This window comes from Paenibacillus sp. A3 (genome assembly GCF_001399685.1).
Classification (GTDB): Bacteria; Bacillota; Bacilli; order Paenibacillales; family NBRC-103111; genus Paenibacillus_G.
Map to the genome: position 1 here is coordinate 1 of NZ_JTHN01000098.1, position 57671 is coordinate 57671.

Annotated in this window: 57 protein-coding genes and 2 riboswitches (1 of these 59 running past the window's edge); of the genes, 28 read left to right on the top strand and 29 right to left on the bottom strand. The window is 48.8% G+C overall.

Features of this window, described 5'->3' with window-relative positions; genetic code table 11:
• The 12 genes from QJ48_RS15525 to QJ48_RS15580 form a co-directional block, all read left to right on the top strand.
• Positions 1-199: helix-turn-helix domain-containing protein (locus QJ48_RS15525; RefSeq protein ID WP_162238497.1), on the top strand; the 199-nt coding region annotated here is incomplete at its 5' end.
• A 133-nt stretch (positions 200-332) separates the two neighbouring features.
• Positions 333-1790, top strand: a complete 1458-nt coding sequence (locus tag QJ48_RS15530; RefSeq protein ID WP_054974479.1) for a catalase — start codon at positions 333-335, stop codon at positions 1788-1790.
• Positions 1791-2154: 364 nt separating this feature from the next.
• Positions 2155-3708, top strand: coding sequence for a hypothetical protein (locus tag QJ48_RS15535; RefSeq protein WP_054974480.1), 1554 nt, complete (start codon positions 2155-2157; stop codon positions 3706-3708).
• 90 nt (positions 3709-3798) lie between these two features.
• On the top strand, positions 3799-4578 hold the full coding sequence (gene pdaA / locus QJ48_RS15540) for a delta-lactam-biosynthetic de-N-acetylase (protein ID WP_054974481.1): 780 nt from the start codon (positions 3799-3801) through the stop codon (positions 4576-4578).
• A 163-nt stretch (positions 4579-4741) separates the two neighbouring features.
• Positions 4742-5044 (top strand): hypothetical protein, encoded by a 303-nt coding sequence (locus QJ48_RS15545; protein WP_054974482.1) that lies wholly within the window; start codon positions 4742-4744, stop codon positions 5042-5044.
• 230 nt (positions 5045-5274) lie between these two features.
• Complete coding sequence (locus tag QJ48_RS15550; protein ID WP_010500265.1) at positions 5275-5622, top strand: hypothetical protein; 348 nt, start codon at positions 5275-5277, stop codon at positions 5620-5622.
• Between the two features lie 242 nt (positions 5623-5864).
• On the top strand, positions 5865-6947 hold the full coding sequence (locus QJ48_RS15555; RefSeq protein WP_054974483.1) for an ABC transporter substrate-binding protein: 1083 nt from the start codon (positions 5865-5867) through the stop codon (positions 6945-6947).
• Between the two features lie 129 nt (positions 6948-7076).
• Positions 7077-8009 carry a nucleoside hydrolase gene (locus QJ48_RS15560; protein ID WP_054974484.1) on the top strand — a complete coding sequence of 311 codons (933 nt, stop codon included), beginning with the start codon at positions 7077-7079 and terminating at the stop codon, positions 8007-8009.
• 30 nt (positions 8010-8039) lie between these two features.
• Positions 8040-8861 (top strand): ABC transporter permease, encoded by an 822-nt coding sequence (locus QJ48_RS15565; RefSeq protein WP_054974485.1) that lies wholly within the window; start codon positions 8040-8042, stop codon positions 8859-8861.
• A gap of 5 nt (positions 8862-8866) precedes the next feature.
• Positions 8867-9655, top strand: coding sequence for an ABC transporter permease (locus QJ48_RS15570; protein WP_054974486.1), 789 nt, complete (start codon positions 8867-8869; stop codon positions 9653-9655).
• A gap of 15 nt (positions 9656-9670) precedes the next feature.
• Positions 9671-10732, top strand: a complete 1062-nt coding sequence (locus QJ48_RS15575; RefSeq protein WP_054974487.1) for an ABC transporter ATP-binding protein — start codon at positions 9671-9673, stop codon at positions 10730-10732.
• 24 nt (positions 10733-10756) lie between these two features.
• Positions 10757-12472: an adenine deaminase gene (locus tag QJ48_RS15580; protein ID WP_054974488.1), complete on the top strand. Its 1716-nt coding sequence runs from the start codon at positions 10757-10759 to the stop codon at positions 12470-12472.
• 90 nt (positions 12473-12562) lie between these two features.
• Here the strand turns inward: QJ48_RS15580 and QJ48_RS15585 are convergent, their stop codons facing one another.
• The 13 genes from QJ48_RS15585 to QJ48_RS15635 form a co-directional block, all read right to left on the bottom strand.
• Positions 12563-12871 carry a hypothetical protein gene (locus QJ48_RS15585; protein ID WP_054974489.1) on the bottom strand — a complete coding sequence of 103 codons (309 nt, stop codon included), beginning with the start codon at positions 12869-12871 and terminating at the stop codon, positions 12563-12565.
• A 30-nt stretch (positions 12872-12901) separates the two neighbouring features.
• On the bottom strand, positions 12902-13303 hold the full coding sequence (locus QJ48_RS15590) for a hypothetical protein (RefSeq protein ID WP_054974490.1): 402 nt from the start codon (positions 13301-13303) through the stop codon (positions 12902-12904).
• Between the two features lie 1034 nt (positions 13304-14337).
• A complete protein-coding gene (locus tag QJ48_RS15600; protein WP_054974492.1) occupies positions 14338-15033 on the bottom strand; it encodes a hypothetical protein in 696 nt (231 codons plus the stop codon).
• A gap of 168 nt (positions 15034-15201) precedes the next feature.
• A complete protein-coding gene (locus QJ48_RS15605) occupies positions 15202-15807 on the bottom strand; it encodes a response regulator transcription factor (RefSeq protein ID WP_237762930.1) in 606 nt (201 codons plus the stop codon).
• A gap of 171 nt (positions 15808-15978) precedes the next feature.
• Positions 15979-16080 carry a Spo0E family sporulation regulatory protein-aspartic acid phosphatase gene (locus tag QJ48_RS38715; protein WP_337589624.1) on the bottom strand — a complete coding sequence of 34 codons (102 nt, stop codon included), beginning with the start codon at positions 16078-16080 and terminating at the stop codon, positions 15979-15981.
• Positions 16081-16242: 162 nt separating this feature from the next.
• Entirely contained in the window at positions 16243-17577 is a 1335-nt protein-coding gene (locus tag QJ48_RS15610; RefSeq protein WP_237762926.1) for a helix-turn-helix transcriptional regulator, read from the bottom strand.
• Between the two features lie 282 nt (positions 17578-17859).
• The gene (locus QJ48_RS15615; RefSeq protein WP_237762927.1) at positions 17860-19194 is read right to left on the bottom strand and encodes a helix-turn-helix transcriptional regulator; all 1335 of its coding nucleotides are present in this window, start codon (positions 19192-19194) and stop codon (positions 17860-17862) included.
• A 147-nt stretch (positions 19195-19341) separates the two neighbouring features.
• On the bottom strand, positions 19342-19872 hold the full coding sequence (locus tag QJ48_RS15620; protein WP_237762928.1) for a HEAT repeat domain-containing protein: 531 nt from the start codon (positions 19870-19872) through the stop codon (positions 19342-19344).
• A gap of 156 nt (positions 19873-20028) precedes the next feature.
• Positions 20029-20271, bottom strand: a complete 243-nt coding sequence (locus QJ48_RS15625) for a hypothetical protein (protein ID WP_054974494.1) — start codon at positions 20269-20271, stop codon at positions 20029-20031.
• A gap of 4 nt (positions 20272-20275) precedes the next feature.
• Positions 20276-20443: an aspartyl-phosphate phosphatase Spo0E family protein gene (locus QJ48_RS35950; RefSeq protein ID WP_010503758.1), complete on the bottom strand. Its 168-nt coding sequence runs from the start codon at positions 20441-20443 to the stop codon at positions 20276-20278.
• 270 nt (positions 20444-20713) lie between these two features.
• Positions 20714-21274: a cupin domain-containing protein gene (locus QJ48_RS15630; RefSeq protein ID WP_054974495.1), complete on the bottom strand. Its 561-nt coding sequence runs from the start codon at positions 21272-21274 to the stop codon at positions 20714-20716.
• A gap of 356 nt (positions 21275-21630) precedes the next feature.
• Positions 21631-21756, bottom strand: a complete 126-nt coding sequence (locus QJ48_RS39175) for a hypothetical protein (protein ID WP_272948126.1) — start codon at positions 21754-21756, stop codon at positions 21631-21633.
• The gene (locus tag QJ48_RS15635) at positions 21753-23102 is read right to left on the bottom strand and encodes a helix-turn-helix transcriptional regulator (RefSeq protein ID WP_054974496.1); all 1350 of its coding nucleotides are present in this window, start codon (positions 23100-23102) and stop codon (positions 21753-21755) included. The genes QJ48_RS39175 and QJ48_RS15635 overlap by 4 nt, the downstream gene beginning before the upstream one ends.
• Positions 23103-24030: 928 nt before the next feature.
• Between QJ48_RS15635 and QJ48_RS15645 the strand changes: the two genes are divergently transcribed.
• The gene (locus QJ48_RS15645; RefSeq protein WP_054974498.1) at positions 24031-24501 is read left to right on the top strand and encodes a GNAT family N-acetyltransferase; all 471 of its coding nucleotides are present in this window, start codon (positions 24031-24033) and stop codon (positions 24499-24501) included.
• A gap of 191 nt (positions 24502-24692) precedes the next feature.
• Here the strand turns inward: QJ48_RS15645 and QJ48_RS15650 are convergent, their stop codons facing one another.
• The 6 genes from QJ48_RS15650 to QJ48_RS15675 form a co-directional block, all read right to left on the bottom strand.
• On the bottom strand, positions 24693-25031 hold the full coding sequence (locus QJ48_RS15650; protein WP_054974499.1) for a hypothetical protein: 339 nt from the start codon (positions 25029-25031) through the stop codon (positions 24693-24695).
• Positions 25032-25421: 390 nt separating this feature from the next.
• A complete protein-coding gene (locus QJ48_RS15655) occupies positions 25422-26228 on the bottom strand; it encodes a hypothetical protein (RefSeq protein WP_054974500.1) in 807 nt (268 codons plus the stop codon).
• A gap of 236 nt (positions 26229-26464) precedes the next feature.
• Entirely contained in the window at positions 26465-27793 is a 1329-nt protein-coding gene (locus tag QJ48_RS15660; RefSeq protein WP_054974501.1) for a helix-turn-helix transcriptional regulator, read from the bottom strand.
• A 261-nt stretch (positions 27794-28054) separates the two neighbouring features.
• On the bottom strand, positions 28055-28297 hold the full coding sequence (locus tag QJ48_RS15665; protein WP_054974502.1) for a hypothetical protein: 243 nt from the start codon (positions 28295-28297) through the stop codon (positions 28055-28057).
• Positions 28298-28426: 129 nt separating this feature from the next.
• Complete coding sequence (locus tag QJ48_RS15670; RefSeq protein ID WP_054974503.1) at positions 28427-29299, bottom strand: aminoglycoside 6-adenylyltransferase; 873 nt, start codon at positions 29297-29299, stop codon at positions 28427-28429.
• Positions 29300-29498: 199 nt separating this feature from the next.
• Positions 29499-30446, bottom strand: a complete 948-nt coding sequence (locus QJ48_RS15675; protein ID WP_054974504.1) for a YafY family protein — start codon at positions 30444-30446, stop codon at positions 29499-29501.
• A 131-nt stretch (positions 30447-30577) separates the two neighbouring features.
• Between QJ48_RS15675 and QJ48_RS15680 the strand changes: the two genes are divergently transcribed.
• The 3 genes from QJ48_RS15680 (at position 30578) to QJ48_RS15690 (ending at position 35219) form a co-directional block, all read left to right on the top strand.
• Positions 30578-31036: a VOC family protein gene (locus QJ48_RS15680; protein ID WP_054974505.1), complete on the top strand. Its 459-nt coding sequence runs from the start codon at positions 30578-30580 to the stop codon at positions 31034-31036.
• Between the two features lie 503 nt (positions 31037-31539).
• The gene (locus tag QJ48_RS15685) at positions 31540-33345 is read left to right on the top strand and encodes an ABC transporter ATP-binding protein (RefSeq protein ID WP_054974506.1); all 1806 of its coding nucleotides are present in this window, start codon (positions 31540-31542) and stop codon (positions 33343-33345) included.
• The gene (locus QJ48_RS15690) at positions 33342-35219 is read left to right on the top strand and encodes an ABC transporter ATP-binding protein (RefSeq protein ID WP_054974507.1); all 1878 of its coding nucleotides are present in this window, start codon (positions 33342-33344) and stop codon (positions 35217-35219) included. Before QJ48_RS15685 ends, QJ48_RS15690 begins: the two co-directional genes overlap by 4 nt.
• Before the next feature lie 156 nt (positions 35220-35375).
• Here QJ48_RS15690 and QJ48_RS15695 read toward each other — a convergent pair whose 3' ends face one another.
• Positions 35376-36470 carry a serine hydrolase gene (locus tag QJ48_RS15695; protein WP_054974508.1) on the bottom strand — a complete coding sequence of 365 codons (1095 nt, stop codon included), beginning with the start codon at positions 36468-36470 and terminating at the stop codon, positions 35376-35378.
• A gap of 377 nt (positions 36471-36847) precedes the next feature.
• A riboswitch (TPP riboswitch) is annotated at positions 36848-36948 on the top strand.
• A 74-nt stretch (positions 36949-37022) separates the two neighbouring features.
• Positions 37023-37120: riboswitch (TPP riboswitch) on the top strand.
• Positions 37121-37182: 62 nt separating this feature from the next.
• Here QJ48_RS15695 and thiD point away from each other — a divergent pair.
• The 4 genes from thiD to QJ48_RS15710 all read left to right on the top strand — a co-directional run bounded on the left by thiD (position 37183) and on the right by QJ48_RS15710 (position 40074).
• Complete coding sequence (gene thiD, locus QJ48_RS15700; RefSeq protein ID WP_054974509.1) at positions 37183-38016, top strand: bifunctional hydroxymethylpyrimidine kinase/phosphomethylpyrimidine kinase; 834 nt, start codon at positions 37183-37185, stop codon at positions 38014-38016.
• Positions 38006-38836: a hydroxyethylthiazole kinase gene (gene thiM, locus QJ48_RS15705; RefSeq protein ID WP_054974510.1), complete on the top strand. Its 831-nt coding sequence runs from the start codon at positions 38006-38008 to the stop codon at positions 38834-38836. The genes thiD and thiM overlap by 11 nt, the downstream gene beginning before the upstream one ends.
• The gene (locus QJ48_RS37490) at positions 38826-38981 is read left to right on the top strand and encodes a hypothetical protein (protein ID WP_162238499.1); all 156 of its coding nucleotides are present in this window, start codon (positions 38826-38828) and stop codon (positions 38979-38981) included. The genes thiM and QJ48_RS37490 overlap by 11 nt, the downstream gene beginning before the upstream one ends.
• A 223-nt stretch (positions 38982-39204) precedes the next feature.
• On the top strand, positions 39205-40074 hold the full coding sequence (locus QJ48_RS15710; protein WP_054974511.1) for a hypothetical protein: 870 nt from the start codon (positions 39205-39207) through the stop codon (positions 40072-40074).
• Positions 40075-40198: 124 nt separating this feature from the next.
• Here QJ48_RS15710 and QJ48_RS15715 read toward each other — a convergent pair whose 3' ends face one another.
• Positions 40199-41623 (bottom strand): PLP-dependent aminotransferase family protein, encoded by a 1425-nt coding sequence (locus QJ48_RS15715; protein WP_082420520.1) that lies wholly within the window; start codon positions 41621-41623, stop codon positions 40199-40201.
• Positions 41624-41747: 124 nt separating this feature from the next.
• Between QJ48_RS15715 and QJ48_RS15720 the strand changes: the two genes are divergently transcribed.
• The 3 genes from QJ48_RS15720 (at position 41748) to QJ48_RS15730 (ending at position 45498) form a co-directional block, all read left to right on the top strand.
• Positions 41748-42680, top strand: a complete 933-nt coding sequence (locus QJ48_RS15720) for a DMT family transporter (RefSeq protein ID WP_054974512.1) — start codon at positions 41748-41750, stop codon at positions 42678-42680.
• A gap of 153 nt (positions 42681-42833) precedes the next feature.
• Entirely contained in the window at positions 42834-43277 is a 444-nt protein-coding gene (locus tag QJ48_RS15725) for a hypothetical protein (RefSeq protein WP_054974513.1), read from the top strand.
• 316 nt (positions 43278-43593) lie between these two features.
• On the top strand, positions 43594-45498 hold the full coding sequence (locus QJ48_RS15730) for a M6 family metalloprotease domain-containing protein (protein WP_054974514.1): 1905 nt from the start codon (positions 43594-43596) through the stop codon (positions 45496-45498).
• Between the two features lie 54 nt (positions 45499-45552).
• Here QJ48_RS15730 and QJ48_RS15735 read toward each other — a convergent pair whose 3' ends face one another.
• The 6 genes from QJ48_RS15735 to QJ48_RS15760 all read right to left on the bottom strand — a co-directional run bounded on the left by QJ48_RS15735 (position 45553) and on the right by QJ48_RS15760 (position 51955).
• Positions 45553-46956, bottom strand: coding sequence for a sensor histidine kinase KdpD (locus QJ48_RS15735; protein WP_054974515.1), 1404 nt, complete (start codon positions 46954-46956; stop codon positions 45553-45555).
• A gap of 3 nt (positions 46957-46959) precedes the next feature.
• Positions 46960-47667 (bottom strand): response regulator transcription factor, encoded by a 708-nt coding sequence (locus QJ48_RS15740; RefSeq protein WP_054974516.1) that lies wholly within the window; start codon positions 47665-47667, stop codon positions 46960-46962.
• Between the two features lie 146 nt (positions 47668-47813).
• Positions 47814-48857, bottom strand: a complete 1044-nt coding sequence (locus tag QJ48_RS15745) for a DUF418 domain-containing protein (protein WP_054974517.1) — start codon at positions 48855-48857, stop codon at positions 47814-47816.
• A gap of 28 nt (positions 48858-48885) precedes the next feature.
• Positions 48886-49245, bottom strand: a complete 360-nt coding sequence (locus QJ48_RS15750; protein ID WP_054974518.1) for a YxeA family protein — start codon at positions 49243-49245, stop codon at positions 48886-48888.
• A 19-nt stretch (positions 49246-49264) separates the two neighbouring features.
• Positions 49265-51199: an ABC transporter permease gene (locus QJ48_RS15755; protein WP_054974519.1), complete on the bottom strand. Its 1935-nt coding sequence runs from the start codon at positions 51197-51199 to the stop codon at positions 49265-49267.
• On the bottom strand, positions 51200-51955 hold the full coding sequence (locus QJ48_RS15760) for an ABC transporter ATP-binding protein (protein WP_054974520.1): 756 nt from the start codon (positions 51953-51955) through the stop codon (positions 51200-51202).
• A gap of 183 nt (positions 51956-52138) precedes the next feature.
• Between QJ48_RS15760 and QJ48_RS38720 the strand changes: the two genes are divergently transcribed.
• Together QJ48_RS38720 and QJ48_RS15765 are read left to right on the top strand one after the other, a co-directional pair.
• Positions 52139-52294, top strand: coding sequence for a hypothetical protein (locus tag QJ48_RS38720; RefSeq protein ID WP_237762929.1), 156 nt, complete (start codon positions 52139-52141; stop codon positions 52292-52294).
• Between the two features lie 119 nt (positions 52295-52413).
• Positions 52414-53031, top strand: a complete 618-nt coding sequence (locus tag QJ48_RS15765; protein ID WP_054974521.1) for a Fic family protein — start codon at positions 52414-52416, stop codon at positions 53029-53031.
• A gap of 140 nt (positions 53032-53171) precedes the next feature.
• Here QJ48_RS15765 and QJ48_RS15770 read toward each other — a convergent pair whose 3' ends face one another.
• Positions 53172-54317, bottom strand: a complete 1146-nt coding sequence (locus tag QJ48_RS15770; RefSeq protein ID WP_054974522.1) for a hypothetical protein — start codon at positions 54315-54317, stop codon at positions 53172-53174.
• Positions 54314-54826: a DUF4365 domain-containing protein gene (locus QJ48_RS15775; RefSeq protein WP_054974523.1), complete on the bottom strand. Its 513-nt coding sequence runs from the start codon at positions 54824-54826 to the stop codon at positions 54314-54316. The genes QJ48_RS15770 and QJ48_RS15775 overlap by 4 nt, the downstream gene beginning before the upstream one ends.
• Positions 54827-55353: 527 nt before the next feature.
• On the opposite strand from QJ48_RS15775, the gene QJ48_RS15780 reads away from it, so the two are divergent.
• The 3 genes in view from QJ48_RS15780 to ureC are tightly spaced (at most 55 nt apart) and all read left to right on the top strand, a layout consistent with a single transcriptional unit that may run on beyond the window.
• Positions 55354-55656 (top strand): urease subunit gamma, encoded by a 303-nt coding sequence (locus tag QJ48_RS15780; protein WP_054974524.1) that lies wholly within the window; start codon positions 55354-55356, stop codon positions 55654-55656.
• Positions 55657-55695: 39 nt separating this feature from the next.
• Complete coding sequence (locus QJ48_RS15785) at positions 55696-56007, top strand: urease subunit beta (RefSeq protein WP_054974525.1); 312 nt, start codon at positions 55696-55698, stop codon at positions 56005-56007.
• Positions 56008-56062: 55 nt separating this feature from the next.
• Positions 56063-57671, top strand: partial view of an urease subunit alpha gene (gene ureC / locus QJ48_RS15790; RefSeq protein WP_054974526.1) — the 5' portion only. 104 nt of this gene lie beyond the right edge of the window; the window shows 1609 of its 1713 coding nt (coding positions 1-1609); it begins with the start codon at positions 56063-56065; its stop codon lies off the right edge, out of view.

Sequence of the window (57671 nt, forward strand, 5' to 3'; positions counted from 1 at the left end):
ACTGATGCTGCTTGAAGCGCAAGGGGCCGTGATGTCGCGCGACGAGATCATGAACCGCATCTGGGGCAGCTCGTTTGTCGGGGGCAGCAACGTCGTCGACGTTCATGTGAAAAGCTTGCGCAAAAAACTGGGCGACAATCCCGCCGCACCGCAGTACATCGCGACAGTGCGCGGGGTCGGATATAGGCTGGCCGACTGAATAGTCGGCCGCCCGCTTCATCCGATCTTCATGAAAAACTCACGGAATGCTCATGATTCGGTCATGCAGCGATGGTACAATGAGGTCATAATTTAGATCAAGTCTAAATATAAATGAAAGGTGAGATCAAGATATGAACCATCGTTTGACGACCAATCAAGGCTCTCCCGTGGGGGATAACCAAAATTCGCGTACGGCCGGCCGCCGCGGACCGGCACTGCTGGAGGATTACCATCTGCTGGAGAAGCTGGCCCATTTTGACCGGGAGCGCATCCCGGAGCGGGTCGTGCATGCTCGCGGCGCAGGAGCGCACGGCGTATTCCGCGTCGAGCGGAGCATGAAGCCTTATACGAAGGCGCATTTTCTGCAAGAGGCCGGGCAGGAGACGCCCGTGTTCGTTCGGTTCTCAACCGTAATCCACGGCACCGGCTCGCCGGAAACGGCCCGCGATCCGCGCGGATTCGCCGTGAAGCTGTACACGCAAGAAGGCAATTATGACATCGTGGGCAACCACCTGCCGGTATTCTTTATCCGCGACGCGCTGAAATTCCCGGATATGGTGCATTCGCTCAAGCCCGCACCGGACACCAATATCCAAGACCCTGCAAGGTACTGGGACTTCATGACGCTGTCGCCGGAATCGACGCATATGCTGACTTGGGTGTTCTCGGATAACGGCACTCCCGCCAATTACCGGCAAATGGACGGCTTCAGCGTGCACGCGTTCAAATGGGTAAATGCGGAAGGCAAAGTAACGTACGTCAAATATCATTGGAAATCGCTGCAAGGCGTCGTGAATTTGTCGGCCGACGAGGCTCGGGAGGTGCAGGGCCGAGACTTCAACCATGCGACGAGAGATTTGTTCGACCGGATCCGGGACGGAAACTTCCCGCAGTGGGCGCTGCACGTGCAGTTGATGCCGCCGGAGGACTTGGACCGGTGGGGCTTCGACCCGCTCGACGCGACGAAAGTATGGCCCGAGGATGCGTACCCGCTGCACCGGATCGGCACCATGACGCTAAACCGGAACCCGGACAATTTCTTCGCCGAGGTCGAGCAGTCCGCCTTCTCGCCGAGCGCCTTGGTGCCGGGGATCGAGCCTTCCGAGGATAAGCTGCTGCAGGGCCGTCTGTTCTCCTACCCCGATACGCAGCGGTACCGGCTCGGCGCGAACTACCTGCAGATTCCAATCAACTGCCCGTATGCGCCGGTCCGCAACCATCAGCGGGACGGAGCGATGAACGTGAAGCAGGATGCTTCCACGGTCAACTACGAGCCGAACAGTGCTTCCGGCAGTCCGCAGGAAGACCCGGCCTATGCGGAAAGCGAAGCGCCGCTGACAGGACCCGCAGTCCGGCAAAAAATCGAGAAAACCGACGATTTCACGCAGGCCGGCGAGCGGTACCGCAGCTACACGAAGCAGGAGCAGGACAACCTGATCCGCAATCTGGTGAACGATCTGAAGCAGACGAGCCAGGACATCCAACTGCGTGCCATCTGCAACTTTTTCCGGGCGGATGCCGAGTACGGGATGCGGCTCGCGCAAGGGCTCGGCATCGATATTCAAAGCTTTATTCCGCGCTCGAATTAATGGGCAGGCAACATCGCAGGCACGGGGCGTAAGAAGCGTACCGACGGGATGAAACGGCAATCAAAGTCCCGGTCCGCGAGAAAATGCCGTCGATTGCTGCTGTAGAACTTTGCCCTTACCGGTCTACATGATGCTGCGAAGCCCTGTCCATCTTGGCCGGAGTTTAAAATACGACCCCTTTGCCGCAGGCAGATGCCTATCCGGCCAAGGGGTTTTGCGTGTTCGGCCGGGCAATGCGGCCGTCTCGGCATGAGCGGCGTCATTTTCCCGCCGAATAAGTCCGGCGGTACTGGCGGCGGGCTGCTTTTTTCGCTACAATGACCGTAATAAGATCCGCAAAAGATCCCTTAGGAGGGGAAACGGCGTGAGCAAACCGAAGTTGGCTGTCTTTTTCGGCGCAGGAGCCGAGATCGGGTACGGTCTGCCGTCGGGCGGCAGGTTTGCGCTGGACATCTTCCGGCTTTCGCCCGAAGAAGATCGTAACCGCTTTCGCAAGCAAATCGAGCGTATCGACCCTACGTCCCCCTATGCGGCAAAATGGCTCCCGGGCGGCTACCGGAATAAGCGGCTTCATGTGTTCGGAAAAGGGGAATTCGAAGGCTTGATCACGTCCAGTCTGGAGAATCGCAAAGATAGCATTCTTCACTATTTTGACCGGTTTGACGCCAATGTGGCCTGTATTCTGCGCACGTTCCGCGTATCCGAGCCGGTCTTGAAGCAGACGTATGCCGCGACGACGGGGCACGAGTTCGGAACGGTCTCTTACCGGCAGGTCATTAAGTTGAACCAGCGGCTGGCCGATCGGGTCAGCTTGTTCGACTCCGACTATTTCTCGGCGTTCCTGAAGGCGCTAGAGCACGCACCTCAAGACCGCGGCCTCCGGCGGATGATCCGGGCGCTGCTGGAGCTTCTGATCGGCGCATTCGGGCAAAACCTCGTCTCGCGGCTGAACGAGGAGCTGTTCGAACAGGCCCCGGATACGCTATCCGTCTTCGACGATTTGTCCGGCATCTTCAGCCTGGATTACCGCAGCGCCGGACTGACCGGGGTGGAAATCGTGCTGGAAGAGCAGCCGCTCCCGTTGACGGAGTCCAGCAGCCTCGCGACTCTATTCACGGAGCTGGGCCGTGCGGTGCTGGAGGACGTCTTCGCCTCCGCGCTCGATTACCAGGCGCTGATCGACAGCCATTTTCGCTATTTGTACAACCCCAAGGCCCATTGGGCCAAATTCACCCGCATCGCCATCTTCCTGCACACCGTTCGAAGGTACATTCTCAGCCAAGCCCAAGTCGATCTCGACAAGCTGTTCGACGGGCCGGGGTTTTATCACGATCTGCTGGAGGCAGACGATTGTTTCGAGCTCCGTTCCGTCGGCACGGTCAATTACAACAATTTCGTGGGACAGGTGCTGGAGCGCAGCTTCCTGAAGCGGACACCCGTCTTCCACTTGAACGGCAGCGTCGGCGAGTTTTACGATCCCTACGGTAACCGCATCCTCCAAGACCATGACGGCGGCGAGCCGCCTGAACAGCTTCGGCGCATTCTGGTACCGTTCCTGTTCACCCAGAGCGGGATTAAGCCGCTTACGTCCGTATCGATGTCCCGCAGATACGTCGAGCTGTACGATACGTTCCGGGAGGCGGACGTCATCTGTTCGATCGGCTACGGGTTTAACGGGGACGACGGGCATATCAACGGTTTGCTGCGGGCTCTGGTCGAGGAGGAAGACAAGAGGCTGGTCATATTCGCTTACGGCTGTACGGACCCGCTCTGGGCCCGCAGAGAGTACCAAGCCAAGCTCAGGCTGGCTTCGGCCCGCAACCTGACGGTGGCTCCTTTGGACGACGAACGCCGGTCAGGCGGGCTGGCATGGTACCGGCAGCTGGCGGAGAGCCTCAGCGGGCTTCGGATTGTTTGAGGGCTTCTGCGCATTTCGTGCACATATTTTTCGAGGGACGAGGGATAATGACTCCTAGCTGACAAAAACAAGAAGGAGTGAGCCCAACCCTTGAAACGTATTGCAATCGCCACCATCCTGCTGGCCGGTCTGCTGGCAGCCGTCCCGGTCCAAGCGGCTGCCGCAGGGGACGGCGCCTATCATTTCGGGTTCAAGAAGAGCAAGAACGGCAGCCGTCCCTCCATCGACGAAGAAGGCTTCAAGCTCATTGTGGAGAAGCATGGGGCTATTTTTCTCGGGGATACGACGCAGAAGGAGCTGTATCTCACCTTCGATAACGGCTACGAGAACGGGTATACCGCCCGCGTGCTCGACGTGCTGAAAGAAAAGAAGGTTCCCGCGATCTTCTTTGTCACCGGACATTACATCAAGGATCAGCCGGAGCTGCTGCGGCGGATGGCGGCGGAAGGCCACTTGATCGGCAACCATTCCTGGAGCCATCCTGACATGACCCAGATTTCGAGCGGCAAAATCAAGGACGAGCTGGAGAAGGTAAAAGCGGACGCGGCGCAAATTACCGGACGGCAGACGATGACCTACCTGCGCCCGCCGCGGGGCATCTTCAACGACCGCAGCCTCGCCGTAAGCAAGGAGCTTGGGTATACGAGCGTCTTCTGGTCGGTTGCTTATAAGGACTGGGATACGAGAGCGCAAAAGGGGGCCGACTACGCCTACAACCAAGTTATGGCCCAGCTTCACCCCGGAGCCGTTATCCTGCTGCACACGGTATCCAAGGATAACGCGGACGCGCTCGGGAGAATCATTGACGGAGCCCGGCAGCAGGGCTACGAATTTAAGAGCCTGGACCAGCTGACGGTCAGGTCTTACTAGCGGAGGAGGCCGGGACGGCCCATACCGTGCGGGGCCGCTCCGCCGCAGCAAGCGTCACGAATCCTGGCAATAGGGCTCGCGGCGCTTTTTTGCCGGGTTGTACCCTCCCTATGCCATAATATATGATATGATGGGACTTCTCTTTTAAGGGGGGAGAATAGCATTGGACGATGCTACTATCTTTACTAATTTTAGACCCATATATATTTTCTTTATCATTATTCAAGCCATTTCATTGATCATGGCTATATCCCAGAAAAAACAGCTTAAACCAATTAATGAAGTGGCCATATCGAGTGTCTCATTTATTTGTTTAGCAGTATCCGCTTTTATGACGTATCAAATAGGTATTCTTTCTGATGAACTTGTAATCGGTGGCGATCCTGTTTCCTTTATTATGTTTTTTGTAGTAGTGATCATGTCGGTAGTTAATTTTCTTGTTATTTACCTTAATAAAAAAAATTAAAAATTAGGTATTGCACTCGGCTCTTGCTCGCATCTCTTGCGGCAAACATTTCGTAACGTGCGCCGATTGAGTCTCTTATTCGGGAAATGACTATTTTTTGCTAATTAAAGGCATTTCAAATCGTTTTTACCGGCAAAAAATCCGAACAATCGCTTGCAGAATTACAAGTTCTTATGTATTATTAAAGTACGTCGCATCACAAAAAGCCGGTTGCTCTTGAAGGTGAACGAATGCCCCTGATCGACACGAACGAAAATAAAAAAAAGCTGTGCCACCTGTACAACGAAATCTCGAAGAGCTTATTCGGCTTCGGAACGACATTGCTGCGGGTTACGATCGACGACCGGATCATCACGTATTATGCCAAGCATCGTCGTTCGCCGCGCTCGGATGCGCTCGAAGGCGAGGCGCCTACGCTGAAGCACGAGGTCGACTTTTACATGTCTTCGATCTATAAGAAGAAGCTTCGGGAGAAGCTGGAGCAGGAGTTCGGGCTGGAGATCGAAGCGCTGCTAAGGGATTACGATCCGGCGACGCAATGGGCGATTACGAATGTGATTCTGCACGAACCGAAATAACAGGCCGGAGCCGCGGCGTTGATCTATCATCGAGCGGACCGCATGCATTGCCATAGATGCCGCCTATCTTTGTTTACGAAGAAAAAGCGCTCTTACGTAGAAGATTTATTTCTATTTAAGGGCGTTTTTTCTTTTTTAAATAAAATGCAAGAAGAACCGATTCCGATGAGAGTATAGTGCTAAACGTTTCTACAAATCTTAAATTATGGATACAGCGATGTTCCTACTGGAGGATGAAGACGATGATGAAAAAACGAATGATTCGCAGCTTGCTTTCCGTTTCGCTGATTGGATTGGCTTTGTCCGGATGCGGCCAAGCGGGAGGAAACAAAGAGCAGGGCGCTGCACCGGGAGCGGGCGGCGGAGAGCCGACCAAGCTGGTCATTTCCACCTGGGGCTTCTCCGAGGACTTCTTCAAGAAAGAAGTATACGCGCCATTCGAGAAAGAGCATAACGTGAAGATCGTGCTGGAAATCGGCAACAACGCCGAGCGCCTGAATAAAGTGAAGCAGGGCAGCTCGAACGTCGATCTGATCTACCTCTCGGACTATTACGCGCAGCAGGGCATCGAAGCGGGGCTTTTCGAGAAAATCGACCGCAGCCGCATCACGAACCTGAAGGACATTTACGACATCGCCAAAGCGCCGCTCGGCGAGGACTACGGTCCGGCCTATACGATCGGCCAATTCGGCATCGCCTATAATCCGAAAGCGGCAGGCAAGGAAATCAAATCGTGGAACGATCTGTGGAGCCCTGAGCTGGCGAAGAAGCTGACGCTTCCGAATATTACGTCGACGAGCGGCCCGATGATCCTGGATGCGGCTTCGACTGTGGCTGGCAGCTCGACGTTCAACGCCGATCAAGCGTTCGCGAAGCTGAAGACGCTGAATAAAAGCGTCGTGAAATACTACGGTCAAACGTCCGAGTTCGTGAACATGTTCGCCCAAGGCGAAATCGCCGCCGGACCGATCATGGAAATGTACGTGAAGGACTTGAAGGCTGCTGTGCCAGATACGAAGTTCGTTACGCCGCAGGAAGGCGCGTACGCGATCATGAACACGGTGAACGTCGTGAAGGGCAGCAAAAACAAGCAGCTGGCGGAAGATTTCATCAACTGGCACCTCAGCAAGGAAGTGCAGGAGAAATCGGCCAAGTCCAAAATCGATTCGCCGGTGAACACGACGCTGCAGCTCAAGCCGGAAGAAGCGCAAGGCATTACGTACGGCGCGGACGTGGTGAACAAGCTGCGCAAGCTGGATATGAAGTTCGTCAACCAGAACCTCAAGGGCTGGATCGACCGTTGGAACCGCGAAGTTACACAATAAGTAACGCAATAAGCAACGCAATAAGCAACGCGATAGCATGACCATAATCGAAACGCTGGACAAGGGTATATGATCCGACATGTACCCTTGTTTTCATATCGGGAGTATGGAAAGGAGCTAACGGAGCGCATGAAACGAAAAGTAATCCTCGATGTCGATACGGGTGTGGACGATGCGTTAGGCATTCTGCTCGCGGTCAAGAGCGGGCAGTTCGACGTGCTCGGCATTACGACCGTCAACGGCAACGTATCGCTGGATCAAGCAACGGCCAATACCTGCAAAATTTTGCAGCTGCTGGGCGCGGAAGCGAGCATCCCGGTCATCCGGGGGGCTGATCGGCCCTTGCTGCGTCCGCATTATTTCGAGCACCGGATTCACGGGGCGGACGGCCTCGGCGGGGCGCTGCGGGACATGGCAGTCCGTCAAGGCGCGGCCGAGGGGTTCGGGCCGGACTACATCGTGGACCGCGTACGCGAAAACCCGGGCGAAGTGACGCTGGTTATGACGGCTCCGCAGACCAATCTGGCGCTCGCGCTGATGAAATATCCCGGCCTTGTGAACGACGTGAAAGAGGTTGTCGTCATGGGCGGTGTCGTCGCGGGATACGGGAACGTGACCCCGACGGCGGAATACAACATGTATGTCGATCCGGAAGCGGCCAAGCTCGTGCTGCGTGCCGGCTTCCCGTCCCTGACGCTTGTCGGGCTCGATGTGACCCGGCGCGCGCTGCTCAAGGACGAGCATATCGCCGCGCTCGGCGATACGCCGATCGGCCGCTACGTGAAGGAGAGCACCGCCGATTATATGCAGCGCTACTCTGAACGCAACGGCGTCCGCGCCTGCGCGCTGCACGATCCGTTGGCCGTCGGGGTGGCCTTATCCCGCGAGGTGGTCACGACGAAGCCGTATTACGTCGATGTGGAAACCCGCAGCGAGCTGTGCGACGGCCAGACGGTCTGCGATTTTCAGAACCGGCTCGGACAGCAGCCGAACGTTCAGGTCTGCACGGACGTGGACGCCGACGCTTTTCTTCGGTTGTTCGTGCAGACGCTGAGCCGTTAGCCCCCAATCCAGGAACAGGAGAACCGTTCGATGAAGAAATCGTATCTGTATTTGCTATTGCTGCCGGGACTGTTGTTCCTGACGGTATTTATGGCGGCTCCGATCCTCATTACGATCGGGTCCACCTTTTTCCAGAAAGGGACTGTGACGTTCGACGGGTACCTGCATTTCTTCAAGGACCCGTATTTTCTCAAAATTTTGCTGACGACATTGCAGGTCAGTCTGGTGACAACGGCGATCTGCATTCTGCTCGGCTTTCCGATCGCCTACTATATTTCCCGGCAGAGCCTGAAGAAAAAGAGCGTGCTGCTCGCACTCGCGATCTTCCCGTTGCTCACCAGCTCGGTCGTCCGCTCCTTTAGCTGGATGATCGTCCTCGGCAAGAAGGGGCTGCTTAACACGGCGCTGCTGGCGATGGGGATCATTCAGGACCCACTGGATATTTTGTATACGCCGACCGCGATGATGATCGGTCTGATTCACCTGTTTCTGCCGCTGATCATTATCACGCTTGTCGGTGTCATGGAGAACATCGATGCCGATCTGATCAAAGCGGCGGAGAGCCTCGGGGCGTCCCGGTTCACCGCGTTCCGTAAAGTCGTGATCCCGCTCAGCGTGCCCGGTCTCATTATCGGGAGCATTCTCGTCTTCGTCGGCAGCTTGACCGCGTACACGACTCCGGCGCTGCTCGGCGGGAAACAGCGCGTCATCTCGACGTTCCTGTACCAGAATGCAATTACGCTGAACGACTGGTATTCGGCCTCCGTCATCGCGACGATCATGATGGCGATTACGTTCGTGGTTATCAGCCTGATGAACAAACTGGCCAACACTTTGAATCCGAAGGGGTAGAAGGGATGAAGGAGAACAACCGGGGCCTCGGCCTGTTTACGCTGCTTGTCTATATCTTTTTGCTCGGTCCGCTGGTCATTATCGCCTTCGCTTCGTTCGAGCCGGGAACCGTGCTGAAATTTCCGCCGCAGGGCTTTTCGCTCAAGTGGTACGAGAAAATTTTCGAAGTGGAAATGTTCATGAGCACGTTCAAAACGTCGATCGTTGTCTCGATTCTGGGCAACCTGTTCGCGCTCTTGCTCGGCGTGCCTGCGGCCTATGCGCTCAGCCGCTTCGATTTCAAGGGAAAAGACGCCCTGAACGGCTTCTTTATATCCCCCGTGCTCATCCCGGGCATCGTGCTCGGGTTTACGATGCTGAAATACCTGATCGTCACGTATCATCTGCCGCTCTACACGGCGCTGCTCGTCGGTCATACGGTTATCATGCTTCCATTCATTATTCGCGTCATCGCGTCCAGCTTGTCGAATTTCGACTTCGCCATCGAAGAGGCTGCGCTTAGTCTCGGCGCGGGACGGCTCGGAACGTTCTTCAAGGTCGTCCTCCCGAACATCAAGTCGGGGATTATCGCGGCGATTCTGATCGCTTTTCTGGAGTCGTTCAACAATGTGGATATTTCCGTCTTCATGACGGGCCCGGGCATCAGCACGCTGCCGATTCAGATGCTGACCTATGTAGAAAATTATTTCGATCCGACCATCGCCGCCATTTCCGTACTGCTCATGCTGTTCACGGCGGTGTTCATGTTCCTGATCGAGAGGCTGATGGGCCTTTCTTACTTTACCAAACGATAACGGAGGCTCGTACCCATGGCATTGCTATCCTTGGAAAATGTGTCGGTCGCCTATGATCACCAATATATTCTGCAAAACTTCAACCTGACGGTCGAGAAGGGGCAGCTCATTTCCTTGCTCGGCCCAAGCGGCTGCGGCAAAACGACGACGCTGCGGCTCATCGCCGGCTTCCTCGAAGCGAAAGACGGCAAATTCATGCTGAACGGCAAAGATTACACGCGGGTGCCGGTCAACAAGCGGAACTTCGGGTTCGTGTTCCAGAGCTACGCACTGTTCCCGCATCTGTCCGTGTACGATAACGTCGCCTTCGGCCTCCGCCTGCGGAAGGTGCCGGAAGCCGAGATCAAGCAGCGCGTGCAGCGCATTCTGGAGGTCGTGAGCTTGTCGGGCTTTGAGCAGCGGTTCCCCAAAGCGCTGTCCGGTGGGCAGAAGCAGCGGGTGGCGATCGCCCGCGCGCTCGTCATCGAGCCGGACCTGCTGCTGTTCGACGAGCCGCTCAGCAACCTGGACGCGAACCTGCGCGTCAATATGCGCGTCGAAATCCGCCGCATTCAGCAGGAGCTCGGCATTACGACCGTCTACGTCTCGCACGACCAGGAGGAATGCTTCTCCATCTCCGACCGCGTCGCGATCATGAACAAAGGCATTATCGAGCAGTTGGATCGGCCTTCCACGATCTACAAATACCCGAAAACCGAATTCGTCGCCCGGTTCATCGGCTTCAACAACTTCATCACGTTCGAAGAACGCCGCGAAGCCGGCGACGGCATCGAGCTGAAGGTGAAGGGCTATACGTTCCATGCCGCCCGACAGCCCGGCGCGGAAGGAACTACAAGCAAGAAGGGCGCGATTCGCCCGGACGATATGCAGCTCGGCACTGCGGAGGAGATCGGTCACGGACCGAACCGGGTGAGGGGCGGAATCAAAGTAAGCACGTTCCTGGGAAGAAGCTACCAGTACGTCGTCGAGACGGACCTTGGGGATTTTACAGTCAACAAGGAAATGGAAGTCCCTTACATCAGCGGGCAGCAGGTGCATTTGCTGTTCCCGGCGGACAAAATGGTCCTGGTAGACTAACGACGACTTGGAGGTACCGGCATCATGCGAGTGGATTTACTGATCGAGAAGGTACACGTATATAACAGCTATTTTAAAAGGTTCGTTCAAGGCAATGTCGCCGTCTTGAACGGATCGTTCCTCTATATCGGCGGACGCGGGACAGAGACGTTCGAAGCAGGTGAGATCGTGGACGGCCAAGGCCGCTACATGATCCCCGGTCTGGTCGACATTCATCTGCACATCGAGAGCACCATGGTCACCCCGGAGACGTTCTCGTACGGGCTGATCCGCAGCGGCGTGACGACCATCGTGCCCGAGCCGCATGAGATGGCGAACGTCTTCGGCCTGAGCGGCGTGAAGCAGATGATTGAGGCGAGCCGCGACTGCGTAGCAGACATGTTCTATGCGATTCCGAGCTCGGTACCGGCCACGTCGATGGAATCGACCGGCGGCACGATCGAGATCGAGGACATGGACGAGCTGCTGCGGACGGAAGACATCATTTGTCTCGGGGAAATTATGAACTACGTCGACGTCATCACGGACCCGGATTGCAAAACGAACCGGATTCTGGCGCATATCCGCAAGCATTATCCGAAGCTCGTCATTGAGGGGCATGTTCCGAAGCTGCTCGATCTGGATCTGCACCGGGTCATCTATGCCGGGGTCGATTCGGACCACACGCATCAGACGATCGAGGGGATGGAAGCGCGCATCGGCGCGGGCATGTTCATCGAGATTCAAGAAAAGTCGATGACCGACGATGTCATGAACTATCTGATCGAAAACGATGTCTCCGAGCACTTCTGCTTCGTCACGGACGACGTGATGGCCGATTCGTTCAAGCGGCGCGGACATCTGGACCATATCGTCCGCAAAGCGATCCGCATGGGCATGACGCCGGAGAAGGCGATCTACGCCGCGACGTTTACCCCGGCGCGCCGGATGCGGATGCACGACCGCGGCGCCATCGCCCCCGGCAAAGTCGGCGACTTCGTGCTGCTGTCGGACCTGCGGGAGCTGACGATCGATCAAGTGTACAAGCAGGGACGCAAGGTGTACGACGTGCGCGAGGCGTATGTTCCGAAGGAGCACGGCCACGCGTTCCCGGCGCACTACTACCATAGCGTGCAGCTGCCACTACTGACGGAAGCGGAATTTGCCGTGCGTCCGGACGGCGCGGTGGACGGCCGCCATGCGTGCCGCGTGATGCAGGTCAAGGACGGCTCCACCTTCACGGAGGATGTGCGAGGCGAGGTCGAGGTCAGGAACGGCGAGCTGTGTTGGCAGGAAAGCCCGTTCGCGCTCATCGCGACGTTCGAGCGCTACGGCAAGAACGGGAACCGGGCGTACGGCTTGATCGGCGGCGATACGATTCAGCGCGGAGCGGTAGCGACGACGTATTCGCACGACAACCACAACCTGCTCGTGGTCGGGCACAACCCGGCCGATATGGCGCTTGCGGCCAACGAAGTGATCCGCAGCCAAGGCGGCTTCTGTGTCGTGGAAACGGGCCAGGTACTGGCGCACCTGCCGCTGCCGGTCGGCGGCATCCTGACAGAAGCGCCGCTCGACGAGACGGCGAAGGAAGTGGAGAAGCTGCGCAGAGCGATGGAGTCGCTCGGGTATAAGCACTACAACCCGATCATGTCGATCAGCACGCACTCGCTCCCGGTCAGCCCGGCGCTCAAAATTACCGACCTGGGCCTGATCGACGTTAACGCGGGCAAGGTTGTGCCGCTGCTTGTCGAGGCGTAGCTGACGGGATATCAGATAGTTTAAACAAACGGCTCTTGCCGCGAAGTTTGCGGGCAAGGGCCGTTATATTGTACTGGTTCCGCCGAACGTTCATTGCGTGATGATGTACAATAATATGGGGCTCATGATGAAAACCGCTATCCCCACAGGGACCGGGATTACTTGTTTGGTGATACCCATTTTATCGAGCGGATATTCGATTACCATGACTAAACAAGCGGATAAAACGATTTTCCAAACATCGGGAATCGTCAAGCCCCACACGAAATGCATAACGCCCAAAACAATTCCGAAGCTCAAAGGATATTTAAGACTCAAGGCCACCGCCTCCTTCATGTCCGACTCCGATTGGAACGAGCCTGATCCCGGCATTACCGCATATAACTGGTATTGGGCCATAATTGTTCAACCTTGTGTATGATGATTCGTTCAGGAATTAAAATCGGTATGAAGCCTTTGCACATTATTGTCCTCGCTTGATTTCATTATCTTTACATTATTCTCTCTTGTATCCAGAATGCCGACTTCTTCTAAATTTCCATCCGTTCTTTTAAAGAAAACATAACGATCATCCCAGCCTACTTCGACGACGTTAGGTTTAACCACTGGTTTATTATCGCTTCTTAACGCTATTTCGTAGGGTCCCGGCCCGCCTGTTGCAGATTGATAAACGGCATAATTGTTCGGCAGCATAATGTATCCGCGTTGTTCCTTTTCCATACTCATGATCCCAATGTAACCGAGTAGAAAAAATCCTGCGATCAAAACAATGCCTCCAATCCAAACCGAAGCGGCAATCAAGCCGACCTTGCCGCTGTTATCCTCCTCCATCCCGCCTCCCCCCTTAATAAATATTACAAATTAAATAATACTGGTTATAACTGGTTGAAGGAAATACGTGGAAAAGCAGTTCGATGGAACCGAAAAAACGGCCCCTGCCGCAAAAATTTACGATCAAGAGCCGATTTTTTGCAAAGGGCTACTGCTCCAGCTACCCCTCTTTTTTCATATACCTAGCACATAATACAAACATAGGTATTGCTATTGCCGCAGTCCAAAGACCGAGGGATCCGTTAAAATAACTAATGACTACAAGGATAACTGTTAGAGCAAAAACAAACTGTGCTTTTCTTTTATTGGGCTGCTTTGACCGTTTAGAGATAATATACAGTATTCCCCCAGCCAGCAGTACGTAGAATCCTAGGAAGGATAAGACTAGAATAAGGGCTTGATTTATTGTAATAGGTATGATGTGTTACCTCCTCACTTGTAGTTTTGCTCCCGAAGCAGTACCGCAAGCAACAATCGCAGAAACAGCCGAGGCAAGGTTAATGAAAAAGAGGGAGAAGTAATCGCACCCAGGGAATTTCGAGAAATTGGAGTATTGAAGAGTGGGAGGAAGGAGGAATCACAATTTGTTCGTTCACTGGGTCAATATATTTTTAGTCTTAGGAGTTTTGACATTACTTGTTGGGGTTCAAAAAAACTACACAGGACTCGTGTTCAATAAAAGGTTAAAAGGAGGGAAGTTTGGAGCGTCATTTTATAGGCTATTTTTTATTGTCTTCCCTTTTTCCTTCAGATGTTTGGCCCTAAATCTTCTTTCAGCAGGTTTTCATTTTCTTTTTTTTCTTTTAATTAAGAGAACAAGAACAACAATTAATACAATTAGTAAAATAGAAAAAATAATATGTATTGGTGAATAAGCTACACCACTCACCATATCACCTGCCTTTAAATTATTGACTCCTCTACAACGAGAAAAAGTAGTTGTTAAAAATTTCTAACCCCTACTTTTACTCATTATAATATATCAAAATAATAACTTAATCAAATTTACAAATTAGTATTTTTATTACTATTACTTAAGGTTTTGTTTGTGACCACGTTACATCAATAGGAGGAGTAATATCGGTCTCCGACCTGCTATCAGTTATTGTAGCCTTTGGTGTGTAAATTACAGAAATCGGTACCGCAGTCCAAGTTTGAGATTTTCCTTGCCATAATTTGTGATCATTCTCGTTAGAGCTTGTCATATCAAAATCTGCTACAATCCCAACCTGCGTGCCTCCCGTACCAAGAGGCCCAATTGCAGTAACATGAAGGTTAATAGTAAGTTTCTTATGATTATATAACTTGTCATCTTTGACCATAATGTTCGTTTTGGTCTCATGATTTATAACACCAAACTCAGTATCCACATACCCCCAAAAAGCTACTCTAGATCCAGTATCGGTGATCCAAGCATCACCATTAAATGTTCCATGGTGATACCCAAATAGACCTGCTGGAGTTACGACTCCCCCTGAGTTGCCTGTATTAGAATTTTGTCTAAAAAATTGAGCGTCTTCTTCCGAAAAAGGTTGTCCGGGCTTATATTTTTTGATTATTTCTGCCGCTTTCAGGTTCCACGCTGTTTCACTATCCTTCATGCTTATAGACGTAGCTGCTTCAGAATTTTTCGGCGGTAACAAAGCGGATTCTGCTGAAGCAAAAGTAGGTTGTGTCGCTACAGATAATAACGCTCCTGCCACTACTGCAATTGACAATATTTTTTTCAAAGAAATCCACTCCTTCAATTTTTAATTCACCAAAACCTATCACATGAAACTTTTTTTCGATTTTCCGCTAGGTTTTGTAACACTAATATAACTAAGCTTTGACCGAATTTTAAACTGGAGACACCGTATAAAATGTATTCGGTATCTCGCATTTTCTTGTAGTATGTGTCATACCATTTTCTCTCTTGTGATTTTTTCAACAGCTTCAATTCTGGAATGTACACCAAGCTTTTCGTAGATTACACTCAGCTTCTTTTCAACTGTTCTGGTGCTTACAAAAATTTCTTTGGCAATTTTAACGTTTGTATACCCCTTGATTACGAATGATAATATGTTTTTTTCTTTATCAGTTAATGTTTCGTCAGGGTTCTTAAACAAAATTCGATGCAGAACAGAGATTGGAATAATGGTTTGTCCTTCTTGTACTGTATGGATCATTCTAATGATATGATCTGGAGTTGATTTTTTGGGAAGGATACCGCTGATCCCCAATGCAGTCATATAATCAAAATAAGATAAATTATCTGTTAGCATAATTACCTTTGTATCTGCTGCCTGCTTTTTTAATTGTGAAATAGAGTTCAAGTATTTTGAAGTCTTCTCTTCATCTATGTCTATTAAAATTAGATCTACATTTTCAGTTTTAAGTGTGTTGTAGGTTCTCTCCTCGGGCAGATTGGATAAAACGACTTGCATGTTGTCAAGACTTTCGATAAATACTTTGAAAGTAGGTCTTTTTAATGGGTCATCGCAGACAACGATAACTTTATACATATCTTTCAAATGTAATTCGCCCCTGTCTGAGAATCTTTATAGTATCTATTAAATATAGGCTTCAGATTAAAATCAGAGGAATAAAGCTGCCGCTGTAATAGCGCAAGTTTGAATTTAGACGAACATTTATTCTCAGAATTATGTATACGACAGTTCATTTTTTAGGCCAGATCATTTGTGGGCAATAAGAATACTCCGATCCAAACGTTGACTTCGCTGTACCACCTCCTCGTCAGAGAATGAACCTTTTATCGGTACCAACTGCCGCTGCAATTTCTGATTTCCGTTTGAAATTTTTGTGTAACTTCTCTCTATACTCTATAATAATACTTATTTTCCATTTTGAGGATTATTGGTTTTTTGAAAATTTTCGCCATATAAAAAAGCATCCTGATCGCCAGAATGCTTTAAATATGGTTCTGGCATTTTGCGCGGCTAAACCACCCAAAGCCTGATCGATTCGTAATACTGTACTTGGGTTTCGGAGGCATAATTCCGGTGCTTCTCAAATAAAGCGACACAGCGGGCCAAGTCCTCATATCGCTTCATCTCCAAACATAGCGAAATGCAGAATAACGTTTCCTTCATCCCGCTTTCATAGCGTTCTTTCGTAAACTCATACACGGCTCTATGATAGCAAAACCAAAGATACCTGCGCGAATTAATCAGATCGTCTACAAAACAATCAAAGCGGTCGATCGCGCCGGCAAAGCGTTGCAGCACGTGATCAATACAAAAGCTGTGTGTATTCGCCGATTTTATAATCGTCGTCAATCCGGACAAAGTTTCATTCAGCTGGCCAAGGCTCTCTAAGTAGTCAGCGTATTCATCCAGAATGCCGGTATTGCCCATCAATACTTCAAGGGTGTAAAGATTTGCTTTCGCCCAAACTTTAAATTTTTCAACCTCTTGCCAGCCTGACTCGTCAAGAGGCTCAAACCAACTAAGATCGGCATAAGTTTGTACAACTTTTTTAGCTTCTTGGTAAAGCCCTCTTTTTTCCAAAACGGTCCCCTTAATTAACAGACCCATGCCAAAATAGTATACCAGGTGATGCTCTATTGATACTTCTTCCACCATTTTAAGCTTATAGAGAATGGAACTTAGTTCCGCAAGTTCTTCAGCAAACTTCTCGACCTCGTTTATTTTCTCCAACGAATAACAAACCTTAGCCAGTTTTAAAAGCGCCGCAAGCTGGAGATATTCCGGTAATCGTCTTCGGAAAGGTTCAAATTGAATAACCGATTTCCAGTTCTTCTCTTCATCCGTACCTTGAACAATCAGAAATAGCCGGTATTGGCTTATCGCCATGAACTCGGAGAAACTATCCTTGTTATTGTCGACCACCAGTTGATAAAAAAGTGCCGACTCCTCCAGTCTTCCGTTCTCGAAAAGCTTCTCCGCCGCAGCAAAGATTATCGATATGTTCTTGGGGTTATCGAGAATCTTGGAAACCACCGGTTCGATACAATCCACTCGACCAGTCTCTGCACATCGAACCAAATATGGAATTATCCGTGGTCTGGACAATTTATTGTCCGAGATGCATTCTTCCGTGTAGAGCTCGTACAGCCATCCGGGAGCTTTTCCAAAAACTTCTGCAAGAGCGTCCAAATGACCGATTGTCATGGCACGAGATCGGCCATTTAACACCATGCTTAAATTTCCGGCGTTAATCCCCGACAGTTCGGCTACTTTATTTAAATTGTAGCCATGCAGCTTCATCTGGTCTTCGATTTCCAACCGCAAAGAGCGATTATCCACCCGCACGGAACACCCTCCTCTAAATCTATAAAAACCATACTACAACAATGGAAGATTTACATAAAATAACAGGGTGATAAGAATTTCCTAGTAGGGTATCACCGCATCTATTTTCAGTTGGTATACCCTGAAGCCGATGCCTTCGCCGAATGAAATTCGAATAATGGAATGCACTGAGGATCGATGCGCACAAAAGCTGGTTTTTGCATTGTTCAATCGCCGTTCAAGGCGAAAAAAAGAATGCTTTAACCATAATTCTATTGCTATCCGATCTAGCGTTTTGCGCAGCTAAACCACCCAAAGCCTGATCGATTCGTAATACTGAATCTGTGCTTCCGATGCATAATTCCGGTGCTTCTCAAATAAAGCGACGCAACGGGCCAAGTCCTCGTATCGCTTCATCTCCAAGCATAGCGAAATGCAAAATATCGTTTCCTTGATCCCATTTTCGTAGCGTTCTTTCGTAAACTCATAAACGGCTCTGTGATAGCAGAACCAAAGATACCTGCGCGAGTTAATCAGATCGTCTAAAAAACAATCGAATCGGTCAATCGCGCTGGCAAAGCGCTGCAGCACGTGATCAATACAAAAGCCGTGTGTATTCGCTGATTTTACAATCGTCTCCAATCCGGACAAAATCTCGTTCAACCGGTCAAGGCTCTCCAGGTAATCCGCGTATTCATTCAGAATGCTGTCATTGCCCATGAATACTTCAAGGGTGTAAAGATTCGCTTTCGCAAAGACTTTAAATACTTCTACTTCTTGCCAACCTATCTCGTCAAGAGGCTCAAACCAACTAAGATCGGCATAACGTTGGACAACTTTTTTAGCTTCTTGGTAAAGCCCTCTTTTCTCCAATACAGCACCCTCAAATAATAATCCCATGCCAAAGTAATATACTAAGTGACGCTCTACCGATACTTCTTCCACCATTTTTAAATTATAGAGAATTGAACTTAGTTCCGAGAGTTCTTGTGCAAACTTCTCGACTTCATCCCACTTCTCCAACGAATAACAAACCTTCGCCAACTTCAAGAGCGCCGCAAGCTGGAGATATTCCGGTAATCGTCTTCGGAAAGGTTCGAATTGAATAACCGATTTCCAGTTCTTCTCTTCATCCGTACCTTGAGCGATCAGAAATAGCCGGTATTGGCTTATCGCCATGAACTCGGAATAATTGTCTTTGATGTTGTCGACCACCAGTTGATAAAAGCGCGCCGACTCCTCCAGCCTTCCGTTCTCGAAAAGCTTCTCCGCCGCAGCAAAGATTATCGATATGTTCTTGGGGTTATCGAGAATCTTGGAAACCACCGGTTCGATACAATCCACTCGGCCAGTTTCTGCACATCGCACTAAATATGGAATCACGCGCGGCCGGGACAACTTATTGTCCGAGATACATTCTTCCGTGTAGAGCTCGTACAGCCATCCGGGGGGCTTTCCAAAAACTTCTGCCAGAGCGTCCAATTGACCGATTGTCATGGCACGAGCCCGGCCATTTAACACCATGCTTAAATTTCCGGCGTTAATCCCCGTCAGTTCGGCTACTTTATTTAGGCTGTAGTCATGCAGCTTCATCTGGTCTTCGATCTCCAACCGCAAAGAGCGATTATCCATCCGCACGGAACAACCTCCCCTAAATCTATAAAACCATACTACCATAACGGGAATTAACATAAAATAACAGGCAAATAAGAATTTCCTAGCGTAAATCATAGTGAATTTTATTTAAAAAAAGTAACCTTGATGGGCAAATGCCAGTCAAGGTTACTAGGGTATGGCTGCATCGATTTTGGATTCATTCAGAGCTTCTTGAATGAGATCAATAACGTCCGGATCTCCTTCTTTCTCCTGAAATTCTTCTAATATGCCGATAACCCTGTCATCCTCGATCTGAGACAAGGCAGTTACCGCCGCACATCTAATATCGGGATCTGGGTCGCTAAGCAGATTGCTGAGAGGGGGGATTAGGCTTGGGGCCGGAAAAGATGCAGCGATATGCGTACACCAATACCTCACGCCGATATGTTCACTTTTTAGTGCCGAAATTAAATGCGGAACGACTTGTTCTATCGAAAACTTCATCAATACATCTTCAATCAGCTGATAAACCCCAAAGCCGCTGCCTTCGCCAAACGAATTTAGAAATAATGGAATGCACTGAGGATCAGGATGATTTAAAAAGTGTACCCTCACGTCGTTATACTTCTTAATGACTTCGAATTTTTCCTCCGTATCTTTAGAAAAGGGCTGATTGTCTTTCAAAAACATAATGGCTTGTGCAGAATTCATATATTTCATCGAATCCTCCTAAAGATCCAAAGATCAGCTCCAAGGAGTCACATCGTCCGTTCCAATCACAAAGACCTGCTTCCAAGGGTCCTTTAAATCAGCACTAAACGGCTGTTTTCCGTTGGAAATATGGCATGGAGTTTTGCTGCTTTTGGAATCGATATATTAGTGGTTCGTTTTATTTTTCTTATGGAATAACAGCCGCTCGCGCAAAACGGTTTCAATTTGCTCGTTACTATAACCAAGCTCGGCCAGCATTTTGGCCGTAACCCCGGCGTTCGCCATCGCCCTGCTTTGAGCATCGTGTATATCTTTGAGGCCGTATAGTCTCTCAAAGATCGCGCCAATCCGGGCAAGATAGAGAATCCGTTCCTCGCTTTCCCCGGCTAATAAATAATCATGCAGCATTGTATCATCCACACACTTTCAGCTTAGAAGACTTTTGAGCCATGAGAATGTACCGGTCCAGACGTTGACTTAGCTGCACCACCTCCTCGTGCGATAATGAACCTTTCTCCTCAACCAGTCGCACTAACTGCTGCCGTAGCTGTCTGATTTTCTGTTCTAGTTTCATACTCATACATATCCACCATCCTTATCTCTATAATAATGCCGTTTTTCCATATTAAGGGTCTTAGAATTTGAGAAATATTTTTTTCGACAAAAAATGCACCCTGGTACGTTTTGTCCTGAATGCTTCCTAGTCTGCGCTCATAAGAAAACCGCCCCTTGAAGAGGCGGTAATATCGAACACTATTGTCGGTTTATGGAGTGTATAATGAATTTAAGTAGGTTCAATTATTAGAGAAACCTTATTATCTTTATGGATTATTTCGGTAAGTATATGGTTCTATTCAGCAGCCATTGCTTCTGCTTTCGTTTTATGAACCGTACCAAATGGATGCTGAGGTGGAGCATAGATCGTATAAAGTTTAAGCGGGGTATTGCCCGTGTTTATTAAATTATGCCATTTACCAGCAGGTATCATGATTGCATCATCATCATATACCCTTTTTTCAAAATTTACGGTATCTTTAGTATCACCCATGCGGATGACACCTTGCCCCTCTTCAATACGCAAGAATTGGTCAACGGTAGGATGAACTTCTAAACCGATGTCTTGCCCGACATTGATACTCATCAGAGTCACTTGTAGGTTTTTCCCTGTCCATATGGCAGTACGAAATGTATTGTTTTGCTTTGTAGCCTTGTTAATATCCACAACAAACGGTGTTCTTCCATAATCTTTTACCTCAATACTGCCATTCATGTTTGATGATTGCCGATGACCGAATCGGTTTGAATGGTCTATTTCTTGGGGAACCGCCCAGTACACAGGTTGTCTTACATAGTTATATATTGGTTCGTTAACGTAGTACGGATATGGATACATATATTCAAAGTAATACATTTGGTTTACTCCTTCCCTTCACAAAGCATAAAATAGGTTATTCACGATGGCTTGGGAAGGGTACTTTTATTCTGTGATGTATTACTTTGAGAAATAGTTGCTGGCTCATCCTTGTTTTTAATTAAATTGTCCGTAAAGTTGCTACAAATAAAAGTTCCTTTCTCGTTCTTACGGAACTACGGAAAGTAGATAGGGTCTCTCTTACCGCTATCATCCAAAGATGCCACAAGCCGCTTGTTCTTGAACATCAATTATCAACATTATGGAATAATAAAGCCTTCGACAAAAAAACACCCTGAAACGTCAGGATGCTTGATGACCTAATAGGCCCGTCATATGTTCATGATTCCGCCATTTTAGTAGTCTGCCCCGTGATCAAGCAGTTTGATAATAGAAGATGGACTTTGAATAATAATCTCTAAATACTGCGTTCCGCTAAACAATCCAAAACCTAGAACCAACGTCAGGATAAAGCCTTTCATCTTTCCTGCATCTCCTCTCTTATTGCGACCAGTTGATAGTGTCTGATTTGTTGCATTGATGCTTGTCCTCGATGTTTTTCAAATAAGGAAACACAGCGGACAAAGTCCTCATGCCGATTCATTTTTTTGGCTAAGGACATACAGCATACCGTGTCATCAATGCCTTTATCAACGCGCCCTTTCCTGAATTCATAAACTGCCTTATGATAGCGAAACCAAAGATGTCTTCCAGAATTAATTAAATCATTGTCAAACATAGTGAAGCGCTCGATAGACCAGGAAAAACGCTCTAAAACTTGATCCACGCAGAAGCCGTAAATATTCGCTGCTTTTAGAATCGTGGTCAATCCAGACAAAATCTCGTTCACTTGATTAAGACTTTCTAAATATTCAGCGTATTCGTCTAGTATGCTATCATTACCCATCAAAACTTCAAGCGTGAAAAGATTCGCTTTCGCGAAAACTTTAAACTGTTCAGCCTCTTTCTGGCCCTCCTCGTCAAGCGACCCAAAAAATGATTCGAGATTAGCATAATCTTGTACGATTTTCTTAGCCCCGTCGAAAAGTCCTTTTTTCTCTAGCGCAATGCCTTTAAATAATAGACCCATGCCAAAATAATACACTAGGTGATGGTCAATCCCTAATTGTTCCACTGCTTTTAGTTCATTGAGAATGGAACTTAGTTCTATCAGTTCTTCTGCAAACCGTTCGACTTCATTCCATTTCTCCAACGAATAACAAACTTTGGCCAGCTTTAATAATGCTGCAGGTTGGTGGTTTTCCGGCAAGCGTTTTCTGAAAGGTTCAAATTGAATAACTGATTTCCAGTTCGTTTCAGCATCCGTGCCTTGAGCGATTAGAAATAAACGATAGTGGCTCATAGCAAGCATCTCGGAAAAACTGTCTTTTACATTGTCGACAACAAGTTGATAAAACCGTGCCGATTCCTTATATTTTGCCTTTTGAAACAGTTTTTCTGCAACAGGAAAAATTACGGATACGTTCTTCGGATTATCCAAAATCTTAGAGATCACCGGTTCAATACAATCGTTTCTGCCAACCTCGGCACACCGCACCAAGTACGGAATTAATCGCGGCCGGGACAATTTCTCTTCGGAAATGCATTCCTCCGTATATAACTCATACAGCCATCCGGGAACCTTTCCGAACACTCTTGCCAAAGCGTCTAATTGACGGATTGTCATTGCGCGGGAAACACCATTCAACGCCATGCTGAGATTTCCGACATTAATCCCCGTCAATTCAGCCACTTGATTAAGGTTATAGCCATGCAGTTTCATTTGGTCTTCAATTTCCACGCGCAAAGACCGGTTAACAATCCGCATAAAAGGCGCCCTCCTCAAATTTATAAGTTTATTTTACCACAATATACCATTACTATGAAACGAAAATATTCATAGTTTGGTTGAAAATAAGGATTTATTTTACATTTTTCATCAAAAAAATTTATCTGCTTTTCGCGAAATCTTGATTTTAAAGGAAGTTTTTCTCTTTTTTTATAGATTGGGTTTAATTAGGGAGGAATAAACTAAAATTAACCTTGGGTGAATCTATGGAGAAATGCAAACGACATTGCGGGTGGGAATGGGCTAATGAAGTACGAAACGAGCGAACGCAATGACATAATAGAACATAGCGGCTATGGCAAGAGCGGCATAACAGACACCTAGCGCATAGATTAGGCCTCTTCCCCCGTACCCCAACAGTTTCCAATACCACGCCAACGGTTCTTCCGAAAACTCACTCCAATAGGATTGGGGATGACGCGGTTTCCAAGCATCGGTCTGGGGCCGGTATTCACCTGGGTTTTGTTCCTTCATTACATCTCATCCTTTTTTCGAGGTTTTCCATGGAATATATGTGTAACCTGATTTCAGGGCGTTCCAACGGAATCAAAAAAAGATGACCCCTGACGAGTACAGGAATCATCTCTTAGCTGTGTAGAGGCTCTAGGAAATTCAGATACTCATTAACGGATGAACCCCTCCTCGTCTGACGATAAGCTTTTGCTCAACCAATCTCATCAACCGCTGCCGCAGCTTCCTAATTTTCCGTTTTAGCTTTTTATTCATATTAACCGTCCCCGAATCCTATTATATTGATCGTTTTCCATATACAGGATTTATGATTTTTGGAATAATTTTTTTCGACAAAGGCTTCTGTTAAACAATATTGAAGGTAATTGATGCCTGTCGAAATCTTGGTATACTCAATGTAGGAGCAAACATTATGTAAAATATATAAAAGGTGAAAATGATGATACGCAATTTTACATTAGACGATGTAGATTACATTATTAATTCGCACTATGAAATCTATAATAGGGAATTCCAGTACGATTTATCTTTCCGAGATTTTATTGAAAAGAGAGTAAAAGGCTTGGTAGAGAGGTCAGATGATAAGGAAAACATTTGGATTCTGGAAGTCGACGGAAAATCAAGTGGATCGATATGTATTATGAAAATCAATGAGGATAGTGCCCAATTGGGTTTATTTCTTGTTGCAGCTCATGTAAGAGGTGCCGGGTATGGCAATCGGTTGGTGAGAACAGCTATTGATTTTTGCAAGGAAATAGGGTTCAAGAGAATTATTCTTTGGACAAATAGTGAGCTTATTTCAGCAAGACGAATCTATGAGAAAAATGGATTTCAATTAAAAGAAACTCGAAGTCAAATCCTGTCTAACAAAGAACTTATCGAAGAACGATGGGAGTTAACTATTTAGTGTGGATTAGCGTCGACAAAAAAAGCATTCGGGAGTGTTTAGTCCCGAATGCTGCTCAGGCAGCTGTCAGAAATCTCTAAACGTAGCGTTAAACAGCTCTGACAGGATATCTGAGGAAACTTTCTATTAGTTCACCGATATTTGCAATGCTTTTACAATGCCTTTTACTGAGCTGAAAGGCGAATGAAAGACTACTGACAAAAACTTATTTCAGGAGAATGGACAATTATTGCATAGATTAATAACAAAGTTGTAATTATTAATAAGATGATAGAAATATTTTTTGAAAGCGCCGCACCCATATCATTTGGATACTTTCTGCCTAAATAGAAAGATATACTTAATAATATCATCATAAGTATTACAGTATAGTGAAACCCTTCTGAATCGCATGACCAAGCCTTTAATCCAAAAAAGTCAAATATTTTATCACCAATCATATTTTTATTGTTAAAACCAAAGTTGAATGAAATAAGTATCCCACTGATTAAAAAAATAAGCGATAGTGATCCGAATCCGATTTTTTTCATATTACCTCCCTACACTGGCCTTAAACTTTATGATTTATTTTATCAGAAGGCGAAGATAATAAGAACAAATCGTTGAAAATGAATTAGTTTAATCGAACCGTACATGCCACATTAAGATATACGCCCCTGTTTACTCCGCTGGTTTGTTGAGTAACAGATATCCTTTTGGATAGACTTCCCGTTATATTCACACTGTTGTCAATCTGCCCTGCCGGCTGTTTTACGCGTTCGTATTTTGGTCTTCCCAGTTGTCTTCGGCCTTTTTGTTGTTTCATGCCCTTCGGAATATTTTACCTTTTCGAACCTGTCCGCGCACAAACAAAGCACCTCACAACCATTACTTTGATTTGGAGGTGCTTTGTTTTTATTTAATTTATTGGGTTTTAAGGATTAGTAGTTACTTACCCCAAAGAACCCACAACCTTGATTTGTAATGGATATGTTTAAGCTATATGATTTAGACCATATTGGCATAGGCGCCCATAAGGTAACGTTATAAGTACCTGTAGCTGTTGCTGTAGCTGGATAGGTTATGGTAGTACCCGGAGTTGTTCCACTAATTGATGAATTCTGGGTATAGGGAATAACAGCATATGTGCCATTAGTATCGGCTCCTACATATTCCATTACATTTTCAGTTTTCGTAACTTTTACATATGCAGTAAGCTTCATAAATACCAATCCATCTCTTTCGCCGATAGGAATAATTGTTTTATAGTTTTCAAAGTCATATTTAATACCTGGATATTCACAAGCAGCCATTGAGATTGGGTCATTTGATCCTGAAGAAGAATCCCTTTTAATTTTCGTCTCATATTTGACTGAAGATCCGTCTTTAAAGGTAAAAGTTTTATTAATAACGTCTCCTACCTTAAGTTTTGCATGTGTTTCTTTTAGGTACTTTGAGTACGCTTCATCGATTTTCTTTTGATTTTCGGGTCTAAACGCCTCCTGGTTTTCTAAAGCATTGATCAATTTTTTGGTTTTGGGCAATTGTTTTACTTCTTCCAAAATTCGCTCATTTTTATTGCTGTCAACATTATTCAGATCGATATTGTTTTGTTCTGCATAATTCAAAATCTCTGATTTTGATTCTTGCAATAATTTCGAAAAATCTTCTTTCTGTGTAGCTGCAGCATTCGAAACACTTGATAATGAAAATAATAAAACAATTACAAATAAGAAAGTTTTTCTCATTCAGAAAATCTCCTTTCAACATAATTTAATTGATAGTTCATCAACCGCTGCGAAACTTCCTGACTTTCCATTTTAGCTTTTTATTCATATCAGCCTCCCTTCGATCCCATTATAAACAATATTTTCCATATACAGGATTTTTGATTTTTGGAATAATTATTTTCGACAAAAAAAGCATTCGGGAGCGTTTCGTCCCGAATGCTGCAAGCAGCTGTCAGAAGTCTCTAAACGTAGTGTTAAACAGCTCTGATAGGATATTTGAGGAAGCTTTCTATTTGTTGTTCCGACGCATGGTCCTTATATTGCTCAAACAAGGCGGTGCAGCGGACATAATCCTCATTCCGGCTCATCTTGTGGGCCAAGGAAAGGCAGTGTAACGTCTCATCCAGTCCTGCTTGGATTCGTCCGTGTCTGAACTCATAAATAGCTTTATGATACCTAAATCGAAGGTGTCGATCCGAAAGGATGAGATCGTCGTCAAAAGAATGAAAAGCATGAAGGTCTTCAGAAAAACGCGACAACACATGATCAACAGAGAAACTAAATGTATTTGCGGATTTTAAGATCGCGATCAATCCGGCCAGAATGTCCGTAAGCCTGTCAATGCTTTCCAGATAATCGGCATATTCGTCAATAATGTCTTCGTTCCCGGTTAGCACCTCAAGCGTGTATAAATTTGCTTTTCCCCAGATTTTAAGCATTTCTACTTCTTTTTGGACTTCTTCATCGAGCGGTTCCGGCCATTCCAGATTAGCATAGCCACGAACATATTTTTTGGATTGGTCATACAACCCTCGTTTTTCTAATGCAGCGCCTTTAAACAAAAGCCCAGCTCCGTAATAGCATACCAAATGTCGCTCGCTCTCAAGCTTTTCGCGAGTTCTGCACAATGCCATACTTAGTTCCGCTAGCTCATCCGCGAATTTCTCAACCTCGTCCCACTTCTGCAGCGCAAAGCAGGCTTTGGTCAGCTTTAATAGCGCCGCCAGTTGGTGATGCTCCGGCAGACGGTTTCTGAACGGTTCAAACCGAATGACGGCTCTCCAATTCTTCTCCGCATCGGTACCTTGTGCTATTAGAAACAATCGATAATGACTCACGGTCAACATCTCAGAGAAGCTATCCTTAGTCCCGTCAATCACGACTTGGTAGAAATGCTCTGCTTCCTGCAATCTCTCCATCTGGAACAACTGCTCTGCCGCGGCAAAAATAATGGATATGTTCTTCGGGTTATCAAGAAGCTTGGAGATCACCGGTTCAATACAATCATGACGGCCGAGCTCTGCACATCGCACCAAATAAGGAATCAACCGCCGCCGGGACCATTTTTCCTCCGAAATGCATTCTTCTATGTACAGCTCGTACAGCCAGCCGGGAGCTTTACCAAAAAGCTTGGCCAAAGCATCCAAATGACCGATTGTGATCGAACGGGCTACACCATTAAAGGCTCGGCTTAAATTTCCTGCGTTGCTCCCCGTTAGCTCAGCCACTTGATTGAGGTTATAGCCGTGCAGTTTCATCTGGTCTTCAATTTCCCAACGCAAAGGACGATTGACACCCCGCACGAAGAAACCCTCCCCCTAGAAATTTAGATTAATTTTACCTTAATATCCCATAGAAATAAAACGAAAAGACGACAATCAAATAAATGCGCATACAACCAAGTGTCAGCGAGGCGCTGGATTATGTCGCAGCAGCATTCGGGAACATGGAGAAACAGTACCCACAGCTATTCTGCCCATTCGCTTAATCCCCAATCTTTTTATTGGGACAACAAAAAAGGATAGATTCCTCTACCCCTTCTTTGTCTTTTTCTGTAACTCAACTCAGCGAATGAATACACTGGAATTATCTCCATGCAGTTTGTCCACATGATCGATGATTTCGGTAATATTAGCACTTTCCAACTGGAAGCGGTCATTTAAAGTGATAATCCACTTATCGTCAATGTAAGATACTAAAATTACTCCATTAACAGCTTTAATGGCAACGTTACGCATTTTTGCATCTTTCAAACCCATAATCTCATCATACAAAGGATGCGGTTCGCCATCTCTAAACAGTTCCATAGAAACCTCCGTTTTAGAATTAGGTTGCCCCAGGCGTAACCATTTTAATTCCTTAAATGGATTTCAAAACTTTTATATTATTTAAACGAGCTCTAAGCCTCCCATGACGGGAGGCTCAGTTCATAACAATCAAAATATTTCACTAGCGTCCGGGGCTAAATTCCGAACATGCTTTAAATAGGCGGTGACGCGCTGATCGTCTTCCACAGGGTATTCGTAATTCAAGCGGTTCGCCACATCCTGCGCGGTTCGGCGGAACAAGTCCCCCATGGCAAACAAGGCCTGCCAGACTCCTTCATAGGTTGCGTCCGGGAAGGTGGACATCAATTCGTGCCAGATCTCCCTCGAAAGATGCTTCTCCAGATATTTGCCGTTTTTGCCTGTGCTGATCGAAAAATTGGTCTGGATGCCAACCTGCCATTCGAGCATCTGAATAAGCATCGGTCTCACGGCCACATTCAAATGATCCTGGGCATAAAGCATTTCCTGCCTCCATAAGCCTTTGACCACGTACGTGGATACCCACCAAAATTCATTGCAGCAATCGGCAAAAAGCTTGGCCGACGGGCGCTCTACCCAATAATCCTCGTCTGTTGGGGCCGGAAGCTGGGGAAGACAATCGTCTTTGTCCAACAAAACGACGGATAGCGTATCGTCGTTGTTCCAGTTGTCCTTCTGCTCGAACGGACACAGGGTCAGGTCGATCCGGTTGCCATCCGTGAACAGCATCAGGTAGGGGAACTTTCCGTCCAGTTCGGGAGGAATAAGCTTCATCTCTTCCGGCTTCTGCATGATAATTCGGCTGCCAAAGCGGTCGATCCACTGCTTATCTTCCACAAAAGAAGGCAGATCATGAACGATAAACACAATGTCGTAATCCTGAAACGCATCTTTCGGGGCATTCGGATTGGTTCGCGACCCGTTCATCCCGACCGCCCGGATTCGCTCATCGTTGCTGGCGATATCCAAAATTAAATTCATCATTTCCTGTTCGCTTCTCATCCTCGTTCCAACCTCCATCGAATATAGTCAGGGTTCGGCATTCGAACGAGGCAGGCGGTCCGCGAATACGGACAATATCGGACGCTTTTAGATCGAAACGTTATAATTTATCCAACAGCTTTTTCATGATTATCATCCTCCTGTCTCTTGATTATAACTCCAGTTTATGGAAGGATACAGTACTTCTTCCGTTACCCGGCTAACCGTACCTCGCCATCATCTCGGCCAGCCTCCGCTTGATGTCATCGATCAGCTCCGGCGGGCATTTCACGGTCGCATCCGTGCCCAAACCGATGAAAAACTGCGCCAGAAACGGAATGTCCCCCTTCGGCATGCGGCCTTCCAGCCACCCGGTGCCGTCCTCGCGGCGGTGCAGCTTGGTCGCCGACCAATATTCGGCCTCGCATCGATGAACCCCTTCCTCGCTCAGCTCCACATACAGATTCGTGAATTGCTGCTCCGACGGGAGCAGCGCCTCCCGGTTGCCGAGGTGGAGATGCCGGAGGTCGAGCGGCTGCGTCCCGGAAGTGTCTTCTGTCGCAGACCTGATCCGGTCACACCGGAACAAGCGGATATCTTCACGAAGGAAGCAGTAGGCGGGGCAGTACCATAAGCCGCTGCTGGCATAAATGCCGATCGGCTGGATGAGTCTGGCGGACACGCTTTCGCGCGATCCGTATTCGATGCGGATCACCTTTTGCCGGATGGCTCCGTCCAGCAGGATCGATAAATAAGGGAACTTCGCCTGTCTCGACGGGATCACAAAATCGATCCGGTTCTTCATCTCATCGATCCGGTCGCGGACATCCCCCGACATGTAAAAATAAAATTTGCTCAAGGCGGAGGATGATTCCGTCTCGAAGGGAAGGTAGGCATAGTGGCGCAGCGCATGACACGCGAAAAAGATCGCGACAGCCTCCTCCTCGGCAAAGGCGATCGGGGGCAAAATCCGTTCGTTCAAGACCTGATACCCCCCGTGTGGTCCCACCTCCGAATACAACGGCACCCCGAGCTCGCTCAATTCCTGCAAATCGCGCAGAATCGTCCTCGTCGATACGTTAAACTCGGTCGCGAGCTCCTTGACGGTAAATTTCTTCTTTCGGTTGACGGTCATCATCAATTCCATCAGTCGTTTCGATTTGGACATGGCCCGGCTCCGATTTATTTTTGTATTTGTGACAATAGTTGTCACTATTATAGGCTACAATAAGAATCAAGTCCAGCAGCTGGATAGCTGTGTTGGAACATATCCCAAAACCTAAAGGAGTTGTATTTACGATGACCGTGCAATTGACCGCCTTCTTAATGATGGACGGAAAAGCAAAGCAAGCTATTGAGTTTTATAAAGAAGCATTGGAGGCAAACGTCCTTTTTATCCAAACTTATGGCGACGCACCGGAAAACCCCGAATCCCCTCTGCCAGCACATATGAAGGATTTCGTGTCGCACGCCGTTTTAAAAGTCGGCATGGCAAACATCATGGTTGCCGATATGGAGCCTGGCACCCCTCATCGAAGCGGAAACCAAGTTCAAATCTGTATTACGACCGACGAAATAGAGAAGACCAAGAAGTTTTACGAATTGCTGAAGCAAGAAGGTCAAGTGGAGATGCCGCTGCAGCAAACCCATTTTAGCCCTGGCCTTGCCGTCGTTACCGACAAGTTCGGTGTAGTCTTTCAAATTGTCACCATGACCTCGGAAGAAGCGGTCATTCGAGGACATCAAAAGGATAGCTGACGTTCTGACAGGAACGATAAGCGCAATAAAGCAGTTGCAGTCCAGGTCCTTCGGGTGCCTGGCCCGTCACTGCTTTTTTCATCGGCCGAAACAGGAGTATTGAAATTACGTGAAAAGGCGGTAAATAAGTTGACATCGCCAAAGGGTAAGACCATCAGCAAGTAATCAAACGGGTCACGTGGGTCGTGTCGCTCGGCGTTTTACTCGCCGCGAGCCCCATTCCGGAGTTGGCCCCCGTTACGATCACGGTGCGGTCCCGGATCCGAATCCCTCCTTTTTTCCATTATTATAGTGCTTCGGCTATCGTTGCAGATAAAGAATGTTCCGCCTGAACCGGGTGAGGGGCATTCTTTTTTTTAGTCGAATTTGGATTTGACAGGGACGAAAACCAGGCATAAAATTAAATTATTTAATTAATGATGTCTAAAATATTCAATGATCTATCTAACCGGCATTTTCTGGTGCCGGAGACGGATCTAAGCGAGCGGAGATGATCATGAAGCATGTTGAAGTTGTTTGCTTATTTGAAGCCGTACCGTGTGCCTATCGCTATCGTGCTGGCTTTGATCTTCCTACAGTCTTTATCCGACTTGTATCTGCCTACGCTTATGGCCGATATTGTCGATATCGGAGTCGTGCAGGGAGATACGCCCTATATTTTGCGGATCGGGGGCTTCATGCTGCTGGTGGCGGCGGGGGGCACGATCTGTTCCGTTGTGGCGAGCTATTACTCCTCCAAGGTGGCTGCAGGCTTCGGCCAGCGGCTGCGCGGCAGCGTGTTCGAGCATGTGGAGAACTTCTCGCTGCAGGAGTTTGACCGGATCGGCACGGCTTCGCTGATCACGAGGACGACCAACGATATCACGCAAGTGCAGCAGGTGCTTACGATGATTCTGCGGATGATGGTCAGTGCGCCGATGCTCTGTATTGGGGGGATCATCATGGCCGTATCGCAGGACGCCAAGCTGTCGCTGGTGCTGATCGTGATTATCCCCGTACTGGTCGGAGCGATTTTCCTCATTGCGAGCAAAGGCATTCCGCTGTTCAAAGAGATGCAGAAGAAGCTCGACAAGCTGAATCTGGTGCTGCGCGAAGGGCTGACCGGGATTCGCGTCATTCGTGCGTTTAACCGTGCCGGGCACGAGAAGCAGCGGTTTAACGACGCCAACCTCGACCTGACCGGGACGGGGCTGAAGGTGAACCGGATTATGGGGGCCATGATGCCCGTCATGATGCTGACGATGAATTTTGCGACCATCGCGATTATTTGGTTCGGCGGCTTCCGCATCGATAGCGGCGATATGCAGGTCGGTTCGCTGATGGCTTTTCTGCAGTACGCGATGCAGATCATGTTCTCGTTGATGATGGTGTCCATGATGTTCGTCATGATTCCGCGCGCGTCGGTTTCCGCCGCACGCATTCGCGAGGTGCTGGACATGGTGCCAACGCTGAACGACCCCGAGCAAGCCAAGAACGGGGGGACGCTGAAAGGCCACGTCGAGTTTCAACAGGTGTCGTTCAGTTACCCGGGCGCGGAAAAGCCGGCGATTTCGGACATTACGTTCAAAGCCGGTCCTGATGAAGTAACGGCGATCATCGGCGGCACCGGCGCGGGTAAATCGACGCTGATCAGCCTCATTCCGCGGTTTTACGACGTGGCTGGAGGGCGTGTGCTGGTGGACGGCACGGACGTCAGGGAGATGACGCAGGAGACGCTGCGCGCCAAGATCGGATTCGTTCCGCAAAAAGCCGTGCTGTTCTCCGGAACGATCCGGGACAACATCCGGTACGGCAAAGAGGGTGCGACGGAGGAAGAAATGCGCCATGCGGCCGACATCGCGCAAGCGACGGAATTTATAAGCGAGATGAAGGACGGCTTCGATTCCGTTATCGCGCAAGGCGGCTCGAACGTATCGGGCGGGCAGAAGCAGCGTCTGTCCATTGCCCGCGCGCTGGTGCGGCGGCCGGATATTTACGTGTTCGACGACAGCTTCACGGCGCGCGATTTCAAGACGGATGCGAAGCTGCGGGCCGCCCTGCGGGAAGAGACGGGAGAGGCTACCGTGCTGATCGTGGCCCAACGGGTCAGCACGGTGATCGACGCTGACCGGATCATCGTCTTGGACGAAGGCCGGATTGCGGGCATCGGCCGACATCGGGAGCTGCTGGACACCTGTAAGGTGTACCGCGAAATCGTATCCTCGCAGCTTTCCGAAGACGAGCTTGCCGGAAGCGGCGCGGCCCAGAAACCGGGAGAAACGGACGAAGCCGCGGTTGCTTTGCGCGCCGGAAAGGAGGAGGCCCGATGAGTGAACAACGAAAAGCCCCAGGACCCGGCGGCGGAGGTCCGTTCGGAAGAGGCCCGGGGATGGGCATGCCCGTGCAGAAGGCGAAGGATTTTAAAGGCACCTTGAAACGGCTGACCCGGTATTTGCTGCCCCACAAATTTCAATTGCTAGCCGTGTTTGTTGCGGCGATTATCAGCACCATATTCAGCATCGTCAGTCCGAAGTTGATGGGGCAGGCGACGACCAAGCTGTTTGAGGGCCTGATGCAGAAAATGAAAGGCGTGCCGGGTGCGCACATCGATTTCGCCTACGTCCATTATATTCTGCTGATGCTGGCGGTATTGTATATCGTGAGCGCGGCGTTTGCTTATGTGCAGCAGTATTTGATGGCCGGCGTAGCGCAGAAGACGGTGTACGACCTGCGCAAAGAGGTGAACGAGAAGCTGGCGCGGCTGCCGCTCAAGTTCTTCGATTCGAAGACGAACGGCGAAATTCTGAGCCGCGTCGTGAACGACGTCGACAACATCAGCAGCACGCTGCAGCAAAGCTTGACGCAGCTGATTACATCTCTGATCACCTTGGTCGGCGTCATCGCGATGATGCTGACGATCAGCCCGATTATGACGCTGATCGTGTTCCTGACGCTGCCGCTCAGTCTGCTCGTGACCAAAGCGGTCGCCTCGCGTTCCCAAGGCTACTTCAAGGAGCAGCAAAAAGCGCTCGGCGAGCTTAACGGGCACGTGGAGGAAATGTACACGGGCCACAAAATCGTCAAAGCGTTCGGCCGCGAGCGCCAGTCGGTCGATACGTTCAACAGCATTAACGGGAAGCTCTACGAGTCTGGCTGGAAGGCGCAGTTTATTTCCGGCATCATCATGCCGATGATGAGTTTTATCGGCAATGTCGGCTACGTTCTTGTCAGCGTCGTTGGCGGGCTCTTGGTTACGAAGCGATCGATCGAGATCGGCGACATTCAGGCGTTTATTCAATATTCCAGGCAGTTCTTCATGCCCATCACCCAGCTGGCGACGATTGCCAACGTCATTCAGTCGACCATCGCTTCGGCGGAACGCGTGTTCGAGCTGCTGGACGAACCGGAGGAAGACCCGGAGCATGCCGAGGGGAAACGCCTTGGCTCGGCGCAGGGGGAGGTGCGGTTCGAAAGCGTCCGGTTCGGCTACAAGCCGGATGACGTGCTGATCGACAACATGAACATCGACGTCAAGCCGGGACAGACGATCGCGATCGTCGGCCCGACCGGCGCAGGCAAAACGACGCTGATTAACCTGCTGATGCGCTTCTACGAGGTTGGTAACGGCCGAATTACCATTGACGGCACGGATATTACGGAGATGAAGCGCGGCGACCTGCGCAGCTTGTTCGGCATGGTGCTTCAGGATACGTGGCTGTTCAACGGGACGATCCGGGACAACATCGCGTACGGCCGCGAAGGCGCAAGCGAGGACGAGATCGTGCAGGCCGCGCGGGCGGCGCATGCGGACCATTTTATCCGGACGCTGCCGGACGGCTACGATACGGTCTTGAACGAGGAGGCGTCGAACATTTCGCAAGGCCAGAAGCAGCTTCTGACCATTGCCCGCGCGATCCTCGCCGACCCGGCGATTCTGATCCTCGACGAAGCGACCAGCAGCGTCGATACGCGGACGGAGGTTCACATTCAGAAGGCGATGAACGAGCTGATGAAAGGAAGAACCAGCTTCGTCATCGCGCACCGCTTGTCCACCATACGCGAGGCCGACCTGATTCTCGTCATGAACAAAGGCAGCGTGATCGAGCAAGGCACCCACGAGGAGCTTCTTGAACAAGGGGGCTTTTATGCCGAGCTGTACCGCAGTCAGTTCACCGGCGGAGGACGGGGACAGGAGGCGGGTTGAGCCGAAGGCTCTACCTGAAGGAACAACCGCAGGCGCGTCCTGCGGTTGTTTTTTTTGCATGGTTCCACGAAATCAAAATCGTGGCACAAGGCTGGAAATCCAGACTTCAAAGTCCTTTATCTCATTACTAGCTTTGCCTAAATAACGACCGGTAGGTCAGATGTCTTTATTTTTTGCGCTGTTTCCTAAAATAACTTCCGCTATTTTTTTAGCATATTTCTCAGATTTAGCCTCGTCATAATTACTCAATACCGCAATAGTCAAACGTTCTTCCGGGAAACGCATAAAGTGTGAAGCGTAACCCGCCCAGCCTCCCGAATGCTCCAAGTAATGACGATTGAAATCTTTGCCAATAGACAAGCCAAAAGCATAATCTTTATTGTTAATAATCGTCTCTCCGGATGGAGAAGTTTTCGGACCTATTTCGCTCATTCTTTTAACAAGGTCTTTTCCGCCAACCGTACCTGTAGTGAAGTTTTGTCCCCATTTTACGAAGTCCTCAACATGGGTATGAACGGCTCCATCGCCCGTATGTTCCCAAGGGCTTTCAAAGATTTCATATGCCCCTAGCATATTCTTCGAGTAGCCGCGAGCAACGGGGAAATTGGTAGGATAGCGATCCACGATTGAGGTGTCGTTCATGTTTAAAGGCTTAAAAATACGCTCCTTCGAAAATTCACGAAGGCTTTTTCCACTAGCTTTTTCAACGACTAAAGATAATAAAAAGTATCCGGTATTACTGTAATCATATTTTGTTCCGACCGGAAATTCTGCAATTTGATGATTGTTAAGGTGGTCAAGCGATTGTTCTACAGTTAATTTATCGGTATATTTAATGTTCGCACCTTCCGCCAATTCCATATAATCAACTAATCCGCCAGTGTGATGAATTAGATGTCTTAGTGTCACAGGCTTAGCATATGTTCCGAGAGAAGATACATACTTTAAAATGGAATCATCCAGATTCAATTTACCTTCTTGCTCTAGCAGTAAAATTGCAAATGCCGTGAATTGTTTAGAGGCTGAAGCAATATTAAAAATTGTTTTTGTCGTTATCGGCAGTTTTTCTTCTATCGAATCTAAACCAACTGCTCCTTTATAAGTTGTGCCATCGTCGAAACTTGCAATATAAGCATAACCGGGTTCATTTGGTGAGATCTTGTTAAATAATTGTTTAATCGCTTCATCTGTTGCTTGGTTGTATGTAGGGTCTGGCTGTTGGTTTTGATTATTATTTTGAACAATCGGCATCGAATTTTTTCCCTCCTGCGTTTTTTTTCTTGCTTACAGAAAAAAACTCCTTTATTGGGAATGCATACAAATTATTAGTACGAGTATTTTATGTAAGAAGTTTCGAAGTTTTTTCGAGCATTCCTATTAAAGTCTGTAGAGGGACGTAAAGAATGTATATCAGGACATGAATATTTATGGCATGCAAGAAGCTATAAAAGAGGCTCCAACACCCCACATGGGACAATCCCCCGAAGCCGTTAAATTATGCAGAGAAACAAAAATAATCATATTGCAGTTATTTTCAGTTCGAGGCCATTGCCCCTCGAACTGCCCATTTGTTATCAGCAAACGTGACCGATGCAGTTGACTTTTGGATAAGCGTATGTTTCAATGAAACTAATTTGCGGGGGGACTACTTGGTAGTTGAGAAGGTTAAAACCTGACCCTTTGAACCTGTCGGTTAATACCGGCGTAGGGAAGCGAATCATTACATCTCTATATGTATATGATTAGGGCGCTTCCACGAACGAGAGAGCGCTCTATTTTTATGTGCTAAAACTGAATATGGCTTATTGTTTGCGGGGGGACTGTTCGCAGTTGAGAAGGTTAAACCTGACCCTTTGAACCTGTTAGTTAATACTGGCGTAGGGAGCAAATAACAGTGTTATTTTGCCCTTGTCAGAAATAGGATAAGGGCTTTTTATTTTTTTAATGTAACAGAGCGGAGAGGATGGATAGACTTGAAAAAGTACTCACGATTGCCGGTTCGGATTGCAGCGGAGGCGCCGGCATTCAAGCCGATTTAAAAACGTTCTCGGCGCATGGCGTTTTTGGCATGAGCGTCATTGTTTCGGTGGTCGCCGAAAATACGAGCCGCGTCATTGACATTCAGGATGTCAGGCCGGATATGATCGAAAAACAAATCGATGCCATTTTTGAGGATATTGATGTGGACGCGGTGAAGATCGGTATGCTCTCCCAGCCCGAGTGCATGGAGGCCGTCGCTGGAAAGCTCAAGCAATACGCTCCCGCCAATATTGTTCTCGATCCCGTGATGTATGCCAAAAACGGCTGTCCGCTTATGAATCCCGACGCCATAGATACACTGATCGAAAAGGTGATTCCGTTCGCCGACGTCCTGACCCCCAATATTCCGGAAGCGGAGAAAATCGCCGGTATGCCGATTCACAATGTCGAAGATATGAAAAAGTCGGCTGAAGCGATTTATCGTATGGGTTGCAAAAACGTCCTTGTCAAAGGCGGTCATGCCGCAGGAAGCGCGCTGGATATTTTGTTTGACGGGGAGCGGTTTTATACGTTCGACGCACAGCGTATTGATACCAAAAATACGCATGGCACAGGCTGCACTTACTCAGCCGCGATTGCATCAAACCTCGCATTGGGATGCAGCATGCAGAAAGCGGTACATCGGGCAAAGGAATATATCACCACCGCCATTCGGCATTCCTTGTCGATAGGAAAGGGCCACGGCCCGACTCATCATTTTTACGAGCTTTACCAAAACGGCTTAAAGAATGGAGCTGAGATCAGCAATGGACAATAACTTCATCTCAAATATCGGCGATTTATTGAGCGGCGTCCGGCGAGCAAAGCCTTTGGTTCACCATCTTACCAATTATGTGACCGTCAACGACTGCGCCAACATTACGCTTGCCATCGGCGCTTCGCCTATCATGGCGGATGATATTGAGGAAGCCGCTGACATCACCGCAATATCCTCCGCGCTCGTGTTGAATATAGGGACATTGAATAGCCGAACCGTGGAATCAATGCTTGCCGCCGGGAAGAAAGCAAACGAGATGGGCATCCCCGTCGTTTTGGACCCCGTGGGCGCAGGCGCGTCGAAGCTCCGCAATCAGACGGTTAGGATGATGCTTGAACAGCTAAAATTCAGCGTTATCCGCGGCAATATGTCTGAAATTCGTTATATCGCCGGGCTCCACGCAACAACAAAAGGAGTGGACGCTTCCGAAGCGGACTTGGAAAACAGTCTGCAAAGCGGCATCGATATTGCGAGCGGATTGGCGAAGCAATATCACTGTGCGGTTGCAATCACCGGTGCGACCGATATCGTATCCGATGGCCGAAGCGTAATTTGTATGGAGAACGGACATCCCATGCTCGGCTCCATAACCGGTACAGGCTGCATGAGTACGTCCCTGATCGGTTCGTTCTGCGGGGTTACGGCGGATTACCGCATGGCGGCCGTCGCCGGTCTTTTGTGCATGGGTATTGCAGGGGAGAAGGCTTATGAAACTGCCGGTCAACAAGGGAACGGCAGCTACCGTGTAGCTCTCATCGATGAAATAAGCAAAATGAACTCCCAGACGATGCGCGAGAGGGCAAAAGTATATGAAGCCTGAGATGGGCTGCATCATTTATTTGATTGCGAACGTTCCAGATAAGGCTTCGAACCCTGTCGAGGGTTTTCAACACACTGAACCGCAGGCACGCCCTGCGGTTTTTTTTGTTTCCTCCCTGCAATGGTTCGAAGTTACAAAAATGTAAAGTAGCGCTCATCGCCCGTGCGTTTTTTCCTAATACAATATCGATCTTGCGCAGCCGGATTTTTGGCAGCAGTCCATGACGAAAATTTAGCAGGATATAGAGGAATATCTTAGATTAAGTAGGTATAGTAAAAAGTGATTTACATTACAAAAGAACTATTTTTCGTTTGAAAAATAGGACTAATGGTATATAATGATAAAAAATAGTAAAGAGGTGTAATCTATTGGTTAAGAAAAAGAGTATTTTATTGATGACATTATCTTTTATTGTTTTAAGCATTTTGGTTTTTCCCAGCTTTGCTCAAACTGCAAAAGCAGCTGCGGTTGGGGGGCAGCTAACAGCACCGGAACAAGGCTGGAAAAGGTTTGACGATCATCATCCGTTCATTAAGTATAACGGAACTCCAGTAAATCAAAACAGCGGACAAGGATTATATAACGATACTGGCTACGGAGTTTTAGGCAAAGATTCGGTCGAATTTTATTTTACTGGAACGAAAATGAGATTTATCGGTGCTAATTTTAGCAATAGAAGCACACCGGCGAATATTCAAGTTTACATTGATGGCGCCTTAAAAGGGAGTTTTTCGCAGTATTCTTCGAGTTTTGCAGCTCAAGTATTAAATTTTGAGATTACAGGATTAAGTGACGCCAAACATAAAGTCAAAGTGCAGTCAAATGATGACGGGCTATTCGTCATTGACGCTATTGATATTAATGAAACAGGGGATCTCGTTGCTCCGGATGTCACTCCCACTCCCAATCCTACTCCTACTACCACAAAATTATTTGTTGGGGATAACTCGATGTATCTTTTGGATGCTAACGGCGAGGTATGGTCTTGGGGAAGCAACGATTATGGACAACTAGGTCTTGGCGACACAACGAAAAGAACGGTGAAAACCAAAATTCCAGGCTTAACTGGCATCACGGATATTGTTGTGAAAGATAACTTTGTTATCGCCCTTAAAAGTGACGGCAAGGTTTATGGTTGGGGAAATAATACGTCCGGAGTACTCGGAGCTGTAGGGGAAATCGTAAAACAGCCGGTTAATATTGAAAGTAATATCAATGCAATTGATGGAGCCAATTAAATAAATTGGTAGAGCTAAAGATGACTTCTGAATTCAAGGAGTCATCTTTTCTTTTTTACTATGACGCTGGGTTCACCCGCCGTTCCCGAAGGGGAGCAGCGGGCTTTTGACCGTACGCCGTGCATCAGGCCAAGGACCGCAGCAGCCCGGCCAGCAGCCGGACTCCTTCGCGCAGCTGGTTTTCGTTCGCGTAGGAGTAGCTCAAGCGAATCCGGTCGTCGAACTCTGCGAGCGGATCGCAGATCGTGCCGGGCACGAACGTGAGCGACTGCTCGATGCCCTTCGCCAGCAGCGTTCCCGCTTTGATCCCGTCCGGCAGCTTGATCCACAGGTTCAAGCCACCCGCGGGCTTGGTCCACGACAAGCCGGTGCCGGACAACGCTTCCTCCATAATGTTCATCCGCACGTGCAGCGCGATGCGGAGCTTCTCCAAGTGCCGCTGCATCCGGTCGGAGAAGAAGAGCAGCAGAAAAATCTTTTGATTCAACAGCGGCGTGCCGTTATCGGCGAGCGACTTGGCGGTCAGCAGATTGCCGATGACCGGCTGTCGGGCTGCCACGGCGGCGATGCGCAAGCCGGGAGCGATATACTTGCTGAAGCTGCGAATGTAGGCAACATAGCCCTCCGTATCGTAGGCGAACAGCGGCGGCGGCGGTGGCTGCTTGAAGTAAATGTCGTGAAACGCATCGTCCTCCACCAGAAGACAGCGGTGCTCCGCCGCCAGCTCGACCAGGCGCTTCCGCTGCTCTGCGGACACGGTATAGCCCGTCGGGTTGTGGAATGTTGGGTTGAGATAAAAGAAGCGGGGCTTGCGCTCCTTCATCAGCCTTGCCACCTGTTCCAAATCATAGCCGTGAGGATGGATGTCTACAGACGCAAGCTGCGCGCCGTAGCTGCGAAATATATCCATCGCCGCGCCGTAGGTCGGACGTTCTACAAGCACGACATCCCGCGGCTTGAGCAGTGTCTTGGCCAGCAGGTCCAGCGCTTGCTGTGCCCCGGAAGTGATCAGCAGCTCGCCGGGCGTAAGAGCGAGGCGGTGCTCGGCCGCCAAGTACTCGGTCATCGCCTCGCGAAGCTCCTGATCGCCTTGAACGGGCGCGTAGGTTCCGAGCACTTTGGGATACAGATCGAAGGCTTGCTTGACGTAGGCCGAGAGGTACTGATTCGGCAGCAGATTCGGATCGAGCAGCGCCTGGGAGAACTGGTAAACCACCGGAACCCGCTGGATGTCCGATAGCGGATTTTGCTGAATATGTGAGTGCACGGCAGGCGTCGCCGTCAGGTCGGACGGCAAGCTGCCGGTGTTGAGATAATAGCCGGATTTGTCTTTCACGTACGCCTTGCCGCTCTGCTTCAGCAGTTGGTAGGCTTTGAACACGGTCAGCCGGTGAACGCCCAGCTCCTGGGCCAGCTCGCGGATCGAAGGAAGCTTGCCGCCCTCGCTCCATTCCCCCCGGTCAATCCGTTTCAGGATGTCGTCGCAGACGCTCTCGTACAGCCGGGCAGGCTGGGCAGGCTGGGCAGCGGATGGGTAGATTTTGCTCACGCGTCGCACGCTCCTTCCTTTCTTTATCTCCATTGTAGCACTTTTTTGCACCATCTGTTCTGCGATGTTTGATCTGTTCTGTGCCCTTTCTTCTATGATGGAGGAATAGAAGGAGGAGAGAGACATGGTGTGGTTGGGCTATACTGTCATGTGTTTGATTTTCGGCACGACGTTTTTGATGATCAAGGTAGGGATCGACGCAGGACTTCCTCCGTTCTTCTCGGCCGGAGCACGGTTCCTGCTTGCAGGCGCGCTGATCTTCGTCTGGGCGTTGGCGACGGGAAAAGTGCGCTTCTCACTATTGTGGCGCAAGGACCTGCTGCCGACGGGGATTGGGCTTACGTTCGGCACGTTCGCGACGTTGTATTGGGCCGAGCAGTATGTGAGCTCCGGGCTGGCGGCGATTTTATCCGCGACGGGGCCGATTTTCTTATTGCTGATTCAAAGCATTGTGCTGCGGAGCAAGGCAAGCCGAAGCTCCGTTAGCGGGTGTATGCTCGGCTTTGCGGGAGTGGGGCTGCTGGTTGCGCCTAACCTTTCCGTAGAGACGAATCTGCTCTGGGTGGTGGGCTGCGCCGCGATTCTGGTCGGGGAACTGTTCTATGCGTCGGGCGCGCTCTATGCCAAGCGGGCGCTTGTGCGGTACCCGGAGACATCGCCATTGGCGTTGAATGCCATACAAATGATGCATGGGGGAATTTTGCTGCTCGTCCTATCCCTGTTCACGGAGCGCGTGCCGATGGAAGTTTTAGCCACGGGTCAAGGAATCGGAGCGCTGCTGTATTTGACCGTGATTGGGTCGATGATGGGACACAGCTTGTTTTACTGGCTCGTGGCGCGGACGAATCCGTTCTTCCCGACCACGTGGCTCTATATTTCGCCGTTAATCGCCTTTGCGTTAGGCGCTCTGCTGTACGGGGAAGCGGTCACATGGGAAGCTGTCGCGGGAGGTATCACGATCATCGTCGGCATTTTGCTGGTGAACCTCGAAGCCATCCGCGGGGCGAGGTCGGCCAAGAGAAGGCAAGGAGCGGTGCAAGCGAAGCAGGCGGGTTAACAGGGAGCGGGGCGGAACCGGGGACCGGAGTCTCTGATAGACAGGCTGCAGTTTCCCTCCTTGGATCTATTTATCTACCAAAAAATTGAAATATAAAGGTTATAATGGTAGAATAGGATTTGATTTACAAATATAATCCATTGGAGGGAAATTATGAAAAAGAAACTCGTATCTGCCGCATTATCGACGGCTCTGGTGCTGTCCTTCTCCGCCTCGGTTATGGCAAGCAGTCCAACGGACATCAGTACTGCCGGCCAACCTGCCGGTACCACCGCGCCTGGTGGCTATTCGAATTTGGAGGCAAGAGAGGTTGTAAAATATTACTCGCTGACTTCTTACGAGGAAACCGAAAAAGAAGCTTTTGTCCTGAATCAAGGAGAAGAGCTTACCGTTTTCGTCTATAACTCGGGGTTCCCCATTACTTATACTGTGTATGACGCAGACGGTCAAGCGCTTGGCACGTATAATACGAATACCCCTTACGGACGTATTTTTACAGCGCACAAGAACGGCCCGCTGTACGTTCAGTTTAAGGCCGGGGCGAACAGCTCTTTTGTGAAAAAAATGAACTTCTCCGCCAAGTTTTCGATTTCGTAACGATATCCGTTTCCGGCACGCAGCTCGACCTACACCGCTGGCCGCTTCCATGGGTTTCCTTGACCATTGGAGGCGGCCGGTTTCTTTGTTGCCGCGTCCCTGTCCTTTCGACACCATCGACAGGCCGTTTCGACATTTAGACATTGGAAAGCTGCCGCGATGTCGACAATTTGGGATAAATTTACCATACACTGATAGTGAGGCAGCCAATTCGGCGTATAAAATAAATGCTCTCTTGTAGTTCTATCAACTCATCTCAACCGCTAGAGTATCCCTTATACTAAAGGAGAAGTAAAAATAAGGGAGGTATGGTAAATTGAAGAAACTAACGTGCAGCCTAATCATTTCCGGTTTGGCTTACTTCGGCACCGCATCGGTGAGCTTGGGAGTTCCGGCTTATGGCGGAACGGAAGTCTTCAAGCAGCCGACAGGGGAGACGTTCCAAGCGGCTCTGCAGGGTGACGAATGGTTGAACTGGACGAAGGGGGTGGATGACGACGTATTAGTGCAGGACAAGAACGGTTTTTGGAATTATGCCGAAATTGAAGGAATCTCGTTAAAACCAAGCGGCAAAAGGGTGAACATTGACCCGAAACCGGAGCAGACGCTCAAGCAAGAGCAGGTGAAGCAGTGGGCGCAGGAACAGCAGATCGTGGAGAAGATCAAATCCAATGTCGCGCCGTTTCTCGACGATACCGATCCCGGCCCGTCTCTTGCGCCGATCAACACCGGCAGCTCCCGCAAGCTGCTTGTGATGCTGGTGGAATTCAGCGATATCGGGATGAAATATTCCGATAGCCAGTGGAGTGAACGCTTCTTCGGGGATACGGAAGGCACGGTCAAGCACTACTACAAAGAGGTCAGCGCAGGAAAAATGACGATCGGCCCTGCGGTGGAATCGTACGGCACGGCAGGCGACGGCATCGTTCGTGTCAAGCTTGGCTATCCTCACCCGAATACGGGAGGCAACACCGGAGCGGCCAACCAAAAAATCGTCAGGGACGCCGTAGCGGCTGCCAATCCGTACGTCAATTTCGCCAGCTTCGACACGAACAACGATGGCAAAGTCACACGGGACGAGCTGTTTCTGGTAACCGTCACGGCTGGTTATGAAGCCGCTTACAGTGCCGGCGGAACGCCGAGTCTGTGGGCGCACCGCTGGTCGGCGGGAACATGGCAGGGAGACGGCAAAACGGTGAACCTGGAGTATATCCAGCAAGGCGAAAACCAAGGCGATCATATGGCGACGATGGGCGTGCTCGTTCACGAAACCGGTCATTTGTTCGGTCTGCCCGATCTGTACGACACGGACAGTTCCTCTATGGGTGTCGGTCCGCACAGCCTGATGGCCGGCGGGTCGTGGGGTTCTTACGGGAACAACCATGCGGGTTCCACGCCGGTTCATATGGACGCTTGGTCCAAATACCGGCTCGGATGGGTGAAGCCGACGGAAGTGAGCGCGAACGGCTCGTATACGTATACGCTCAACACGGTTCAACCGTCCAATCCGAACGCTTACAATGTCGTCAAAATCAACACAAGTACGCCGGGACAGTTTTTCCTGCTGGAAAACCGCGGCTTTGTGGGATATGACCGGGCGCTGGAAAAATCGCTCCGAGGCGGCAAGCCGGGCATCGCGATCTGGCACGTGGACGAGACGCAGAGCGGCAATATGAATGAGCAGCGGAAGCTGGTCGATATCGAAGAGGCCAACGAAGGCACGCTCGGCTACAGCCAGCTCGATACCAAGAGAAGCGGCACATACGACCACTATTACGCAAGCGGTTTCAATACGTCGTTCGGCCCGAAAACGAAGCCTTCGAGCGCGACTTACGAAGGAGCTGATACGAAAATCTCCGTAAACGTGAACAGCGCCGGAAGCAGCGCCATGAAGGTCGGCGTCAAAATCGGCAATGCGAGCGGATCGGTGAAGGCGACCGACGTTCCCGGTTCCCCGAGCCTGAGCCACAACAATTGGAACAACGAGAAGGACTATGCGATCACGATGAACATGTGGTGGGGCAATAACGGCGACACGTGGAGATTGTACGAAAACGATACGCTCGTCTACGAGGAAGAGCTGACGGACAACAGCTCGCAAGCGCAGACGGCGGTCAAAACCTTCACGAACCAAAAGCCCGGAACGTATATTTATACGTGCGAGCTGGTGAACTCATTCGGTACGACGAAATCTTCCCCGCTTAAAGTCCTCGTAAAATAAACCATAAGGGAGCCGGCCATGCCGCGCTCCCTTCCCCTCGTTACCGAACCGAATCTACAATTGAATGTCAATCGTCGTCCCGCGGCCGATCTCGCTGCGAATCGCTATTTCTCCACCGTGCTCCCGGATAATATCTTTGGATATCGCCATGCCGAGCCCGGAGCCTTTATGCGCATCTCCGGTGTTCGTTCCGCGGTAATAGCGGTCGAAGATTTTGTCGAGCTCCTCTTTTCGGATGCCTTTGCCGTTATCCTGGATGACAATATGGGTCCGATCGGTCTTTTCAATCCGGACGGCGATGTTCACGTTGGCGTCATTATGGATCAGCGCGTTATAAATTAAATTGTGGATCGCTCTCCGCACAAGAATTTCATCCACCTCAGCCGGGATGTTATCTTGATCGGCATGAAATTCAATGTGACGCTTGGCGTATTTCGGATCATTGACGATATCGATCACGATATCTCGCAAGAGCGCGGCCAGATTAACCTGTTTCTTATTTAGCTTTAGCTCTTTGTTCTTCAATCTGGTCGTTAAGCTTAAATCCTCAATGACCTCTTTGATATAAAGCGACTTTTTCTCGATAATGTCGGCGTATTCCCTGATCTCGTCTTCGGTAAAGCGATAATCCGGGTCCTTCATCATTTCGGCAAAGCCTTGAATCGAGGCCAGAGGCGTTTTAATGTCGTGGGAAATGTTGGTAACCCATTCCTCTTTCATCCGGTCCAATTTTTTTCGTTCCGACTCATTCGCCTTCAACTGATTGGACAAATGATTGATATTCGAAAATACTTGCTTAAAGATACCCGCCGGCCGGGCATGAAAATATTCATTGCTTGCCAGCCGTTTGATCCCGTCGATTAGCGTATACAGCGGCTTGGTCAGCCGTTTGCTCAAGAAATACCCGATCAGTAACGTAATCAAAATATCGATAACGAGAACGATGCCGCCGACCTTCACCATGCGAAACAGCGATTGATTATCGTACAAAATAAAATACCGGTTGATACTGCGGTTTTCCATCCCGATGAAATAGCTGTAAGCGCGGCCGCCCGCTTTCTTTTCTCCGACAAAAACCGTCGTCTCGCCATTCACTTCCTTGTACTTGTACATTTGCACGATTTCCGAGGGCGTGTAGCTTTTCTTTAACCCTTCCGGCGCTCTGTAGCTGAAGAGCTCCTTGCCGGTTTCATCCAAAATTTGAATCCATGCGTTCCTGCTGCCTAGCTCTTCCTTGCCTGGGTCGGCAATCGTCAGCGCATCGCCGGAAATCGTGATCCGATCCTCAAACTGTCGTGTAAATTGCTCGGGAGAGTGCTCCTCTTCTTGAAAGATGGGGATATTGAACACAGACTGAGCCGTGAACAGACCAAGCGTAAGGAACAGGTTTACGAAAATAATGAAGATGACGACGAAGACAACCGAGATCAGATATCTTACTGTTAACTTCCATTTCATAGCCTATTCATCCTCGACGGCCAGTTTGTAGCCCAAGCCTTTGACGGTAATTAAATAGCGGGGCTGCGAAGGCTGCTCTTCAATTTTTTCCCGCAGTCTCCGGATATGAACCATCACCGTATTGTCGATGCCGATAAAATCCTCCCCCCAGACCGCGTCGTAAAGCCTTTCCTTGCTGATCACTTTATTCGCGTTCTGGAGGAAATACTTCATCAATCCGAGCTCTTTGGGCTTTAATTCGATGCTCGTTCCGTTTTTTAAAAACTCCGCTTTTTGTTCGTCTAACGCAAAGGGGCCGGCTGTTAAGATCGTATCCTTCACGGCCTCCGGCTGCATATAATCGGCTCGGCGCAATTGGGCTTTCACGCGGTAAGCCAGCTCTTTGGGGCTGAACGGCTTGGTGATGTAATCGTCTCCGCCGATGGCAAAGCCTAAAATTTTGTCGATTTCCTCCGTCTTGGCCGATAAAAATAAAATCGGAACCTTCGAGACCGCTCGAATCTGTCTGCACACGTCATAGCCTTCCCCATCCGGCAGCATAATGTCCAGCAACACAAGATCCGGCTGCTTAAGCTGGAATTGAGCGAATCCGTCCTCCGCCGTCGTGGCCGTGATGACATGCTCGATGCCTTCTTTGCGCAGAACCGTGGCCACAAGCTTCAATATGGCTTCTTCATCGTCTATAATCAAAACCTTTTTGTTGATCGACATGTCATCGTGCCTCCTGGGAAGGGAAAGGTGTGGAATGCAATTCTTGTTATGTGTGAGTATGCGGCACTTTCTTTCATTTATCAAGGGCATGAAACAAATGCGCAAGAAAGCTATGCTGCATCAGCTTCTTTGCGCATTGTCCGGATTTATTTGGCGATTTGCTTTTTGCCGTAGGTCATGAACCGCCATGCTTTTTCCAGTGGGCCCATCTTAAAGAAGCGGAACCACAGGCTGCTGTAGACGAGCTGCACGATCATAATCAGGCAGGCGATGAGGACCACATTGACGGGGGACACGGTCTCCAGGCCCATGATCGAGATGAACAACGATCCGATTAAGCTTTGGGCGACATAATTCGTCAGCGCCATCTGGCCCACGTGTGCGAAGGGCTGAAGGATCGTCCCGGCTGTCCGATGCTCAAGCAATAGAAACAGCGATGTTACATACAATAAGACTCCGGGAATGGCGCTCAAGGAAATGATGAGCTTCAGGTCATCCGTTCCATGCTGAGCCGCTGTCCAGATCCAGACCGACAACCCGGCAAAGATCGGCAAGGACCCAAGCTGCACCAAGCGAATCCGCTTTTTCAATTCTTCGATCCGTCTGATCCAGTCGGCCTTCGCCGCCAGAAATCCGGCCAAAAACATAATGAAGATTAAAGTCGTATCGGAGATTACAAAATCGACCACGCTGGATAACGGAACCGCGGCCCCCATGGCGAGCTTCGAGATGAGCGCAAGCAAGTACACACCGGCGATTCCGCCAAGCCAATTGCGTATGGTCGTCACCTTGGCCCGGTAGAAAGGAAGAAGCAATAGACCGATCAAGGCGTAGACCGGCAGGATGGTGCCCCAGAAGACAAAGGCATGAAGAATGCCGATAAGAAGGAGCATCAGCAAGCGGCGGGTAAACCGCCAGAGCGGCTTGTCCCCCCGACTCTCGGCGCGCGAGGCGAAGATGTAGAAGCCGACGCCGAACAGGAACGAGAAGATGGAGAAAAACTTCTTTTCCACGAACATGAGAATCAGGGTGTCGATCACTTGATCAATTCCGGTATACTCCGGTATTATCATCCCTTCGGTGAGGACGATATATCCTTTGACATTGATAAACAAGATTCCGATTAACGCAAGCCCCCGAATGATATCTAAGGCTGCGATCCTTTCTTGCTGTGGGATGGATGGGTTCATATGGGTTGGCTGCTTACGCTCGTTCGATTTACTGCAATTGCTGACTTGCTTTCTGTGGAAGCTCTTCCTTCGTTACTTCCTGATAGGAGGTCACGCCTTTTCCGTCTTTCACAAACAGGCTGAGATACGCTTTCTCCCGAAGCTGCTTGGGGGCGGAGAACTTAAATGTCTTTTGCTGTCCGTTCTTATCAAAAGCCGGCAGCTCGTATTCGAATCTGACCATGATTTCTCCGTTGTCCAGTTTATCTTCAAGCTTCTTTCCTTGTCCTTGAATCTGCGTATAATATACGTCCGTCCCTAACCGGTTCAGATTGACGTTCTGTAGGAAGAATAAGCCTCCGAGTAAAAGAGCCGCGATGACGATGCATGAAATGATTATTTTTTTCATAGTTCTCTCCCCTTCTATGTTATGCATTCGATTTGGTTACAATTTTGTAGTAGGTGTTGACGGTCAAGAAGTAATAAACGATGTACATGCAAGCATAGGCGCCTATGCAGATCAAGACGGGAATCACCAGGTTGGTTTGAATGAGCCTGGACAAAGCAGTTAAAGCAACGGCGCAATGCGCAATTCCCGCGATTAACGGCAGGGCGAAGACGAATAATATTTGTTTGGCGATCGATTTGCGAATTTCTTTTTTGTTCACGCCGATCTTGTGCAGAATGGCATAACGGTCCTTGTCCGCGTTGGCTTCCGTCAGCTGTTTAAAGTAAATGATGCTGCCCGTGGCCGCGAGAAAAACCAATCCCAGGAACCCGCCCATAAAAATGATGAGCCCGCTCGATTCCATACCGGCGGCATAATCCGTGTAGAAGCTGGAAAAGCGCGCTTCCCGCGGCAGCATGGATTGAATCTCGCCCGTTAACAGCTTCGCATCGTCCTCGTGCGTAATCTTGTAAGCTTCCATCTTTATGAGGGGAGCTTCTTGTTGCAATCTGGCAAAGACCTCATCGCTGACGACGACTGTCGTATTCGCCGTCCGAAGATTGAGGACGTTATACCGCTTTAAGCTCGTGAAGGTAACGTTCTCCGCAAGCTCCTTCGCCTTCAAGGACACCGTCGAGCCTACATATTCAGGCGACAGCCCTTCATAATACCCCGCATCCAATACGGCCGCTTCTTGGCCTTTCAGCGACAGCGAATCTTTTCGTTGTTGGACTTCCGCCAGTTTGTTAAAAGCTGTATTGGAAATAAGCGTATAGCTCACGATATCGCTGGAAATTTTACTATTAAGGCTCGTTATGTCTACCTTCATTTGCAGGGCCGGAATGCGCTCATGGTAAACAACTTCATGCTTCTGATCGCGCGAAATCCGGTCTTGGACTTCATTCGTTGTACGCTGGTCGCTCGCTATAAACATCATGCTGTTGGGATCGGCAAGCTCGACGCTGCTTCGGTTATTGTAATAAAAGCTGTACGCCGTTCCGACGGCCGTCAGTGTTGTCGCGCTCAGGACAGCGATGATCGTTAACGTGCGGGCGTTTCCTTTCATGCGGTACAGAAGCTGGGAGGTGCTGATGAGTTGGACACCGTTCCAAAATCGCTTTTTGTTTTTCCGGGCCAGCTTTAACAGGTACACGATGAAGGTGCTGTACAATAAATAAGTGCCTATGATCACGGTGACCACGATCACGAGCGGTGTCACCATGAAGCCCAATTTTCGCCAAACGTCGGACTCCAATATGTTTTGAAGCGCCAGCCAGTAGCCGATGCCGATGCATAGTACGGCTAACAACGCCATCGCCAAGGAGGCTTTCGGCTCTTGTTCTCCTTCTTTGTCCGCCTGGAACAGCTCGATTAATTTGAACCGGTAAATCAATCGGTACCCGTGGAACGACGTAATGACGGTAATTACGGTAAATACGACGATTGTATTGATCACCGCTTGCGGCGAAATGTGGAAATTTGCCATCGCGTCAAAGCCCGTGACCTTCATCAAAATCGTCACAAACCCTCGGGACAGTAGAGACCCGAGCAGAATGCCGATCACGAGGGCGAAGAGGCCCATCATCAAGTTTTCGTAGAACAGCATCCGGCCGATTTGCTTCTTTCGCACGCCGAGCAGCGAGTACAGGCCGACTTCTTTTTTACGCTTGCGGGTGAAGAAGGCATTGGAGTACCAGATGAAAATGGCGACGAAAATCATTAAGACCGCCGAAGCCCCGGTAAAGGCGGAGCTGATTTTGGGCGAAGCATCCGACGTGGCCAAGATCGTCGAATCGTACTTTAACGAAACGAACGTAAAGTAGATGACGATGCTAAAAATCATCGAAGCAAAATACAGGAAGTAGTTGGTGAAGTTTTTCCGGATGTTTTTTCCGGCAAGCTGAACTAACGTCATTTACCGCCCACCTCCAAGCGAAGCGAGGACATCGAGTATTTTTTGGAAAAATTCCTGCCGCGATTGCTGGAGCTTATGGATTTCGGCGTACATTTTGCCGTCTTTAATAAATAAAATTCGCTTGCAGAAGCTTGCGGCGAACGCGTCGTGCGTCACCATCATGATCGTCGACCGATGCCGCTCGTTGAGCAGGGTCAAACTTTCGAGCAGGCTGGTGGCCGATTTCGAATCCAGTGCGCCTGTCGGCTCGTCCGCCAGGATCAAGCTCGGATTGGCGACAATGGCACGCGACGCGGCTGTCCGCTGCTTCTGCCCCCCGGAGATGTGATAGGGGTATTTGTCGAGAATGTCCCGAATGCCGAACGTATCGGCGATTTCATGGACACGCGCTTCGATTTCCTTGGCCGGAACCTTCGATAAGGCGAGCGGCAGCAGGATGTTTTCCTTGACTGTCAGCGTATCGAGAAGGTTATAGTCCTGAAATATAAAGCCGAGCTGATTACGGCGGAAGTCCGACAATTGTTCCTCGTTCATCTTCACGATATGTTGGCCGGCGATGACGATTTCTCCGGACGACGGGGTATCGATGGTGGACAAAATATTGAGCAAGGTGGATTTCCCCGCCCCCGAAGGCCCCATAATGCCGATAAACTCGCTTTCCTTCACTTCCAGATCGATATCTTCCAGCGCTTTGTATTGATTTTCCTTCGTGCCGTATATTTTTTGAACGTTGCTTGCTTGTAAGATGGTTTTCATGAAGTAATCCTCCTTGTATCTTTACAAGAACGATTATAGTTCGCCGCACCTTACAGCGTTTTAATATGAACCTTACAGGAACCTTAAAAAAGTGAGGGGGGTGGGAAAAGGAGTTGCTGGTAGGGGAGGTTTGGATGAACAGCATGTTGAAATTAGTATTGATTTAAGAAAAGAGGTGTAACCATGGCAAGGACACCCTATGTTCCGGAAGAATTACCATTGAAACAAGAGCAAATAAATCCGTTGCTTTTCATACGGGAACTAATCGAAGCCAATAAAAAAGTAGCCCAGTATCAGGTGTTGCTTGAAACTTCAAAGCTCCCCTCACAATTATTATAAATCTGGTTGTGTTACTCGAATCCGTTCAATACGAAGTTCTTGAAGTCGAGGCTCAGAGCAGAAAAAATAACAAAGATATTCAAGAAGTATTGAACTATTATCATACGCTTCGAGAAGGAATGGCTAAATTAGCGTTCCTGCCGCTTTCTACAAGGCTTTTTAAATCGATGCATACCACACTCATGTCTAATGAGGTTCGCGGCAGCAATCGTTCTCCTGGAGAATATAGAAGAATTCAAAATTTTATAGGACCCGAAGGATGTACGTTAGAGACGGCTACCTATATTCCTCCCGCGCCACACTTAGTTGATCAATATATGAGCAATCTTGAAATTTATATCAATGATCCTAAAGACGACCTCGATGAATTAATCCGGGTTGCTATTATTCATGCCCAGTTTGAGACGATCCATCCTTTTCTAGACGGTAACGGAAGGATCGGAAGGATTCTCATTCCTTTTTATTTATTGAATAAGAGGGTAATAGATTATCCTAACTTCTTTTTAAGTGAAGCGTTGGAAAAGGATAAACATAAATATTATCGATTTTTAAACGATACAAGGTATAAGGGGGATTGGGATCAGTGGATTAAACTTTTTCTGGAAGCAGTTATTATTCAAGCCAATAAAAACATCCGTTTAATTAATGATGTAAATAAGCTTTATGAACATGATCTAAATGTGGCTCAATCTTTAATTAACAGCAGCAATGTTAAAAAATTGATTGAACCTTCTTGATAAATTACGTTAGTAGTCCTCCGACAGCAAAACACCGACCCCTTGGCTCGGTGTTTTGGCTTTTATGGAGGGAGATGTAGCTTTGTAAATCCACAATCCGCCGTCGCGGATGCTGAAGGTGTTCGGGGAGGTTTCATGAGTTAATCATACTGAAGCTCATGTTCTATTCGCACATCACTGATACCAAAAAGCTTATAGCCTTTCGATTCTTTGGAAAGAGTTCCTTTGCAAAAAAACATCGATCCAGTAGCATGTGCCTCTACAGCAATTTTATATTTTTCCGCTGGCAAATCGACGGTTATGTTTGTAGCTTTGTTTTCCATGAAACTCACTATTGAAACTCTCCCACCCTGATTAGGGTCGGTCGATTCAAGCTTTCTTACCAACCCCCTTAACTCATACCCTTCAATTGGGGCTGTTTGCCGAAGATACTTTACACATTCTGTGATTAAAGGAAAAGATTCTTTGGAGAATCTAACTTTGGATTGGGGAACTTGTTTCTTTACCGGTCTCACAGGAGCCCATGATATTCCCACTTCCAACTCTCCGACCTCATTTGTAGGTTGCATGAGTGTTAATGCTTCACACAAGTTTGCACTCACACCCGCACTTACTGTTTCTTCAATAGCTTCACCTGTGCCGGTCGCCAAAGCCCCTTTTAATTGGTACAAGCCGTTAAAAAGTGTAAACAAGACACGTCTTTCGAACGCTTCTTCGTCTTCATAGTCAGGAAATAAACTTCCTTGCTTAATCAGTGGAGGAGCTACAGGTGATAAAACAGTAACTATATAACTTCCTCGCTCACTTTGCCCCATTCGACAACCATTTAAATAGTCTCTAGCTTCATTGTAGGACATTCTTGGAAAGTATGACTTTGGTGAAATTGTTGAGCATGCCGCAGCTAATAAAGCAGTCTCCACCCCTCTCGTAAGAGAGGCTGCTTGAACAAGAGGTATTGTCCCTGTGAGAGCTTCACTGGATGCTACTCTAAAACGTAAAACATCAGCACCACTTATACTGACATCATTGACGATTGCAACTACGTTCCGTGTTTCAACCATTTCCAAAGTCTTAAAAAGCTCGATCATTCTTATTTTGTAATCACGTAAAGTTTGATCCTCTGGTAATATTACCTCGACTTCTTCTCCATTTAATGATGTATAGTTCCAAATAGAACCATAGTTATTCTCGTAAGTATATGTTCTTTTCCATCCCTTAGCTCGAAGATACAGAGACACTTCTGTTGGCCGAAGTGAAGTTATAGAATCTTTCCATTCAATAATCATAACGGTTCCCTCCGAGCGACTCGTTCCATAAGCGACTGTACAGAGGCCACATTGAAAGTCTGATGACGTGGAATATCGATAGTAATCGCTGACGCATTATCTGTTTCGGGCCGCCCTTGCAGTGAAATCCAATATGCACAACGTCGTACCATCATATGATTTTCGTTCTGCTCTATCCATGTTTCAACTTCTTCAGGAACAAGCATCACAACAAGTATTCTAGGAACAAGCGTTATTCCTCTTAGATCCTCATAATTTTTAACAGGCAAACTGAATTTAACGCTTTCACTCTCAGGTCTTAATTCAGCAGCGGTAGCCTTTGCCTGTACCTCAATTCTTGGAGAACGCATTAGAGCATTGTCTCCAAATGTACCCGAACAAGAGATCATAATATCAACACTATCATCATCTACATCAGGTTTTGTACAGCTGAATCCTGCAGCAGCAGCTACAGCCCTAATATAAGCAATACTCAGTTGTTCTTTTTTATGGTTTAGAGTTAGGGGCACGGTTAATCTCCCTCTCATACATTCTATACAACAAACGCAAAAGTTAACCATTTGAACACGGATTTAGCGTATTCCAAACAATATGAAAATGGATTAAATATACAATCATTTTACACTAGGAATTAAATTATGACTACAATAAGAAAAAATGCCACCAAAGTCGTTGAGTTTTGTTGACTTTGGTGGCATTACAGCTATATTACCTCCCTGTCCTAGAACAAGTTTTTTATGCAAATTAGACCAAGTCCAAACCAAACATTAGAAGTTAGTTTTTGCATGAACAAGGGTCCAAATAACTGAACCGTGGCTTTGTAAATCCACTATCCGCCGCCGCGTGATGCTTAGGTTGTTTGGAACTTAGACTTCAAGCCATTCAAGATGATCTTTCGGTAATTAATTTAAATGTAAATATTTTACCTTATAATAATATTCCATTAATCTAATTTTAATGTCATGGCGCTAGAATGATCTTGTTTTTCAGGAAAAACATACCAAATAGGCTCAATATCACACAAGGAGGATGGACTATGAAACTCTCGCTTCGAGAGCAGGAGAAATTAATGATTGTGGTAGCGGCTGACTTGGCAAGGCGCCGGAAGGAGAGAGGGCTCAAGCTGAATTATCCCGAAGCGGTCGCGTTGATCACTTATGAAATTCTGGAAGGAGCGCGGGACGGGAAAACCGTTGCGGAGCTTATGAGAGAGGGCACGAAGGTGCTGTCGCGTGAGGATGTTATGGAAGGTGTTCCCGAAATGATCCATGACGTGCAAGTGGAAGCTACTTTCCCGGACGGGACGAAGCTTGTAACGGTTCATGAACCGATCAAATAGTTTGACCATCCATCATTCAGAAGAGAAGGAGAATTGGATATGATTCCAGGGGAATATATTTTGCGGAATGACGACATCATTTGCAACGCGGGAAAAAAGAGTATCACCCTCGAGGTGCTTAACACAGGGGATCGTCCTATTCAGGTAGGCTCTCATTACCATTTCTATGAAGTAAACACAGCTCTCGCGTTCGATTGGGAAGCTGCCTTTGGCATGCGGCTGAACATCCCGGCCGGTGCAGCCGTGCGCTTCGAGCCCGGCGATTCCAAAACGATAGAGCTGATCCCCTTTGCCGGAGAACGCCGTGTGTATGGCTTCAATAACAAAACCGAAGGTTCAGTGAACAGATAGACGTACGCGGTCAGCATCGCACAGTTTACTGCAGAAGCATAAGGGAGGAATAATGATGAGTTTCCATATGTCAAGAAGACAATATGCAGATATGTACGGACCGACAACTGGAGATGCCGTCCGTTTGGCGGATACAGAGCTGTTCATTGAGATCGAAAAAGATTATACACAGTACGGGGAAGAAGCCAAATTTGGCGGCGGGAAATCGGTACGCGATGGTATGGGACAGCATCCGCTGGCCGTACGCGCAGAAGGGGTTATGGACGTCGTCATCACCAATGCGATTATTGTAGACTATACCGGGATCTATAAAGCGGATATTGGCATCCGCGACGGGAAAATTGCCGGTATCGGCAAAAGCGGCAACCCCCTGGTGATGGACGGTGTGGACCTTATCATCGGCGCAGGGACCGAAATCATTGCCGGCGAGGGCAAAATCGTAACGGCAGGCGGCATCGATACCCATATCCACTTTATTAACCCGATGCAAGTCGAAGCTGCCCTAACCTCCGGTGTGACTACGCTGATCGGCGGAGGGACAGGCCCAGCGGAAGGCACGAAGGCGACGACGTGCACACCCGGAGAGTGGAACATCTATCGTATGCTCGAAGCCGCAGAAGGTTTCCCGATCAATGTCGGCTTCTTGGGCAAAGGGAACGGATCAGCCGAAGAGCCACTGGCCGAGCAGGTGCGTGCCGGAGCGATCGGCTTGAAAATCCATGAAGACTGGGGCGCTACGGCCTCGACCATCGATCATGCGCTGCGTGTCGCAGACGAATATGATGTTCAGGTGGCGATCCATACCGACACGCTGAATGAATTCGGCTTTGTCGAGGATACGATTGCTGCGATTCGTGGCCGTGTCATCCATACCTTCCATACGGAAGGCGCCGGAGGCGGACATGCCCCGGATATTATCAAGATGGCGGGCTACGCCAATGTGCTTCCCGCCTCAACCAATCCGACTCGTCCGTTCACGGTCAATACGATCGACGAGCATCTGGACATGCTGATGGTCTGCCATCATCTAAGCCCCAAGGTGCCCGAAGATATCGCCTTCGCCGATTCGCGTATCCGCAGAGAGACGATCGCTGCCGAAGATATATTGCATGATCTTGGCATTATCAGCATTATGAGCTCCGATTCTCAGGCGATGGGCCGGGTAGCGGAAGTCATTATGCGGACCTGGCAGACCGCCGACAAAATGAAGAAGCAAAGAGGCAAGCTGCCGGGAGATGCCGGTGTTGGCGACAACGAGCGGGTCAAGCGGTATGTAGCCAAATATACAATCAACCCTGCTATCGCTCAGGGGATCGGCAGCTATGTAGGTTCCATCGAAACAGGTAAAATTGCGGACCTCGTATTCTGGGAACCGGCCTTTTTCGGAGTGAAGCCGGAGATGGTCATGAAGGACGGCATGATCGTCCACAGCCTGATGGGAGACGCTAACGCCTCCATTCCGACGCCGCAGCCGATTTTATACCGCCCCATGTTTGCGTCCTACGGCAAAGCGCTGCAAAGCAGCTCCATCACCTTTGTGTCCCAGGCAGCTTATGATCTTGGCGTTCACGAAAAGCTGGGCTTGCAAAAAATGGTGCTGCCGGTTCACGGTATTCGCCATGTAAGCAAAAAAGATATGAAGCATAACGCTGAAACGCCGGAGA

Coding starts and splice junctions, on each gene's coding strand:
- QJ48_RS15530 (WP_054974479.1), top strand. CDS start 333: ATGAACCATCGTTTGACGACCAATCAAGGCTCTCCCGTGGGGGATAAC.
- QJ48_RS15550 (WP_010500265.1), top strand. CDS start 5,275: ATGCCCCTGATCGACACGAACGAAAATAAAAAAAAGCTGTGCCACCTG.
- QJ48_RS15555 (WP_054974483.1), top strand. CDS start 5,865: ATGATGAAAAAACGAATGATTCGCAGCTTGCTTTCCGTTTCGCTGATT.
- QJ48_RS15560 (WP_054974484.1), top strand. CDS start 7,077: ATGAAACGAAAAGTAATCCTCGATGTCGATACGGGTGTGGACGATGCG.
- QJ48_RS15565 (WP_054974485.1), top strand. CDS start 8,040: ATGAAGAAATCGTATCTGTATTTGCTATTGCTGCCGGGACTGTTGTTC.
- QJ48_RS15570 (WP_054974486.1), top strand. CDS start 8,867: ATGAAGGAGAACAACCGGGGCCTCGGCCTGTTTACGCTGCTTGTCTAT.
- QJ48_RS15575 (WP_054974487.1), top strand. CDS start 9,671: ATGGCATTGCTATCCTTGGAAAATGTGTCGGTCGCCTATGATCACCAA.
- QJ48_RS15580 (WP_054974488.1), top strand. CDS start 10,757: ATGCGAGTGGATTTACTGATCGAGAAGGTACACGTATATAACAGCTAT.
- QJ48_RS15585 (WP_054974489.1), bottom strand. CDS start 12,871: ATGGCCCAATACCAGTTATATGCGGTAATGCCGGGATCAGGCTCGTTC.
- QJ48_RS15590 (WP_054974490.1), bottom strand. CDS start 13,303: ATGGAGGAGGATAACAGCGGCAAGGTCGGCTTGATTGCCGCTTCGGTT.
- QJ48_RS15605 (WP_237762930.1), bottom strand. CDS start 15,807: ATGTATAAAGTTATCGTTGTCTGCGATGACCCATTAAAAAGACCTACT.
- QJ48_RS15620 (WP_237762928.1), bottom strand. CDS start 19,872: ATGAAATATATGAATTCTGCACAAGCCATTATGTTTTTGAAAGACAAT.
- QJ48_RS15625 (WP_054974494.1), bottom strand. CDS start 20,271: ATGCTGCATGATTATTTATTAGCCGGGGAAAGCGAGGAACGGATTCTC.
- QJ48_RS35950 (WP_010503758.1), bottom strand. CDS start 20,443: ATGAGTATGAAACTAGAACAGAAAATCAGACAGCTACGGCAGCAGTTA.
- QJ48_RS15630 (WP_054974495.1), bottom strand. CDS start 21,274: ATGTATTACTTTGAATATATGTATCCATATCCGTACTACGTTAACGAA.
- QJ48_RS39175 (WP_272948126.1), bottom strand. CDS start 21,756: ATGAAAGGCTTTATCCTGACGTTGGTTCTAGGTTTTGGATTGTTTAGC.
- QJ48_RS15635 (WP_054974496.1), bottom strand. CDS start 23,102: ATGCGGATTGTTAACCGGTCTTTGCGCGTGGAAATTGAAGACCAAATG.
- QJ48_RS15645 (WP_054974498.1), top strand. CDS start 24,031: ATGATGATACGCAATTTTACATTAGACGATGTAGATTACATTATTAAT.
- QJ48_RS15650 (WP_054974499.1), bottom strand. CDS start 25,031: ATGAAAAAAATCGGATTCGGATCACTATCGCTTATTTTTTTAATCAGT.
- QJ48_RS15655 (WP_054974500.1), bottom strand. CDS start 26,228: ATGAGAAAAACTTTCTTATTTGTAATTGTTTTATTATTTTCATTATCA.
- QJ48_RS15665 (WP_054974502.1), bottom strand. CDS start 28,297: ATGGAACTGTTTAGAGATGGCGAACCGCATCCTTTGTATGATGAGATT.
- QJ48_RS15670 (WP_054974503.1), bottom strand. CDS start 29,299: ATGAGAAGCGAACAGGAAATGATGAATTTAATTTTGGATATCGCCAGC.
- QJ48_RS15675 (WP_054974504.1), bottom strand. CDS start 30,446: ATGTCCAAATCGAAACGACTGATGGAATTGATGATGACCGTCAACCGA.
- QJ48_RS15680 (WP_054974505.1), top strand. CDS start 30,578: ATGACCGTGCAATTGACCGCCTTCTTAATGATGGACGGAAAAGCAAAG.
- QJ48_RS15685 (WP_054974506.1), top strand. CDS start 31,540: ATGTTGAAGTTGTTTGCTTATTTGAAGCCGTACCGTGTGCCTATCGCT.
- QJ48_RS15690 (WP_054974507.1), top strand. CDS start 33,342: ATGAGTGAACAACGAAAAGCCCCAGGACCCGGCGGCGGAGGTCCGTTC.
- QJ48_RS15695 (WP_054974508.1), bottom strand. CDS start 36,470: ATGCCGATTGTTCAAAATAATAATCAAAACCAACAGCCAGACCCTACA.
- thiD (WP_054974509.1), top strand. CDS start 37,183: ATGGATAGACTTGAAAAAGTACTCACGATTGCCGGTTCGGATTGCAGC.
- thiM (WP_054974510.1), top strand. CDS start 38,006: ATGGACAATAACTTCATCTCAAATATCGGCGATTTATTGAGCGGCGTC.
- QJ48_RS37490 (WP_162238499.1), top strand. CDS start 38,826: ATGAAGCCTGAGATGGGCTGCATCATTTATTTGATTGCGAACGTTCCA.
- QJ48_RS15720 (WP_054974512.1), top strand. CDS start 41,748: ATGGTGTGGTTGGGCTATACTGTCATGTGTTTGATTTTCGGCACGACG.
- QJ48_RS15725 (WP_054974513.1), top strand. CDS start 42,834: ATGAAAAAGAAACTCGTATCTGCCGCATTATCGACGGCTCTGGTGCTG.
- QJ48_RS15735 (WP_054974515.1), bottom strand. CDS start 46,956: ATGAAATGGAAGTTAACAGTAAGATATCTGATCTCGGTTGTCTTCGTC.
- QJ48_RS15740 (WP_054974516.1), bottom strand. CDS start 47,667: ATGTCGATCAACAAAAAGGTTTTGATTATAGACGATGAAGAAGCCATA.
- QJ48_RS15745 (WP_054974517.1), bottom strand. CDS start 48,857: ATGAACCCATCCATCCCACAGCAAGAAAGGATCGCAGCCTTAGATATC.
- QJ48_RS15750 (WP_054974518.1), bottom strand. CDS start 49,245: ATGAAAAAAATAATCATTTCATGCATCGTCATCGCGGCTCTTTTACTC.
- QJ48_RS15755 (WP_054974519.1), bottom strand. CDS start 51,199: ATGACGTTAGTTCAGCTTGCCGGAAAAAACATCCGGAAAAACTTCACC.
- QJ48_RS15760 (WP_054974520.1), bottom strand. CDS start 51,955: ATGAAAACCATCTTACAAGCAAGCAACGTTCAAAAAATATACGGCACG.
- QJ48_RS38720 (WP_237762929.1), top strand. CDS start 52,139: ATGGCAAGGACACCCTATGTTCCGGAAGAATTACCATTGAAACAAGAG.
- QJ48_RS15765 (WP_054974521.1), top strand. CDS start 52,414: ATGGCTAAATTAGCGTTCCTGCCGCTTTCTACAAGGCTTTTTAAATCG.
- QJ48_RS15770 (WP_054974522.1), bottom strand. CDS start 54,317: ATGATTATTGAATGGAAAGATTCTATAACTTCACTTCGGCCAACAGAA.
- QJ48_RS15780 (WP_054974524.1), top strand. CDS start 55,354: ATGAAACTCTCGCTTCGAGAGCAGGAGAAATTAATGATTGTGGTAGCG.
- QJ48_RS15785 (WP_054974525.1), top strand. CDS start 55,696: ATGATTCCAGGGGAATATATTTTGCGGAATGACGACATCATTTGCAAC.